Source organism: Streptomyces sp. WAC05374 (genome assembly GCF_004353505.1).
Classification (GTDB): Bacteria; Actinomycetota; Actinomycetes; order Streptomycetales; family Streptomycetaceae; genus Streptomyces.
Genome location: NZ_SMNQ01000014.1, coordinates 55,437 through 112,400, shown reverse-complemented (window position 1 = coordinate 112,400; position 56,964 = coordinate 55,437). Strand labels below are relative to the sequence as shown.

Genomic DNA, 56,964 nt, shown 5'->3' with positions numbered 1-56,964 from the left:
TCCGCGCGGGTCGACCCAGCCGACCTTCCGCAGCTCGCCGAGCCCCTCCTCCAGCCGGGAGGAGAACTCCCCGTCCGGGTCCGCGAGTTCGGCGTCGAAGGGCGCGCCGTGGACCGCGTACCGCCAGCACAGCGACTTGATGAACTCGGCGGCGGAGCGGTTCAGTTGCCAATGCGACTTCGCACGGCGCCTGGAGGCGCGGTACGTGGCCAGGAGCACGCCCGCGTACGCCAACGCGCTGAGCGCGCCCGCCAGTTGGAACGTGTCGCCGATGAGCCAGCCGCCGGGCACGGCGGCCAGACAGGCGCCCAGGACCAGCAGCCAGAGCTGGAGCCGGGTGTCCTGGACCGCGTCGCGCTGCCGGGCGATGGCGATCTCGTCCGCGCGGTGGAACAGTGCAGGCAGATCTGCGTTTCGGAAGACCATGCTCTGCAGTGGGCCCTGAGACCCGGTCATGCGCACCCCCGGTCTGCGGTTTTGTCGTCACTCTTTCGGTGGAATGGCTCGTTCCGGGCCGGTAGGGGAATACTGGCGCAACGCTTTTGTTTCAACCTCTTGCGCTGATTTGCTGTAGGTGGCCATGAGAGTAAAGTCGTGCCGCCGACACTGCAACGGTGCGGTTATGTCCAACCGACCCACTCCCCTAGGACGGCCGTCGTGAGCTTTCAGACCTCAGTCACCTTCGCTGGTGCGAAGAAGAACCGTGTGCCACTCGCCGAGATCGACGTGCGCGGCGCGGCAGCCACCAAGAAGATCAGCCGCGTTCTTCCCTCGGTGACCGACCGTACCGAGCGCGTCTCGACGTTCAACTCCGCACTCTAAACTGGCGGAATGACTGGACCCCTGGTCCCATTCCGCGAGATCGTCCTGAAGGTCCACAGCAGGTGTGATCTTGCATGTGACCACTGCTACATCTACGAACACGCTGATCAGAGCTGGCGTACCCGCCCCAAGGCAATCTCTGACCAGGCCATTTCCTGGACAGCTCTGCGACTGGCCGAGCATGCCAAGAAACATGCCCTGCCCTCCGTGTCAGTGATCCTGCACGGAGGGGAGCCTCTGCTGGCAGGGCCCGCGCGCCTCAGGCGCGTCTGCGAGGAGCTGACCACCGCCCTCGCCCCCCTCACCGAGCTGGACCTCCGCATCCACACCAACGGTCTCCAGCTCAGCCCCCGCTACCTCGATCTCTTCGACGAGTACGGCGTGAAAGTGGGCATCTCCCTCGACGGCGACAAGACGGCCAACGACCGGCACCGCCGCTTCGCCGACGGCCGCAGCAGCCACCCCCTCGTCCTGCGGGCGATCGACCTGCTGCGCCAGGAGCGGTACCGCCACCTCGACCTCGGCCTGCTGTGCACCATCGACGTGGCCAACGATCCCGTCACCGTGTACGACGCGCTCCTCGAGCTGTCACCGCCGCGCATCGACTTCCTGCTCCCGCACGCCACCTGGGAGGAGCCCCCGGCCCGCCCGGACGGCTCGCCCACCGCGTACGCCGAGTGGCTGCTCACCGTCTTCGACCGGTGGAACGACCAGGGCAGGCCCGTGCCGGTGCGGCTCTTCGAGTCCGTGCTGTCCACCCTGGGCGGCGGGCCCAGCCTCACCGAGTCGCTGGGCCTCGCCCCCACCGACCTCGTCGTCGTCGAGACGGACGGCACCCTCGAACAGGTCGACTCCCTCAAGAGCGCCTACGAAGGCGCCGCCGCCACCGGGTTCGACGTGTTCCGCCACTCCTTCGACGAGGTCGCGGCCCACCCCGGTGTCCGCGTCCGCCAGCTCGGCCTCGACGGGGTGAGCGACACCTGCCGCCGGTGCCCCGTCGTCCGCTCCTGCGGCGGCGGCCTCTACACCCACCGCTACCGGGCCGCGAACGGCTTCGACAACCCGTCCGTCTACTGCGCCGACCTCGAGGCGCTCGTCCGGGGCGTCGAGGACCGCACCGCCACCGCCACCGCGGCCCCCGCCGTGGCCGACCCCGCCGCGCTCGTCGCCGAACAGCACGACCTGACCCGCGTCCTCCTCGCCGAACTCCACAGCGAGCTCGGCGGACGCGGCGGTGAGGCGTGGGCCGAGGCGTGGGAGCTGGCCGGCGCGGTCGAGCGGCGCTCCGACGGGCTCGACGAGGTGCTCGCCCACCCCTACACGCGCACCTGGCTCCTCGACTGCCTGGACGCCCTGCGCGAAGGGCGCGCCGGGGCGGCGGACCTCGCGGGGCAGCTCGCCCGCCACGTGGCCGCCGCCGCCGTACGGGGCCGGGTCGACGTCACGGTCCGGATCGCCCACCCGGGCGGCGGGCTGCACCTGCCCACCCTCGGGACGGCCGAGGTGACCGGTCCGGTGGTCGGGGTGCGGACCACCGGGGACGGCCTCCTGCTCCGGGGCGGTGACGGTGAACTGCGCGTCGAACGGCTCCTTGAGGAGGGCGCCGGCTGGCGGCCGGTGCGGCGGGGCGCGCACGGCGTCGCGCTCGACGACCTCGACCCCTGCCGGGACGGTTTCGGGGCGCCCGCCACCGGCCGGCTCACCCGCGCCGAGGCGGCGGCGTGGGCCGGGCGGCTGGAGCGCGCCTGGGCGCTGCTGCGGGACGCCGTGCCGGACCAGGCCGACGAGGCCGCCGCGAGCCTGACCACGCTCACCCCGCTGACCACGACGGGCGGACCGTCCGTGGGCGGCCGGCACGGGTACGGGGCGCTCGGCCTGTCCCCGCACGAGGAGCCCGGGACGCTCGCGCGCACCCTGCTGAGCGGCTTCCGGCGGGCCAAGCTGCGGGCGCTGCTGGACGTGGCGGACCTCTACGCGCTGGACGGCGCCTGGACCCACGCGGCGCCCTGGCGGGAGGCGCCCGTGCCGGTGTCGGATCTGCTCGCCGGAGCGTACGAGCGGGTGGGCCTCGCCGCGTACGAGCACGGCCACGCCGATCATGCCGAAAGGGCGCTCGACCTGCTGGAGAACGCCGCCGAACTCACCGTCAGCGGCAAACTGCTGGTGGCCGAAGCGCGCAAGGAACTGTGCCGATCAAGAGACCGGTCCGTCATGCTGTCCCGTGGATGACCGAAAAGCAGCGTTGAATGACTGAACGTCGTGGGGGTGGAGCAAAGCACGCTCCGGAATGATTAATCAGCTCGTATCCTTCTCATCCCGGTGCGAGTGATCACATAGGACGGGGGTCGTGTGCAGGCGTCACCGCAAGCGCGAGCGGCGGACCATCGGCCGTACTTCTTTCTGAGTTACGCCCACACGCCGAGGTACGGAGCCGGCGGCCCCGATCCCGACATGTGGGTCGAGCGGCTCTTCCGCGATCTGTGCGGCCATGTGATGGCCATGACCGATCTCCCCGCCGGAGCCCCCGCGGGGTTCATGGACCGGGAGATACGATCCGGCGAAGGCTGGTCGGAACGGCTGGGAGAAGTCCTGGCCACCTGCCGGGTCTTCGTCCCCCTGTTCTCCCCCCGCTATTTCGCCAGCGAGATGTGCGGCAAGGAGTGGTACGCCTTCGCCACCCGGGCGATCTACCACCACGCGAAACACAACAAGCCCGCCGACGCCATCGTGCCCGCCCTCTGGGTCCCGGTGCCGCCCGAACAGCTCCCCGGCCCCGCCGAGCGGCTGCAGTTCAACCACCGCGACTTCGGCGACCGCTACGTCACGGACGGCCTCTACGGACTGATCAAGCTGCGGATATTCGCCGAGGAGTACGAACGGGCCGTCTACGAACTGGCCAAACGCATCGTCTCCGTCGCCGACACCGCGGCCATCAGCCCCGGCAGACCCGTCGACTACCGCTCCGCGCCCAGCGCCTTCGGCACCCCCGGCCGCGGCCCCAGGCCCCTCCAGGTCACCGTCGCCGCCCCCACCCGCCACGACCTGCCCGAGGGCCGCGACCCCGAGTACTACGGCGACATGCCGCAGGACTGGAACCCCTACCACCCCGACGCCGCCCGGCCGATCGCCTACGTCACCGAGGACCTGGTCCGCTCGCTCAACTACCAGGCCACCGTGACCTCCTTCGACCACGACGCCGGCCCGCCCGACGCCAAACAGCCCCCCAGCCGCCCCGAGATCCTGCTCCTGGACCGCTGGGCCCTCCAGGACGACGAGCGCCGCGAACGGCTCGCCGCCTTCGACGCGGAACACCGCCCCTGGGTCAGCGTCGTCGTCCCCCGCAGCCAGCTCGACCACCAGAGCAGGGCGGCCGACGCCGAGCTGAACGAGAAACTCGAGCAGACCATGCCCATCAAGATGGGCCAGGGGCGCGCCGCCAGCCGCGCCGCCGCCCGGGGCGTCCCGAGCATGGAGGCGTTCGGCCAGATCCTGCCCCAGGTGGTGGAGGCCGCCGCCCAGCAGTACCTGCGGCACGCCGCCGTCTACCCGCCCGCGGGCGGCCGGCACACCGAGCGGCCCCGGCTGCGCGGCCCGATGGCGGGCGAACTTGGCACCACGCACTACATACCCGAGACGCACGAGATCGCGCCCGATGCGGAGGACCTGGATGACAGCCAGTCGTGACGGACGCATCGTCACCTTCTACTCGTACAAGGGTGGTACGGGACGGACGATGGCCCTGGCCAACACGGCCTGGATTCTCGCCGCGAACGGCAAGCGGGTCCTGGCCGTCGACTGGGACCTGGAGGCGCCCGGCCTGCACCGCTTCTTCCACCCCTTCCTCGACCCGTCCACCCTCGGCGCCACCACCGGCGTCATCGACCTGATCACCGAGTACGCCTGGGCCGCCACCAGCCCCGTGCAGCGCCCCGACGACTGGCACCGCGACTACGCGCGCATCCAGCCGCACGCCGTCTCCCTCACCCCCGAGGCGCTCGGCTGGGAGTTCCCCGACGGCGGCACCCTCGACTTCGTCTCCGCCGGCAAGCAGAACCGCGAGTACTCCGCCACCGTCTCCACCTTCGACTGGGACAACTTCTACGACCGGCTCGGCGGCGGGCACTTCTTCGACGCGCTGCGCGACGACATGAAGGCCAACTACGACTACGTCCTCATCGACAGCCGCACCGGCCTCAGCGACATCGCCGACATCTGCACCGTCCACCTCCCCGACGCACTCGTCGACTGCTTCACCCTCAGCGACCAGTCCATGGACGGCGCGGCCGCCGTCGCCCGCCAGATCGACGAACGCTACGGCGGCCGGGGCATCCGCATCTTCCCCGTGCCGATGCGCATCGACGAGGGCGAGAAGGAGAAGGCCGACGCGGGCCGGGCACTGGCGCGGCTGAAGTTCGACGGCTTCCCCAGCGGCATGACGGGGGAGGAACTCGCCGCCTACTGGGGCGCCGTGGAGATCCCGTACCGGCCCTACTACGCCTACGAGGAGACCCTCGCCACCTTCGGCGACGACGCCGGGATCGCCAACTCCCTGCTCTCCGCCTTCGAACGGCTCACGGCCGTCGTCACCGACGGCGACGTCACCGCCATGCCCGCGGTCAACGAGGAGGTGCGGCTGCGCATCCGGGACGCCTTCACCCGGCGCCGCCCCGCCCTGCCCGCCGACCTCTTCCTGTCGTACGTCGCCGAGAACCGCATGTGGGCCGACTGGATCGAGTCCGTACTCACCCGCGCCGGGTTCCGCGTCGTGCCCCGCGACGTCTCCGCCGACCCCGCGACCAGCGGCACCGACGTGCTGCACGCCGCCGAGAACGCCGCCCGCACCGTCGTCCTGCTGTCCAGCGCCTACCTCAAGTCGGCCCGCGCCGTGGAGGTGTGGGAGCGGGCCGCCGCCGAGGACCCGGGCGGCGGACGGCGCCACCTGCTGCCGCTGCGCGTCGGCGACGTCCGGCTCACCACCCCCTACATCGACCGCAACCCCGTCGACCTGTTCCGGCTCGACGAGGTGCACGCCACGGCCGCCCTGCTGCGCGCCCTGGACCGGCCGGTCAAACTCCACGACGGCGTACCGCCCGGACCGCGCTTCCCCGGCACCGTGCCCAAGATCTGGAACGCGCCGCCCCGCAACCCCGGCTTCACCGGCCGGTCCGTCGTCCTGGAGCGGATGCGCGACCAGCTCGGCGGCGGGATGGCCGTCGTCCTGCCCCAGCCGCAGACCCTCTACGGGCTCGGCGGCGTCGGCAAGACCCAGGTCGCGCTGGAGTACGTGCACCGCTTCATGGCCGACTACGACCTCGTGTGGTGGATGTCCGCCGAACAGACCGACGACGTGATCGCCGGCCTCGCCGAGCTGGCAGTCCGGCTCGGCGCCCAGGGCGGCGACGACATGGCCGCCGCCTCCCAGGAGGCCATCGACCTGCTGCGGCGCGGAGTGCCGTCCAACCGCTGGCTGCTCGTCTTCGACAACGCCGACGACCCCGACGCGCTGAAGCGGTTCTTCCCCACCGGCGGGCACATCCTGGTCACCTCACGGAACCAGACCTGGTCGCAGTACGGCGACGCGCTGCCCGTCGACGTGTTCCTGCGCGAGGAGTCCGTCGAGCACCTCCAGCGCCGCGCCAAGGGACTGAGCGCCGAGGACGCCGACAGGGTCGCCGAAGCCGTCGGCGACCTGCCGCTCGCCGTCGAACAGGCGGCGGCGTGGATCGCGGAGACGGCCACCCCCGTCGCCGCCTACCTGGAGCAGCTCCAGGAGGCCGCCGCACGCACCCTCGCGCTCAACCAGCCGGCCGGCTACCCCGAGCCGGTCGCCGCGACGTGGAACGTCTCCATCGAACGGCTCAAGGAACGCTCACCGGCCGCCGTGCGGCTGCTCCAGCTCTGCGCCTTCTTCGCGCCCGAGCCGATCCACGCCAACCTCCTGTACAGCAAGGAGATGATCGAGGCGCTCAAACCGTACGACGCCTCCCTCCAGGAGAAACTGGTGCTCGGCCGGGTCATCCGGGAGATCGGACGGTTCGCGCTGGCCAAGGTCGACCAGGTGTCAAACTCCATCCAGGTGCACCGGCTCGTCCAGGCCGTCATCCGCTCCCAGCTCTCCGAGCAGGAGCAGCGCGACGCCCGCCACGCCGTCCACCGCATCCTCGCCGGAGCCCGCCCCGACGACGACGAACCGATCGACAACCCCGAGACCTGGCCCCGGTTCGCCACCATCTGGCCCCACCTGGGCACCTCCGAGGCCCGGTACTGCAAGGAGCCCGAGACCCGCCGGCTGCTCATCGACCGCGTCCGCTACCTCTGGAAGCGCGGCGACTGGCAGACCGCCGGCACCCTCGCCGAGGACCTCCGCGACGCCTGGCGCGACATGCTCGGCAACGACGACCTCCAGTACCTCTACCTGCGCTTCCACCTCTCCAACATCCTTCGCTCCCAGGGTCGTTACGTCGAGGCCAGGGAACTGGACGAGGTCACCCTGGAACGGCAGCGCGCCGTCCTCGGCCGGTCCCACCCGCACACCTACATGACCACCTCCAGCCTCGCCATGGACCTCGGCGCACTCGGCCAGTACGGCAGGGCGATGGAGCTCGCGACCGAGGCGCACGAGGGATTCAGCCAGATCTTCCACGACTCCCACCCGCGCACCCTGGCCGCCGCCAACAACCTGGCGCTCAACCTGCGCATGGTCGGGCAGTACTCACGGGCCCGCGAAATCGACCAGGAGGTCTTCGACCGGCGCACCGAAGTGCTCGGCCCCGAGCACCCCTACACCCTCTCCTCGGCCACCTCGCTCGCCCGCGACCTGCGGGAAGTCGGCCGGTACGAGGACTCGGTCGCGCTGCTCTCCCGCACCTACGACAGCTACAAGGACACCCTGGGCCGGGCCTTCCCCGGCACCCTGGCCGCCGGCAAGAGCCTCGCCGTGTCCCTGCGCAGGGCCGGCAGACTCGAGGACGCGCGCCGGCTCACCACGGCCACCCGCAACCGGTACCGCGCCAAGTACACCTACGCCCACCCCGACTCGCTGGCCTGCGACCTCAACCTGGCCGCCGACCTGTACGCCGCCGGGGAACCCGTGGCGGCCCGCGACCTGGCACAGGAGGTCGTCGACCAGTACCGGGAAGTGCCGGGGGAGCGGCACCCGTACACCCTGGCCGCCCTGAACAACCTCGGCATCTACCAGTGGGGCTGCGGAGCGCCCGAGGAAGCGGAACACATCCTCCAGGCCGCCCTCGCGGTCATGCGGGAAGTCCTGGGCGAACGGCACCCGCACGCCCTGTTCTGCACCGTGAACATCGCCAACGCCAAGGCCGACCTGGGCGAACTGGAGGAAGCCCTGGAGATCGAACAGCGCACCGTGCACGCGCTGCGCGAAGTCCTGGGCGGCCACCACCCCGAAGTGCTCGGCGTCGCCTCCAACCTGGCGGTCACCCTCGGCGCGCTCGGCCGCAAGGACGAGGCCGACCGGCTGCGGGCCGACACCGCCGACGAACTGGCCCGGCAACTCGGCGACGACCACGCGCTGACCCGCCTGGCCCGCGACGAACGCAGGGTGCACCGCGACCTGGAGCCGCTGGCTGTTTAGTTCTTGGGCTCGGTTCGCCTCCGGGGGCCTGTCGCGGGTGTCGACGGTCGATCGTGCTCGGGTCGTTCGTTCCTCACGACCCTCCGCGCGTTCTCCCTTTCGACACCCGCGCCCCCCTTCGGCTCACTCGCCTTCACGTGCCAGGGGTACCCCCAGGGGTCACCCGTCCGTGTCCAGGAGCCAGGTCAGGACGCGGGGCAGGGCGTGCAGGGCGTCGAAGTGCGCGGCGGCCGGTTCCAGGACGGCCGTCGCGCCCGGGATGCGCTCGGCGAGCCAGCGCGCGTGGCCGACCGGCGAGAAGACGTCCTGCTCGCCGTGCCAGATCAGCACCTCGCCCGGGATGCCGGCCGGGTCGAACCCCCAGGGGCTGCAGAAGGCCAGCGCGTCGTCGATCCAGCCGTACGCGGAGGTGCGCAGCGCCTCCTGGTAGTTGCGCAGCAGCATGGAACGCACGCCCGCGTCCGAGACGACCATCCGGTCCGACGCGGTCAGCTCCCGGCGCAGGTCGTCCAGGAGGCGCACCGGGTCCTGGCGGATCGCGTCGGCGCGGGGCGTGAGGCGGTCGGCCACGCCCTCGGGGTGGAGGGTCGCGTGCGTGTACTCCGTGACGTTCGACGCGGCCATGCCCTCGAACCAGTCCAGCCCGTCCGCGTCCCTGGGCGCCAGCGTCACGAGCGCCGCCGTACGCGTCACCCGGTGCGGCAGCAGGGCCGCGCAGGCCAGCGCGTGCGGGGCGCCGCCGGAACGGCCCACCACCGCGAACCGCTCCAGCCCGAGCGCGTCCGCGATGTCCGCCACGTCCGTGGCCACGTCGGCGACACTGCGCCCCGCCAGGCGGTCCGAACCGCCGTAGCCGGGGCGGTCGTACGCGATCAACTGCATGCCGCGCTGGTAGAGCACCATGCCCCGGGGGGCCGGCCCCAGTCTGCTGCCGGGCGTGCCGTGCAGCAGGAAGACCGGACGGCCCTGCGGGTCCCCCAGGCGTTCCACCATCAGATGCCGGCCGTCCCTCGCGCGCACCCGACGTCGCAAGCCCCCCGCCCCCTTCACCAGTCGGTCGATGACTACCCATCAGGGTGCCTGTACGCGGTCGCTTTGTCGCCTGCCGGGACGTGGCCGGTATTCGCAAACGTCAACCGGCGCCCGTGCCGGGAGTGGTGGGCGTGCCGGGGGCACGGAGTGAAGGTCGCGTGCGCGTCCTGAAGTCGACCTTGTGTGCTACCGGTTGGTATCGGGATAGTGGGCTGACCATCCTCCGTGTCAGGGCACCCCACGTACCCCGGCACGGCCCCCCACAGGAGAGGTCGAGTTGTGAAGCACCGACGCATACCCACAAGGCGTGCGGCGATCGCGGGCGGAGCCGCTGTCGCTCTGCTGGGAGCGGGAGTCACCTTCCAGACTGCGAACGCCAGCGAGGAAGCACCCCGGTTCACCGTGAAGACGCTCTCGGCGCCCGCGGCGGGCACCCTCGCCGCGACGCTCGACAGGACGCTCGGCGGCGACGCCGCCGGCGCGTACTACGACGCCACGTCCAGGACCCTGGTGGTCAACGTGGTCGACGAGGCCGCGGCGCGGTCCGTGCGCGAGGCGGGCGGCAAGGCCAGACTGGTCGAGCACACGCTGTCCGAGCTGGCCGGTGCCGGGCGGACGCTGAAGAACCGGGCGACCATACCCGGGACGTCCTGGGCCGTCGACCCGGTGAGCAACAAGGTCGTCGTCACGGCCGACCGTACGGTCAAGGGCGCCGCCCTGGACAAGCTCACCCAGGTCGTGAAGGGGCTGGGCAGCAAGGCGGAGCTGAAGCGCACGGCGGGTGAGTTCAGGCCCTTCATCGCGGGCGGTGACGCCATACACTCCGGCGGCGGGCGCTGCTCGCTCGGCTTCAACGTCGTCAAGGACGGCCAGCCGCACTTCATCACGGCCGGCCACTGCGGCGAGACGGGCAGCGAGTGGTCGGACTCCCAGGGCGGAGCGGCGGTCGGCACGATGGTCGACTCGCAGTTCCCCGGCAACGACTTCGCGCTGGTCAAGTACGCCGGTGACACCGCGCATCCCAGCGAGGTCAACCTCTACGGCGGCGGCACGCAGGCCATCACCAAGGCGGGCGAGGCGACCGTCGGGATGAAGGTGACCCGCAGCGGCTCGACCACCCAGGTCCACGACGGCGAGGTCACCGGACTGAACGCCACCGTGAACTACGGCAACGGCCAGGTCGTCGAGGGCCTCATCCAGACCAACGTCTGTGCCGAGCCGGGCGACAGCGGCGGCTCGCTCTTCTCGGGCGACACGGCGGTCGGACTGACCTCGGGCGGCAGCGGCGACTGCTCCTCGGGCGGTGAGACGTTCTTCCAGCCGGTCACGGAGGCGCTGAGCACGTTCGGCGCGCAGATCGGCTGACGCCGGCGAGGTGACAGGGCCCCGGGCCGCCGTACGAACCGGCGTCCCGGGGCCCTGTCATGACCGTTCCCCAGGCGGCCCTCAGGCCGGTACCGCCTCCACCACCCGGTAACCGGACGGCAGGGGGTGCGACGTCCGGGCCGGAGCGAACCCGGCGGCCCCGAACAGCGCGTGGAACTCCTGCTCCGTGCGTTCCCTGCCCCCGGTGACCGTGAGCATCAGCAGGTCACGCAGGTACAGGTGCGCCTCGACCGGACCGGCTGCCGCCCGCTCCGGCAGCACCCGCTCGACGACGACCAGCCGGCCGTCCGGGGGCATGGCCGCCCGGACGGTACGCAGAATGGCGACCGCCCGGTCGTCCTCCCAGTCGTGGAGGATCTCCTTCAGCACGTAGGCGTCCCCGCCCTCCGGCACCGAGGTGAAGAAGTCCCCGCCGACCACCCGGCACCGGTCCGTGACGCCCGCGGCGGCGAGCCGGCCCGCCGCGCCGGCGAGTCCGGAGGGCAGGTCGACCAGCACGCCCTCAAGTCCGGGGTGGGACGACAGGACGTGCGCCATGAGCGTGCCGTCCCCGCCGCCCACGTCCACCACCGTGGGGAAGCGGGAGAAGTCGGCGGCGGCCAGGATGCCGGGCATGGTGTCGCGCGTGTGCTCGGCCTGGGACCGGTGGAACACGGCGGCCCGCTCGGGGTTGTCCGCGTAGAAGCCGAGCCAGTCCACCCCGTGCGCCAGCTCCCAGGCCGGCTGCCCGGTGCGGACGCTCGGCAGCAGGTGCTCCCAGGCCCGCCAGACCTCCGGCCCGCACCCGAGCCGCACCAGCCCGAGCACCGAGTCGGGGGCGTCCCGCCGCAGGGGCTGCCCGAGCGCGGCCAGCGAGAAGCGGTCGTCGTCCCCCTGGGTGACGACGCCCAGACCGGCCAGGGCCAGCAGCAGCCGGCGCAGCGACCCATGGTGGGCACCGGTCTTCTCCGCCAGTTCGGCACTGCTGTACGGGCGCTCGGCCAGCAGGTCGGCGAGGCCGAGTTCGGCCGCGGTGTGCACGGCCTTCGCCGCCATCATCTGGAGCACCGGCAGCAGGAGCCGCGTGCTCGCGGGCATGGCCTCCGGGGCGGGGGCGGCCGCGGGGGTCTCAGGTGCCGTGTCGTCCATCGGCCCTCACCGCCCGGCGCGTTCGCGCGAACGCCGTACGTCCGCGTCGATCGCGTTCATCGTGACCTTGCGGTGGAAGTAGTGGTACCCCCGGGCACAGGCGTAGTCGATGTGCTCACGCCGGTGGGTCATGAAGTAGGTGACGTAATCGTGGATGTTCTCGTCCCCCAGGACGTGCAGGGGGTCGTGCCGCACGGGAATGGTGCCGAAATCGACGAACAGGGGGAGGATGTCGTGCCGTACCACCCCGGCGACGAAGTCGTAGCCCTTCTCGTGGGCGAGCAGTGCGCAGTCCCGGAGGATCACGCCCAGCAGGAGGTCTCCCCGGAAACTCTCCTCGACCGCGACGTTGTTCACCTCGAGGATCTTCTTCCCGGCCGCCCCCGGGATGACCTGGTGGAACACCGAGCCGGGTTCCGTGGGGGTGAGCCGGAAGATCGCCGTGGTCTCACCGCTGAAGGTGATCCGGTAGCAGCTCGACGACTGACCGGGCAGGAATTCCTCCCGGAACAGCCCGAGCGGGGTGAGGGCCTTCTTCAGGAAGTCCCGGTAGTCCTCCTCCTCCCACGTCTCGGTGATCTCGGAGAGCTGGTACTTGCGTAACTCCCGGAGCACGTCGTGATCGGGCGGGGCGGCCGTGTGCGTGATGAATGATTCGCGTTCCTCGTTGTCCAGTACCGAGCTGCGCTTCGGTGGCACGTCATCTCCCTTGACGTCGAGGTGCCGGAGGAGCCGCGACCGCTCAGGCGCTCGCCAGCACGTCCCGGAACATCCGGCCGTAGTAGTGGATCGTCATCCGCCTGCCGTGGACGACCTCGTCCAGGTCGGATTCCTTGACGAGGAGTTCGTTGACCGCCCTCTTCACGTCCTCGATGTGCCGGGCGTCGAATCCGGCGTGGCTCTTGATGAAGGAGATCTGGTTCTTCTCCAGGCCGTACTCGCTCTTGAGGAGGTCGGCCATCGACTTGCCGAGGTCCGCGCCGAGCCCCTCGGTGAGGCTCGCCACGCCGAGGATGCCGAGCGGGCTGCCGTAGGTGGCCATGTAGTAGTTCTGGGCGACCAGGCCCCAGGAGCCGGGCTTCGGCGGCACCGCGAGGACCTCCTCGGCGTTCTCGCCGAGGTTCGTCAGGTCCTTGATGCAGAAGAGGTCGTGGTTGTTCTCCTCCTGGACCTGCTCGAAGAACCAGTCCCGCAGCTCGCGGTAGTCGTCACCGAGCCTGGCGCCGGCCAGGGACAGCATCCTGGAGGTGTGCCGGACCATGTGGTACGTCTCGCGCAGGTAGCTGATGTAGTGCTCGCGCTTCATCTGCCCGCCGGCGACCACCTCGATCAGCGGGTTCTGCTCGATCTCGCTCCTGAACTCGTCTTCCGTGGCGGCCAGCAGCTTTTCGAAGTTGCTCATGTTCCGCTTCCTTCCGGAGATTCGTTGCTCGCGATGCGGACGTGCGGATGGTGCGGACGTGCGGATGGTGCGGACGTGCGAATGCGTGGTCGTGCGAATGCGTGGTCGTGCGAATGCGTGGTCGTGCGTCGCCCGGGGCGGTCAGCCCCGCTTGGGCCGGGGCTTGAGGTGCTCCGGCCACGGCAGCAGGCGGTAGGCGGCCACGGACCGGGCCAGCGTCGTGCCCCCGGCGTCCGTGAGCTTCCCCTCCAGGAAGGCCGACTTGCCGCCCATCGAGGTGATCCGGCCCTCGCCGAAGACCTCACCGACAAACACCGGTTTGATGAAATCGGTGGTCATGGAGATGGTCGAGGGAAGGAACTCCGCCTCGGTGAGGCCCACCACCGCGGAACCCATGCATTCATCCAGCATGGCGGTGATGAATCCGCCGTGAACGGTCCCGCCGGGATTGGTGAACTCCTTGGCGGCGGTGAACGAGAGATGGATGGAATTCGCCGCCCGGTCCAGTCCCAGAAGCTTCCAGGAGATCAATTCCGCGACCGGCGGAAGATCGCCCAGGCGATCGTAAACGGTTTCCTGCTCGAGGTGCGTTTCGGACACGTCGAGGCTTCCCTTCTTTCCTGTGGGGAGGGACCGGGAGCCGAACCGTACGCGCGGCATGATCAGCGCATGCCGGATTTCGGGGCATCAAGTGCCACCGATTCTTGACAGCGGCCTGACGGCTTGTCAAGGCGCGTGATCCGGGGAATGTCGATCATGAATGGAGCGCATGTTTTCGGCCAACTCCCCTTGGCCTCGGCGGAATGCTCTCACGCCCTTGACCCGTGGTGACGGGGAGTCTAATTTACCCGACGGTAGATCCGACGGTTGATCCATGGGCACGAAGACGGGCACGCGCTTTCGCTTTCGCTCTCTCGCTCTCGCTCTCGGAAGGTCTGGACACCAGTGAGCTTCTTCGACTTCTACGTCCCGGGTGCCCCCAAGGAGATCTGGAACGTACCGATGGCGGGGGCCACCCGCTTCAATTGGGACTACGACGACGGGCGCGACCGGCTGCTGAACCTGTACCAGAAGGGCAAGGACAAGCAGTGGGACGCCCAGAAACGCATCGACTGGGACCTCGAGGTCGATCCCGACAACGCGGCAGGGCTCCCCGACGAGTTCAACCCGCTGCTCGGCTCGCGGGTCTGGGACCGGATGACCGAGCGGGAGCGCGTCGAGTTCACCCGGCACCAGGGGTCGTGGCTGTTCAGCCAGTTCCTCCACGGGGAACAGGGCGCCCTGAACGTCTCGGCACGCATCGTCGAGTCCGCGCCCGACCTGGACTCCAAGTTCTACGCGGCCACGCAGACCATGGACGAGGCGCGGCACGTGGAGCTGTACACGCGGTTCCTGCGCGAGAAGGTCGGGATGTACTACCCGATCAACCAGGACCTCGCCAAGCTGCTCGCCGAGTCGCTGGAGGACTCCCGCTGGGACCTGCCCTACCTGGGCATGCAGGTCCTCATCGAGGGCCTGGCCCTCGCGGCCTTCGGCCTCTTCCGGGACGTGTCCACCAACCCGCTGGTCAAGCAGCTTCTCGCCTATGTGATGCAGGACGAGGCCCGTCATGTGGCCTTCGGGCGGCTCGCGCTGAAGGACTACTACGCCCAGCTCACCACGGCCGAGCGGGCCGAGCGTGAGGAGTTCGTGGTCGAGGGCTGCTACCTGCTGCGCGACCGCTTCAAGGGCCGGGAGGTGTACGAACAGCTCGGGCTGCCGCTCGACGAGTGCATGGAGTTCGTCGACAACTCCGAGATGTACCGCCTCTACCAGTCACTGCTGTTCAGCCGGGTCGTGCCCTGCGTCAAGGACGTCGGCCTGTGGGGTGAGCGGGTCCGGGCCGCGTACACCGACATGGGGATCCTCGACAACGCCAAGGGTGACCTGGAAGCGCTCATGCGGCAGGACGAGGACATCGCCGAGGCGGTGGACCGGGAGCGGTACGAGGCCGAACTGGGCGCGCGCCGGCAGGAGGTCGACGACGCGATATCCCTGGGCGCGGATTCCGGCTCCGGTCCGGCCACCGGCTCCGGTCCGGCCACCGGCCCCGGTTCCGGTCCCGGCTCCGGGGGCGGCCCGGACCGGGCGGCGAACCCGTAGGGTCCTCCCATGACCATGGAAGAGCAGCGCGAAGGGTTCTTTTGGGACGTCCGGGCCGGGCGCGTCCCGCCGCCGGCCGCCGCCACGACGCTGGGCTGGGAGCTCGTCGCGGTCGACCCCGAGGCGGCGACCATCGAGGTCGCCTTCCACGCGGGGGAGCAGTTCCTGAACCCGGCCGGAAGCGTGCAGGGCGGTTTCCTGGCCGCCATGCTCGACGACACCCTGGGCCCCGCCCTGGTCGCCACCCTGCCGCCCGGGCAGTTCGCCCCGACGCTGGACCTGCACGTCCAGTTCCTCCGGCCCGCCCGGCCGGGGCGGCTCGTGGGGCGCGGCCGGGTGGTGCAGCGGGGCCGGGAGGTGTGCTTCCTCTCCGGGGAGCTCCTCGACCCCGAGGGCCGGACCGTCGCCGTGGCGACGGCGACCGCCTGCATCAGGACCGTGTCGTGAGCTGACCCGCTCAGGTCCGGCCGGTGTCCGCGCCGGCGGGTGTGCCGTCCGGCCGCTCGTCGGCCCCGTCCCGCCTCCGTACCGCCGACATCACCAGCGTGAGCACGGTGCCGATGACCGCCCAGATGGCGAGGACCTGCATCGCGCCCGAGAGGGCGTTGCCCTTGAAGTACGCGATCGAGCGCGCCGCCCAGGTCCCCGCGCCGGGCGGCAGGCCCGGGCCGATCGTCCGCCAGAAGTCGGGCAGCATGGGGGCGGGGAAGGCGCCGCCCGCGCTCGGGTTGCCCGCGATCACGATCAGCAGGACCGCCAGGCCGATGCCGACGATCCCGAAGACCGCCTGGAGCGCGAGCGTGACCGCGCCGACCGAGAAGACCACCAGCGTGCCCAGGCCCCACAGGGCGGCGACGCTGCCGGGCAGGGCACCGAGGACGGGGCCGACGATCACGGCGCCGCCGAGGCCCCCGAGGAGCGCGGAGAGCGCCAGGACGGCGAGCCGGATGACGGCGCGCTGGGGGTTGGCGGGCCGGGAGCCCGCGCTGATCGCCAGGATCGAGGCGAGCAGGTAGCCGCCCACGCACCACCCCACCACCAGGTAGAACGCGGACAGGCCGTCGAAGTCCTGCGCGGAGGCGGGAGCCACGTCCACCGTCCGTACCGTGCGCCGCTGCGGCCGTTCGACCTCCGTGATGATCGTGTGCAGGGCGTTGGCCAGCACGGTGCCGCCGCCGGAGGCGACGAGCAGGGTGTCGGTCGGCCCCCTCGGGTCGATGATCAGGGCGCCGTCGATCTCCCGGTCCATGATCTGCCGCAGGGCCTCTTCCCGGTCGCCGAGCACCCGGGGGTCCAGCGGATCACCGGGCAGGCCCGCCAGCCGCCCGGCCGCCTGGGAGGCCGCCGCTCCCGGCGCCACCACCCCGAAGGGCACCTCCTTCGGCTTCGGGTCGTGCAGCGCGCCCACGTAGGAGGCGATGAACAGCAACTGGAGGGCGAGCACACCGATGACCAGCAGCGCGGCCCGGGGCGTGACGGCGTTCTTGACTTCGGCGGCGAGCTTCATGTCCCCACGCTCCGGGGCGGGCCCCGTTCACGCAGGTGGGACGGGCCGAATGGCGGACGCCCGCGTGGTCGTACATGCGTTCGAACTTGGTCTATGGTGGTAGTGGGGGAGGTGAGATTCGGATTGATCCAGGAGGTGCGGGTGCCAGGGTTCACGCATCTGCACACCGTTTCGGGTTTCTCCCTGCGGTACGGGGCCTCCCACCCGGAGCGGCTGGTGGCGCGCGCCGCCGAGCGCGGCATGGACGCCGTCGCCCTGACCGACCGCGACACGGTCGCGGGCGCGGTCCGCTTCGCCGCGGCCTGCGCCAAGGAGGGCGTGCGCCCGCTCTTCGGGGTCGACCTCGCGACCGGTGGGCCGGTACGGGAGGAGGGCCCGCGCACCGAGCGTCGCCGCACCCCCGTGCGCGGCGGCGCCTTCGTGGACGAGTCCGCGCCCCGCGCGCTCTTCCTCGCCCGCTCCCGCCAGGGCTGGGCCGACCTGTGCCGGCTGATCACCGCCGCACACGCGGAGGGGAACGGCCCCCTGCCGGAGTCCACCCCCGAAGACGCCTCCGGACCCACCTCCGGACCCGCCTCCGGACCCGCCGCCGGACCCGCCGCCGGACCCACCGCCGGACGCGGCACCGCACGCGCCGCCGGGCGCGGCGCCCGGACCGGTGGCCCCCTGCTGCCCTGGTCGGAGAACCACGGCGACGGCCTGACCGTCCTCCTCGGCCCCGACTCCGAGGCCGGCCGCGCCCTCGCCGCCGGCCGCCCCGACCTCGCCGCCCGGCTGCTCGCCCCCTGGCGCGAGGCGTACGGCGACGCCCTGCGCCTGGAGGTCGTCCATCACGGCCGCACCGGCACCGGACCCGGCTCGCTGCGGCACGCCGCCCGCACCCTCGGCCTCGCCGCCGAGCAGGGCGTGCGCGCCGTGCTCACCAACGCCGTGCGGTACGCCGACCCCGGCCAGGGTCCGGTCGCCGACGTCCTCGACGCGGCCCGCCGCCTGGTGCCCATCGACCCCCGCAAGGGCCTCGACAGCGGTGAACGCTGGCTCAAGGACCCGGCCGCGATGGCGGCCACCGCCGAGCGGGTCGCCGAGGCCGCCGGGTTCCGCCGCGACACCGCGCACCGGCTCCTCGCCCTGACCGAGGAGACCGCCGCCGCGTGCCGGGTCGACCCCGAGGACGACCTGGGCATCGGCACCGTCCACTTCCCCGAGGCGCACCTGGTGGGCGCCGGCCGGCGCACCGCCGAGCGGGTGCTGCGCTCGCGCTGCGCCGCCGGGATGGTGCTGCGCGGCCTCGACCGGAAGGGGGAGTACTGGTCCCGTCTGGAGGACGAGCTGCGCACCATCGAGCGGCTCGGCTTCGCCTCGTACTTCCTCACCGTCGCCCAGGTCGTCGACGACACCCGCGAGATGGGCATCCGGATCACCGCCCGGGGCTCCGGCGCCGGGTCCCTGGTCAACCACCTCCTCGGCATCGCCCACGCCGACCCCGTCGAGCAGGGCCTGCTGATGGAGCGCTTCCTGTCGGTGCGGCGGCCCGTGCTGCCCGACATCGACGTCGACGTGGAGTCCGCCCGCCGCCTGGAGGTCTACCGTGCGATCCTCGGCCGCTTCGGGCCGGAGCGTGTGGCCGCCGTCGCCATGCCGGAGACCTACCGGGTGCGCCACGCGGTACGGGACGTGGGCGCCGCCCTCTCCATGGACCCGGCCGAGATCGACCGGATCGCCAAGGCCTTCCCGCACATCCGCGCCCGGGACGCCCGCGCCGCCCTCGACGAGCTGCCGGAGCTGCGGGAACTGGCCGGTGAGCGGGGGAAGTACGGCAAGCTGTGGGAGCTGGTCGAGGCGCTGGACGCGCTGCCGCGCGGGGTCGCCATGCACCCGTGCGGGGTGCTGCTCTCGGACGCCTCGCTGCTGAGCCGTACGCCGGTGGTGCCAACGAGCGGCGAGGGCTTCCCCATGTCCCAGTTCGACAAGGACGACGTGGAGGAGCTCGGCCTGCTCAAGCTGGACGTCCTCGGTGTGCGGATGCAGTCGGCGATGGCCCACGCGGTCGCCGAGATCGAGCGGGCGAGCGGCGAAGTGGTCGACATCGACGACCCCGGGCAGGTGCGGCCCGGCGATCCGGCCACGTACGACCTGATCCGCTCCGCCGAGACGCTCGGCTGCTTCCAGATCGAGTCGCCGGGCCAGCGCGACCTGGTGGGGCGGCTCCAGCCGGCCACCTTCCACGACCTGGTCGTCGACATCTCCCTCTTCCGTCCCGGCCCGGTCGCGGCCGACATGGTGCGGCCGTTCATCGAGGCCCGGCACGGCCGGGCACCGGCGCGCTACCCGCACCGGGACCTGGAGGAGGCGCTGAGGGAGACGTACGGAGTCGTCGTCTTCCACGAGCAGATCATCAAGATCCTCGACATCATGACCGGCTGCGGCCGTGAGGAGGCCGACGCGGTGCGGCGCGGGCTGTCCGACCCCGAGTCGCAGGGCCGCATCAAGGACTGGTTCGCCCGGCACGCGAAGGCCAAGGGGTACGCGGACGACGTGGTGACGCGCACCTGGGAGATCGTCGAGGCCTTCGGCAGTTACGGCTTCTGCAAGGCGCACGCGGTGGCCTTCGCCGTGCCGACCTACCAGTCGGCGTGGCTGAAGGCGCATCATCCGGCCGCCTTCTACGCCGGGTTGCTCACGCACGACCCCGGCATGTACCCCAAGCGGCTGCTGCTGGCGGACGCGCGGCGGCGCGGGGTGCCCGTACTGCCGGTGGACGTGAACCGGTCGGCGGTCGCACACCGGATCGAACTGGTGTCCGGTTCGCTGGGGAAGTGGGGACTGCGGCTGGCGCTCTCCGACGTCCACGGCATGAGCGGGACCGAGGCCGCCCGGATCGAGGCCGGGCAGCCGTACGCCTCCCTGCTGGACTTCTGGGAACGGGCCCGCCCCAGCCGCCCCGTCGCCGAACGGCTCGCCCAGGTCGGGGCGCTGGACGAGTTCGGCGCCAACCGGCGCGACCTGCTGCTGCACCTCGCCGAACTCCACCGGCTCCAGCGGGGGTCCGGCTCGTACGGCGACCAGCTCCCGCTCGCGGGCGGCCGCACGTCCGCGCCCATCGGGCTGCCGGACCTCGACGACGCCGAACGGCTCAGCGCCGAGCTGGGCGTGCTCTCCATGGACGCCTCGCGCAACCTGATGAGCGACCACCACGCCTTCCTGGCCGAGCTCGGCGTGGTCTCCGCGCAGCGGCTGCGGGCGGTTCCGAACGGACGGACCGTGCTGGTCGCGGGCTCCAAGGTGGCCACCCAGACCCCGCCCGTCCGGTCCGGCAGGCGCGTCATCTTCACCACCCTCGACGACGGGACGGGCCTGGTCGACCTGGCCTTCTTCGACGACAGCCACGAGGCGTGCGCGCACACCGTCTTCCACTCCTGGCTGCTGCTGGTGCGCGGCGTGGTCCAGCGGCGCGGGCCGCGCAGCTTCAGCGTGGTCGCCTCGGCCGCCTGGAACCTCGCCGAACTGGTGGAACTGCGGCGCGAGGGCGGCCTGGACGCGGTCGCGGCACGGCTGGCCGAGCCGGTGGCCGCCTCCTCGCCCGACAGCGGGCGGCGGATCACGATGCCCACCGGATACGAGATGAACCCCTGGGCGGACCTCCGCCCGGCGGGCGACGGGACGGCGGTTCCGAAGAAGCTGTGGCACCAGAGTCAGGGGAGCGCGGGATGATTCTCTACGTACGATTCCGGCTGGAGCCGTCGCGTGAAGCACTGCTGCCCCAACTCGTCGCCCTGCTCGGTGAGTTCACGCCCGTCGTCGAGGCCGCCCCGCCCGACGCCGCGCTCGCCGACGTGGGCGGCGCCGTACGGTACTTCGGGCGCGGCCCCGCCGGGCTGGCCGCCGTGATCCGCGTCCGGGCGCTCGCCCTGCACGGCGTGGACTGCGTCATCGGCGCCGGGCCCAACCCGATGCTGGCCCGCATGGCGGCACGGGACGCGGCCCCCGGCACGACCCTGGTCGTCGACGACCCCGAGGCGTTCCTGCGCGACAAGCCGGTCGCCGCGCTGTACGGCGTCGGCCCGGCCACCGCACGGACGCTCTGCTCGTACGGGCTCGACTCCATCGGACGCGTCGCCGCCGCGCCGCTCGCCGTCCTCCAGCGGATCGTGGGCGCACGGGCGGGACGCGACGTGTGGGAGCGGGCGCAGGGCGTCGACCGCACGGCGGTCGTCCCCAACGCCGCGTCCCGGTCGGTCGCCGCCGACCGCGCCTTCGGCCGCGACGAGCTGGACCAGGACCGGCACCGCCGCGCCCTGCTCTCCCTCGCCGGCGAACTGGGCGCCCGGATGCGGGGCGAGCAGCAGGTGTGCCGCTCACTCACCCTCACCGTGCGGTACGCCGACCGGTCGGCGACCACCCGCACCCGCACCCTGCGTGAGCCGACCGCCCACACGGCCACCCTGGCCGAGGCCGCCTACGCGATGCACGAGGCGCTCGGGCTCCAGCGCGCCCGGGTGCGCTCCATCGGGCTGCGCGCCGAGGGCCTGATGCCCGCCGACAAGGCCGCGCACCAGCTCTCCCTCGACCCTGCCGACGACAAGGCCCGCCGGCTCGAAGCGGCGGCGGACAAGGCCCGCGCCCGGTTCGGCCCGGGCGCGATCGTCCCGGGCTCGCTGGCGGCGTGAGGGTGTGCCCCGATCCAGACGACGTACTCCAGGGCATGCCCTTGGCATCCGGTCTGGAGCGGAGGTGAGAACGGAAGGGGTGGTTGTGCCGCCGCCCGTTCACAGAGGCGGGAGGCAACTTTGAAAGCGTCGCAGACGTATAACGGCGAAACTTCGTCGGCGTGGAGGCGACGACGCACGGCACTAAGCAATCGGCCCGCATATACGGTAGCAGTGGTGTCAGGCCCCAAGAGTGCAGCTCGCCGGCATTGCCTCTGGGTCACGTCCTCAGCGGCCAAGGGCAACCTGAAGACCCACCTGCCGCAGCGGTCGTCCGTGACGTTGCCGTCAGACAGCACAGAAGCCCCACCGAGACAGCACCTCGGCAGGGCTTCTGATTTTTTGTCAACCGCGCCTCTGTAGATATTTCGCAATAACGACGGTCGCTCCGTGAGCGCCATTCCTGGCGGTCAGAAATGAGTCCAATTCCTCGAACAACACTTCAAGTGCTTTCACCTCGTCAGCACTGGATAGTGCCAATCCTGCCTCAGAGTCTCCGGCTGTCACATGCGCTATCTCCAAGACTAGAAATGGCCACGCCAGATTCGCTTCAGTGTTGGCCTTAAGGGCCAGCCATTCGCGGAAGCCAACGAGCAGCCCCCACGAATTTCCGGCGTCGCATCCATTGATGAACGCCACGGCTTCCCTGAAGGAGCCGCTGAGTCCATAGCTGCCCGGACGCCTCCTGACGTCGGCAAACAACTGTCGGTATTCCATGATCCTCACTCAGTCCAGTGGGTCGAATCTCAGGTATTCACCGTACTCGAAGCGGCTTCGGTAGACGTCTATGGACTCGCCATATCTATCCGTCCAGCCGTCGTACACGCGTCCATCTTTGATCACGACGTCGTGATGAGCCCATCGCGTATCCTGGCCTCGGTACTTTCCGAGTGTAGGCGCACCGTAAGCATCAGTGATCCGGTGGCGCGTGCCGCCGATTTGCCGCTGAATATGCCTCGCGATGTCCTCGCAGCCTGTGCTGCCGCAAGTAGTTTCGTGTTCGCATGGCCGTGTTGAGCGGTCTTGTTGGTGCGTTTTCGGTAGTCGGCGGAATCTCGGCGTTCGGCGCCGCAAACGCCGCCCCGCACCAGGCGGAGCCGGCTGCGGCCGTAGACGTACCGTGGGCAGTGGAGGACTTCGCCTACCCCGGCGCCGCACGAATTCAGGAGACCCAGCAGGTCGTGCTGCGACGTGGTGACGGTCACATCACGTTGACCACCTGTGAGGGGACTCCGGACATCCTGGTCAAGACGCGTGGGCAGAAGAGCTATTGCTTCGACGTCAATGCCGAGCGAGGCTATCTGACTCTGGAAATGCCTGACGCCTTCGGTATCTGGACGGAGGCACATCCGGTACAGGCGACTCTTACCGCTGACGGCAAGAAGACCACGGTCGTGGCGGAGGCCAACGATTACCAGCCTCTTGGCGAGGGCGTCGACAAGGGACCGCGCTCGGTGCTCGTCGAGCTTCGCGTCACCGGCTGATGAGGCCCACCGCAACCACCAGCCGTCCTACCGCAAGGAAGATGTCCACCGTGCTCCGTATCCGCACGCGTCCCGCCGTTCTCGCCTTGGTACTGACCGCTGCAGGCAGCTCGGCCATGCTCACCGGTGCTCCAGCCACGGCCGCCACCGGTGCTGACGCGCCCGCCGGTGCCCAGGCATCCGTCGCTCGCCTCCACATCGGCGAAGGTGAACCCGCCCGTTCCTGCTCCGGCACCTTGGTCGACGGTCAGTGGGTGCTGACCGCCGCGGCCTGCTTTGCCGCCGACCCCACCAACCCCACGAGCGTTGCGCCGGGTAAGCCCGCACTCAAGACCACCGCGACCATTGGCCGAAGCTCCTTGACCGGGTCCGGCGGACACGTCGCCGAGGTCGTCGAACTCGTCCCCTCGCCCAGCGGTGACCTGGTCATGGCCCGCCTGGCGACACCGGCCACCGGTATGGCGCCGATCGGGCTGGCCGCTTCCCCTGCGGGTGAGGGCGACACCCTGCAGGCAGTCGGTTTCGGCCGAACCAAGACGGAGTGGGTACCCCGCGCGGCCCACACCGCGTCGATGAAGGTCGGTGCCCTTTCCGACACCGAGCTGACCCTGGCCGGCGCCACCGCGGACGACGCCCTGTGCAAGGGTGACACCGGCGCCCCGCTGCTGCGGGAGGCCGAAGGCCGCGTCGAGCTGGTGGGTGTGGCCACCCGGTCGCGTCAGGGCGGGTGTGTGGGGGAGACCGAGACCCGTACCGACGCCGTCGCCACGCGCACGGATGATGTGGGCGACTGGGTCGCCACCACCGTGGGTCGGTCGTGGTCGCAGTTGATGACGGCCGATGACTTCAACGGCGACGGCAAGGCCGACCTGCTGACCATCGACGCGGCCGACGACCACCTGTACGCCCAGCCGGGGGACGGCAAGGGCAAGTTCGGCAAGCGGGTGAAGGTCAGCGAGGGCAAGTGGAGCGGCATGCGCCTGCTCGCCGCCACGGACTTCACCGGTGACGGCAAGGCCGACATTCTCACCACCCACACCAACGGCAGCCTCTACCTGTACCCGGGCAACGGCAAGAACGGCGTCACCGGATCCTCCGTGGCCGGAAGCGGCTGGGGCGGCATCCGCCTGCTCGCCGCCGCGGACTTCAACGGCGACAACAAGGGCGACCTGATCGCCGCCCACACCAACGGCAACCTCCTCTTCTACCCCGGCAACGGCAAGAACTTCGCCTCGGGGACCGTGACCAGCTCCGGCTGGTCCAACATGCGCCTGCTCACCGCCGGCGACTTCAACGGCGACAACAAGGCCGACATCTACGCCGTCCACAACACCGGCGCCCTCTACCTCTACGCCGGCAAGGGCAACGGCACCTTCCACGGCGCGAAGAAGACCGGCGAGGGCTGGCAGAACATGCGCCTGGTCGCCGCCGCCGACTACAACGGCGACAGCAAGAGCGACCTGATCGCCCTCCACACCAGCGGCAGCGTCCACGCCTACCCGGGCAACGGCAACGGCGGCTTCGGCACCTCCATCGTCACCCCGGGACCCGTCCACTACGTCGACCTGGTCCGCAACGGCACCTTCACCACCGACACCGACGGCTGGTGGGCCGCCGAGCGCGCCTCCATCGCCCAGGCCGACGGAGCGCTGCTCGCCACCGTCGAGGCGGACACCACCTCCTCGTGGGAAGCGATCGTCGGACAGAGCAATGTCGTCCTCCGCAAGGGCGCCACGTACACCCTCACCTTCGACGCCAAGGCGTCGGCCGCCGCACAGATGCGGGCCATCGTCCAGCTCGGTGAGGAGCCCTACACCTCCACCCTGGACCAGGTCACCGACCTGACCACCGGCGTCAAGCGCCACACCTACACCTTCACCTCCACCATCGACACCACCACCGGATCGCTCAACTTCGAGATCGGCGGGAACCCCGCCAAGACCGCCATCACCCTCGACAACGTCTCCCTCACCACCGCGAACTGACACCAGTACGGGGTCCGGTGCCCGCGGCCGTGACCCGGCCGCGGGCACCACGCCGTTGATCGGTTCGGCCGGGACCGGGTCGGCAAGCCGCGTCGGCCCGCTCGGGAGCTGCCCATCCGCCCCGTGGTGCCGGGGCCGCTGGGGCGGCCGGGGCCCGCTAGTCCGCGAGTCCCACCTTCGTCAGGTAGCGGTTCAGGTGCGCAGGGTCATCGGTCGCCAGGCCGAGGTGGCCGTCCGGGCGGATGAGGAACAGGCCCGCGCCGAGCCGCTCGGCCGCAGCGCCGCCGGTCACCCGGTGCGTGACGACGTCCGACGGCACCCGGGGCGGTGTGCGGTCCACCGCCAGGAGCGTGAAGTGCGGGCCCCGCAGCAGCTCGTGGAGCGGCCGGGAGGAGCCGTCCTCCGTGACGCACGGCAGGTCGGGCGCGCGGTCACCGGCCTGGACGGCCGTGTCGGACAGCCGCTCCCGGGTCTCGGTGCTCAGGGCGCTCTCGCGGTAGTGGACCGAGAGCAGGTGGGTGAGCCGGCCGCGGTGGCGGGCCTTCTCGCTGCCGCCCTCCGGGCTGCGGCCCGTCCGGTAGAGCCGGGAGCTGAGTTCCAGCACGTGGGCGGCGGCGGGCCGGCGCTCGGCCTCGTAGCTGTCGAGCAGGGCCTCCGGGGCGTGGTGGCGCACCACCTGGCCCAGCTTCCAGCCCAGGTTGTAGGCGTCCTGGACGCTGATGTTCAGGCCCTGTCCGCCGCCCGGCGGGTGGGCGTGGGCGGAGTCACCGGCGAGGAAGACCCGCCCGTCGCGGAACCGCTCGGCCAGCGCCGTGCGCGGCTGGTAGTACGAGTGCCACAGCACCTCGGTGACCGCGTCGGCGGGTACGTGGGTGCGGGTGGCGATCAGCCGCCGCACCGCGTCCGGGGTGAGGTCGCGCCCCTCGTCGTCGGCGCGGGCGTTGAGCTGGAACGCGTCGGTGCCCGGCAGCGGGCACAGCAGCAGGCTGCCCACGCCCCGGCGGTCCGGGTCGTCCAGCCAGATGTGCCAGTGGTCGCGGTCCAGGTCCCGGACGCGTACGTCCGCCACCACGGCCGGGTGCAGGTCGCCCTCCTCGCCCTTCATCGCGATGCCCAGCGTCTCGCGCACGGTGCTGTGCCCGCCGTCGCAGCCCACCAGGTACGGCACGGTCAGCGTCCGGCGGCCACCGCCGGCGTCCGTCAGCTCGGCCAGCACGTGCCGGCCCGTCTGGTGCAGGGTCGTCAGCCGGGTCCCGCACTCCAGGGTCCCGCCCAGGGCCAGCAGCCGGTCGCGGAGGATCTCCTGCGTACGCCACTGGGGGACCAGCCATGGCTCCGGGTAGCGTGACGCCGGCGCCTCGGGGTCCTGTTCGAGCAGCCGCCAGGTGCCGTCCCGCCGGCCCTGCCGCCAGGTCTGCATGGGCGGGAACGGGCCGCCGGCCGCCCTGAGCTCCGCCATGACGCCGAGGTCGTCGAGCGCCTCCTGGGTGCGGGGCTGGAGGCTCTTGCCGCGCGAGCCGCCGAAGAGCCGCTCGCCCGCCTCGACGACATGGGTACGGACGCCACGGCGGGCCAGGTCGCAGGCGAGGGCGAGGCCGGTCGGGCCCGCGCCGACGACCAGGACGTCCACGGCGCCGTGCACCGGTGTTCCTGCGTGCGGGGCGGTTCGCTGGGGGTCGGCGGGCATCTCTCACCGCTTTCTGCCGTCGGTCACGGCTCTGGAGTGCAGGCAACGGCCACCTGCCGCAAGATGCGGCATATGCGGAACATGCCCATGAATCGAACGGCCGCGTCGCGGGACGGCCAACAAACGCCCACATGGCCGGACGCGGTCTCCTGCCCCTTCGACTTCAGCGAGGGGCTGGACTTCGACCCCCTGCTCGCGGACCTCATGGCCCGGGGCCCGGTGACCCGCGTCCGCCTGCCCTACGGCGACGCCGAGGCGTGGCTGGTCACCAGCTTCGCGGGCGTACGGCGGGTGACCACCGACCCGAGGTTCAGCCGCGCGGCCATCGTGGGCCGGGACTATCCACGCCTGACCCCGGAACCCATCGTCTCCCCGGAATCGGTCAACGTGCTGGACCCGCCCCACAGCGGCCGCCTGCGCCGGGCGGCCGCCCGGGCGTTCACCAAGCGGCGCGTGGAGCGCATGACCCCCGCCATCGAGCGGGTCGCCGGCCGCCTCCTGGACGGCATGGCCGAGCACGGCCCGCCCGCCGACCTGGCCGAGCACCTGTCGACCCGGTTGCCGCACCACACCATCTGCGAACTGCTGGACGTGCCCCCCGCCGACCGGCCCGTCCTGCTGCGCCGTACGCACGACCTGCTGGCCACCGCGCCCGGCGCGCGGCGGGCGGCGGCGGACGCCAAGCGGTACCTGCGCGACTACTTCGCCGCCCTGGTCGCGCGGCGGCGGCGCGCGCCGGGGGAGGACCTGATCAGCGCCATGGCCGCCACCGGCGCGGACGACGCCGAGCGGCCGCTGGACGACCAGGAGTTGGCGGTGCTCGCGGTGACGCTCATCCTGAGCGGCAACGACACGGCCACCTGCCAGATCAGCAACATCGCCTACACCCTGCTCACCCGCCCCGGCCAGTGGGACGAGCTGGTGCGCCGTCCCGAGCGGCTGCCGGGCGTGCTGGACGAGCTGCTGCGCCACATCCCGTTCCGCAAGGGCGTCGGCATCCCGCGGATCGCGCTGGAGGACGTGGAGGTGGAGGGCGTGGTCATCCCGGCGGGGGACTTCGTCCACGTCTCGTACCTGGCGGCCAACCGCGACCCCGAGGTGTTCCGGGACCCGCATGTGCTCGACCCGGACCGGCCCGTCCACCCCCACATGACGTTCGGCTGGGGCGGGCACCACTGTGTCGCCGCGCCGCTGGCGCTGGCGGAGCTGCGGGTGGCCGTCGGCACCCTGCTGGCGCGCTTCCCCGGGCTGCGCCTCGCGGTGCCCGCGCGGAAGGTGCGGTGGGACACCGCGACGATCCGGCGCTTCCCGCTGCGGCTGCCGGTGAGGTGGTAGGACGTCAGGTTTTACCGACGCGTAACTTCCCAGTCGCCGCTACCCGTGCGTAGCTTGGCATGAGCACGGCATACCCGGCCGTGCCCCCAGTGGTCCGGGCCACGAAGGCGTACCGCCCCCGCCCCATTCCTTGAGCCGCAAGGAGACCACTCGATGCTGCCCTCCCGTATACGACGTGCCCTCAGAGCCTGTGCCGTCCTGCTGCTGGCCGTCGCGGCCACCCTCGCCCCCGCCTCCGCCGCCCAGGCCTCGGGCCCCAGCAGCGGCTGGAACGACTACACCTGCAAGCCCTCCGCAGCCCATCCCCGCCCGGTCGTCCTCGTCCACGGCACCTTCGGCAACTCCGTCGACAACTGGCTCGCCCTCGCCCCCTACCTGGTCAAGCGCGGCTACTGCGTCTTCTCGCTGGACTACGGCCAACTGCCCGGCGTGCCCTTCTTCCACGGCCTCGGCCCCATCGAGAAGTCCGCCGAGCAGCTCGACGCGTACGTCGACAGGGTCCTCGCCGCCACCGGCGCGGCCGAGGCCGACCTCGTCGGCCACTCGCAGGGCGGCATGATGCCCCGCCACTACCTCAAGTTCCTCGGCGGCGCCGACAAGGTGAACGCGCTCATCGGTCTCGCGCCCGACAACCACGGCACCACGCTCCTCGGGCTCACCAAGCTGCTGCCGTACTTCCCCGGCGCGGCCGACCTGCTGGACGCCAAGACCCCGGGCCTCGCCGACCAGGTGGCCGGCTCCCCGTTCCTCACCAAGCTCAACGAGGGCGGCGACACCGTGCCCGGCGTCCGCTACACCGTCATCGCCACCAAGTACGACGAGGTCGTCACCCCGTACCGCTCACAGTTCCTCGACGGACCGAACGTCCGGAACGTGCTCCTCCAGGACCTGTGCCCCCTGGACTTCTCCGAGCACGTGGCGATAGGGCTGTTCGACCGGATCGCGTACCACGAGGTCGTGAACGCGCTCGATCCGGCGCACGCGACGCCCACCACGTGCGCGTCGGTCGTCAACTGAAGGGTGACCCGTGAAGTTCAGCCACGTCTTACTCCCCGACCACCCGCTCACCGAGTCCCTGGCCTCCATCAGGCTCGCCGACGAACTCGGCTTCCACGCCTGTTACGCCGCAGACGAGACCTGGCACAAGGACATGTGGCTGCTCTTCGCAGCGGCGGCCGGCCAGACCAGCCGCATCCGCTTCGGCCCCAGCCTCTCCTCCGTCGTCCTGCGCGAACCCACCCTGATCGCCCAGGCGCTCGCCACCCTCGACGAACTGTCCGGCGGCCGCGCCGAGGGCGTGCTGTCCAGCGGGAACTTCGGCCTCCTCGCCCAGTACGGCATCGACTGGGCCCGACAGCGCCCGCTGTCCCGCACCAAGGAGGCGCTGCACGTGGTGCGCACCCTGCTGGACGAGGGCACCCTCACGTACGACGGCGAGTTCTTCCGCTACGACGGGCTGTTCACCTTCGCCCGCCCGGTGCAGGAGCACCTGCCGGTCAAGCTGGGCGCGATGCGGGGGCCCAAGTCCTTCGAGGCGGCGGGCGAGTTGTCCGACGGCTGCCACCACGCGCTCAGCTACACGCGCGAGGCGTACGACTACGCCGTCAGCCACATCCGCGCCGGCGCCGAGCGGGCCGGCAAGGACTGGCGGTCGCTGGACATCGGGGCGTGGGTGGTCTTCGCGACCGGGCCGGACTCGGCCAAGGCCAAGGAGGCCGCCCGGTCGATGGTCGGCATCTACGCCTCCTCGATGCCGGAGGAGCAACTGCGCCGCAACGGCGTCGATCCGGCGGAGCTGAAGCCGGTGATCGACGCGATCGGCGCGGGTGACCTCGCACGGGGCATCGAGCTGACCTCCCCGGAGGTCGCCGACAGGCTGTCGGTGTCGGGCACACCGGAGGAGTGCCTGGACAAGATCCGCCGGGAGATCGAACCGAGCGGGGTCAACCACATCATCTGCCCGATCACCGACCGCGGCCTGGTGCGCGCCTTCACCGGCCGGGACCTGGACGGGGTCGCGGACGTGGACACCCAGTTGCGGCTGATCCACGAACGGATCATGCCGTTCTGGGCATGACGGAGCCGGGGCCCGCCCTGTGCGGGCGGGCCCCGGCCTCGTCCCGTCCGTTACCGCGTGGCCCTGCGGCGCGAGGCGGCGAACAGCGCCGCCGCGCCGACGGCCAGCACGGCCGCGCCGCCGCCCGCCAGGTACGGGGTGGTGCCGCTGCCGCCGGTCTCCGCGAGGTTCTCGCCGCTCGCCGCGGTGACGGGCGACGGGGTGCCGGCGCCGTTGGCCTGGAGCGTGTTGGCCTCGGCGGCCGCCGGGCTCGCGGGCGCGGACGGCCGGGCCGACTGCTCGCCGCCCTGGCCGGCGCCCTGGTCGCCGTTGCCGTTCGCGCCGTGGCCGGCGCCGTGGTCGTCGCCGCCGTGCCCGCCGTGGTCGACCGTCGACTTGTCCTGGCCGGCCTCGATCTGCTGGTCGGAGGGCGCCGACGCGGTCGGGGCGGGGGCGGCCTCCTTGCCGCCGAACACCACGTCGGAGCAGGTGTAGAACGCCTCGGGCGAGTCGGAACGCTGCCAGACCGAGTAGATCAGGTGGCGGCCGGACTTCGCGGGGACGGTGCCGTCGAAGACGTACGCGCCGTTCTCCAGGCGGGGGTTGGTGACCTTGGCGAACGGCTTCGCCTCCAGGTCCGACCACTTCAGCGGCTTGGACGGGTCGTAACCGTCCTTGGTGATGTACAGCTCGAAGGAGCCCTTGTGCGGGGCGGTCGCCTTGTACTGGAAGGTGTGCTTCCCGGCGGCCAGCTTCGACGACGGCCAGTCGGCGCGGGGCAGGTCGAGCCCCTTGTACTTGTCACGGTTGGCGCTGCACAGCTTGCCGTCCGGTATCAGCCGCTTGTGGTTGCCGGCCGCGTTGGCGATGTTGACCTCGTTCCAGTCGTAGAACGCCTGCGTCCCGCTCGCCGCGACCGCCGCCTTGCAGGCCGCCGAGTCCGGGCTCTCCGGCCCCTCGGCGTAACAGGCGGACACCCGGCTGACCGGATCGGTCATCGTGCCGTGCGCCACGGCCGGCGACGCGGCCAGTCCGGCGAGCGCGAGCGGCCCGACGCCCAGGGCGACGGCGGCGGCGGCCGTGCGGCGGCGTGAAGTCATGGTGGCGTTCTCCTTCGACGGGGACGAACAGATGTGGGGGGTTACGGGGCCGGGCTCCGAACGGGCGGCGCAGCCCCCCGGCTTCGGCACCGACGGTCCGGACCAGCCCCGGTGATCAGCAAGCTAGCCCCTCGGAACGCCGAAATCCGCTGCTGGGAGCGGTGGATGAGGATCCTTATGCTCCGCTTAAGGCGACGCTAAGAAGACGCTCAGGAACCCGCCCTTCGCGCGGTCCTCCGCCCTTGGCAGCAGGGTGTGCACCGTTCGTCGACGTCCGCCTGATGCTGTGGCGGGTGGCTCCCTCATGGTCCCCACGGGGAGCCACCGTTCGGCTCCCGTCCTGGAGCAGGTCGCCTTGGACTCCACGTCACACACGGCCCGCGGGGGACCATGGCCACCGAGGTGCAGGAACCGGCGCCGAGCAAGCCACGACGACGGCGCGTAATCGGAAGCGTCACCTTGGCTGCTGCCCTGTTCGCCGGCCAGACTGCGGCGATCGTCGCTCAGCAAACAGCAGATCGCAGACTTGCAGACCCGAGCTGGCAAGCCGGGCCCCAAGGACCGCCGGGTCCACGGGGACTTCCCGGTCCCCGCGGCCTGACGGGGCCGGCTGGAAAGGACGGCAAGGACGGACGCGCCGCGCCCCCCAATGTCGCCCCAGCGACCGACGGGCTCAGCAACGGTCGCGCGCGCCAGATGACGCAGCTCGGCCCGGCGAGAGGATCTCCGTACGCGTCGATGCCGAATCCGATGTCGAGACCGCCACCCTCCTGCTGGTGGAAGCGGATGACCCTGACAAAGAGCTCGGCGACATCGAGAACGTAGGGGCGAAGTGGCCGCTCCTGACGAACGTGAGCAAGGAGAAGGGCGCGTGGCGTTGCAGGCCAGCCCAATGGAGTCAGTCGACGATGGCGCGACCATCAAGGCGGAGGTCCGGGCGGCCTACGTCCCGCTGACCGCCATCGGCACGACCTACGAGGTGGCCAAGAACAAGGCCCTGCCGTGAAGGTCGTGCAGGAGCTGACGGTGGGCAGGCCGCCCATCGGGATGACCAAGTGGAACAAGCCGAAGAACGGAAAAGTCGCCCTTGAGGACCAGCGGAAGGAGCTCCGCTACAAGGTCCAGGGCGGATATCACCGGCGAGGACGAGATCGTGTACGAGGTGAAGAACTGAGCCCATCAGGGCAATGCGACTATCACCTTCGAGGTGAAGCAGCCATGGGGCCTCGGATCGGCATCCGCAGTGGTTGAGGCAGCAACGGAACGGCGTTAAATGCTGGTCAGCAGGCTCCGTTGCCATGCCGTGCCGCCCCGGTTGCGGGATACATCGTCCGGGGCAACAGTGGTTCTTGTAGAGCCTGCGCACCGTTGAGCCGCGACTCCGGTGACATGGGGCCCGCCTCGGGGGCCGGGCCCACCAGCCGGGCTAAGCAGTACACCACAAGCGCACTTGGATTCCTCATGCCCGAAATCGCTCGGCGGCAGGTGTCCCGCATCGTCGGCACATCGTGTTTGGCCGCCGCCCTCGCACTTCCGGTAGGCATGACCACCGCTACGGCCGCGCCCGGCGTCATGGCTCATGGCGCGGCCTCCTCGCCTGCCCAGCCCACGCCCGAGCCGCCGCCGGAGGAGCAGCCGCCGCCGGAGGAGCAGCAGCCGCCCCCGCCGGAGGAGCAGCAGCCGCCGCCGGAGGAGCAGCAATCGCCCCCGCCGCAGGAGCAGCAATCGCCGCCACCGGAGGAGCAGCAATCGCCGGGCCAGGAAAAGCGGGAGCTCCAGCGGCTCACGCCGGCGGAGGAGCAGGACCTCCAGGACCAGTTGGACAAGCTGCCGAAGGAGCTGAAGGACAAGCTCCAGTCGACGCTGGACAAGACGATGGCCGCCGCCAAGGACCCGGCAACGTCGGCGGCGGACAAGGCCACGTACGACAGAATCCTGGGGGAGATCAACGCGGCGCTGAAGGTCATCCAGAACCCGGCAACGTCGGCGGCGGACAAGGCCGCACTGACGAAGATCGTGGCGGGGATCAACGAATCGCTGAGGATCGTCCACGACCCGAAGACTTCGCAGGCGGACAAGAACACGTACAGGAGGCTCGCGCTCGGACTCGCCGAGGCCATGCCGAGTCTCACGGACCCGGCCATACCGGCGGATATCCGGGCGTTCAACAAGAAGGTCCTGGAACTGATCGCTGACAGCCTGCTGGCTGCCCAGGTCCCGAAGACGCAGCCGAAGAAGCCCGAGGACAAGGAAAAGATCAAGAAGATCGTGGAAGAGAACGTCGCTGCCCTGAAGACGTACCGGAACCCGGACGCGACACCGCAGCAGCGGGCCGAGGCCAAGGCCAGGCTGGACCGGCTGGCCGCAGCGCCGAAGAACTCCCAGTACCAGGAGTTCGTCGCGGAGCTCAAGCGCCTGAAGGCGCCGGCGGCCTGCCTCACCTCGGTGGAGAACCGCACCCGTGAGGCCGGCTGGCCGGACGGAGCGCTGTGGGGCGTCTCGGACCAGTCCTGCGCCGACACGGTGGCCGCGGGCGCGTCCGACACCAACAGCAAGTGGAGCCCGGTGTTCCAGTGCGTGCAGCAGAAGCCGTTCTCCCAGTGCACGGGAACCATCCCCAGGGACTGAGCGTACGAGCACCGAAGGTCCCCGCGCGCGAGCCGCGGGGACCTGGCTCGGGCGATGAGTCCCGCCCGCGCCGCCGGTCCACCCTCCGTACGACGAAGGAGCGAGCACCACGACCGATGGTCTACACCGGCGCCGGCGCATCCCTCGAAGGGTACATCTGCGGACCCGGCGAGACCGGCTTCGCCAAACTGTTCAAGTGGTACGAGAACGGCGATCACCGTCGAGACCATGCACTCCGGGCCGACCTTCCACCTCACCGAGGTAAGCGCCACGCACTGGCGGCGGCTCGTCGCGGAGACCGGGGCGCTCGTCGTGGGGCGCAAGCTGTTCGGCCGCACGGGCGGGTGGGAAGGGGATGGGGCTGCCCGTCGTCGTGGTCACCCACTCCGTGCCGGACGGCTGGCCGCGTGAAGGGGCGCCCTCCACTTCGTCACCGAGGGCGGGCCGAAGGCATCGAGCGGGCGGTCTCCCGCGGGCGCCGGCTCGCCGGGGGACAAGCACGTGGGGGTGAACGCCCGACCATGGCCCAGCAGTAACTCGAGGCCCGGCTGCTCGACGACGTCGGCGAAGATCCTCCGCGACTCCCGCCAGAAGGGCGACGGCCTCCGCCACGCAGCCCAGGCCGTCGCCACCATGCCGAACCTCGCCCTGACGCGGTGAAACAGCAGGCCAGGCACCACTCCGGCCTGCCCAGGACTGAGCCTGCTGCAACACCCTTCAGTCGTCGATCCCCAGATCGGCTCGCATCGACCGCTTCATCGCCCCCAGGTACGGCCAGACCTCCTGGTGGAACCCGGCCTCCAGGGCGGCCAGTTCCTCGGCGTGCGCCGAAGGGGCCGTGCAGAGGTCCCTGAGCGACCCGTACGCGGTGTTGAGCCGTGTCTTGGCCGTGCTGCAGGCGCGGAGCACCGTGTCCGGAGCGACCATCTGGGCCTCGGCGTAGCTGTCACGGAAGGCCAGCCTGCACTCCTCCAGCCTGGTCAGGGACCCGGCGGTGTCCTCGCCGCGCCGCACCGCGTGGACGTGGTTGGTCATGGCCGTCACGTACTGGCGCGCGGCGGTGTTCAGCGTGATGTAGCAGGCGCGCCGCCGTTCGAGGCCCTCACGCAGCCGTGCCTCCGCCTGCTCCGCCCGGAGCAGCTCCCTCGCGTGGTCGCGCTCCTCGCGGCGCTGCTCGGCCGCGGCTTGCAGCTCCATCCGCTTGGTGCGGTCCGCGCGGTTCTGGGTCAGCAGCGCGGCCCCCAGAGTTCCCGCCACGCCCACGATCGCGACCAGCAGCCCCACCCAACCGGCGCCCATGTGCCCCCTCCACGTCCTCGGACGACCTGGACCCACCGTAATGGTCATCCCACCCGGCGGTAGCGCCGTTCCGGGCGGCCCGTGCCGCCGTAGCGGAGGGTGACCTCGGCGCGGCCCGTCTCCGCGAAGTACTCGAGGTAGCGGCGGGCGCTCACGCGGGAGAGGGAGCCCGCCTCGGCGCACTCGGCGGCCGACAGGCCCGCCGGGTGGTCGCGGAGGATGCGCTCCACCAGGTCGGCGGTGTGGGCCGCCAGGCCCTTGGGAAGCTCGCGGGAGCCGGGCGGGCGGGTGCCGAAGATCTGGTCGACGTCCTCCTGCCGCGCCTCGTCCAGTTGGGCCAGGCGCGTGCGTACCGACGCCACGTGCAGCAACTGCTCCCGCAGCGCGGCCTGGCTGAACGGCTTGATCAGGTAGTGCAGCGCCCCCGCGCGCAGCGCCGAGCGGATCGTGCCCGCGTCCCGGGCCGCCGTGATGAACAGCGCGTCCGCGCCGTGCCCCGCCGACCGCAGGGCGCGCAGCACACCGATCCCGTCCATGTCGGGCAGGTAGATGTCCAGCAGCACGATGTCGGGGCGCAGCGCCTCGGCCGCGCGCAGCGCCTCGGCACCGCTGTGCGCCACCCCGGCGACCGTGAAACCGTCCACCGCGGACACATAGCGGCTGTGCAGCTTGGCGACCATGAAGTCGTCGTCCACCACCAGCACCGTCGTCACCGGCGACACGGTAGGTCCCGACCACAACGACCACAACGTCCGTTGATTGCGGAAGGGAGACAGCTTCTTAACGTGCGGGCAACATGTGGGCCACTTCACAGGTACGTCCGTACGAAAGGCGGCACGCGTGCGATCGCGCACTCCCCTCGCCCTGCTCGGGGCGGCGCTGTTGGTGCTCGTGGGGCCGCCGCTGCTCTCCACCGGCAGCGGCTCCGGCACCGGCACACAGATCCCCGGGCTCCGGTTCATGGTCCCCAACACTCCCGGCGGGGGCTACGACATCACGGCCCGCACCGCGGCCAAGAACGCCGAGGACGCCGGCCTCACCCACGACATCGAGGTCTTCAACCTGCCCGGCGCCGGCGGCACCGTCGGCCTGACCCGGCTCGTCGGCGAGCACGGCAACGGCCGGCTCGCCATGTCCATGGGCCTCGGCGTCGTCGGTGCCGTCCACACCAACAAGACGCCGGCGACCCTCGCCGACACCACCCCGATCGCCCGGCTCACCGAGGAGCAGGACATCGTGGTCGTCGCCAAGGACTCCCCGTACCGGACCATCCGGGACCTGCTGGCCGCCTGGAGGAAGAACCCCGCCAAGCTGCCCGTGGGCGGCGGATCGTCGCCGGGCGGCCCCGACCACCTCGCGCCCATGCTCATGGCGCAGGCCGCCGGGATCGCCCCGAAATCGGTGAACTACGTCCCCTTCGACGGCGGCGGCGAACTGCTCGCCTCCATCCTCGGCAACAAGGTCGCCTTCGGCGTCTCCGGCGTGGGCGAGTACCTCGACCAGATCAAGGCGGGCGAGCTGCGGCTCCTCGCCGTCACCGGCCCGGAGCGGGTCCCCGGGCTCGACGCCCCCACCCTCCGGGAGGCGGGGCTCGACACCGAGTTCACCAACTGGCGCGGCATCGTCGCCCCGCCCGGCCTCTCCGCCGCCGAACGCGACAAGCTCATCGGCCTCGTCGACAAGCTGCACGCCTCGAAGCAGTGGCGCGACTCCCTGAAGAAGAACGGCTGGAACGACGCGTACCTCTCCGGTGACGCCTTCGGGAGATTCCTCGACCAGCAGAACGAGCGCGTCGGCTCCGTCCTGAAGGAGCTGGGACTGTGAACACACCCGCCGAGCGCCGCTCCTGGCTGCGCGACCACTCCGAACTCGGCGTCGGCCTCCTGCTCGCCGTCCTCGGCGTGCTCGTCCTCACCGACGCGCTGTCCATGAACGCCGTCGCGGGACAGCGCGGACCCGTCGGACCCGCGACCGTCCCCGTCGTCGTCGGCGCGGGACTCCTCGTCGTCGCCGTCCTGCTCACCGCCGACGTGCTGCGCGGCGGCCGCGGCGAGGCCGAGGGCGGTGAGGACGTCGACCTGTCGGAGCCCGGCGACTGGCGTACCGTCCTGCTGCTCGCCGGGGTCTTCCTCGGTGGCGCCGTCCTCATCGGCCCGCTCGGCTTCCCGATCGCCGGCGCGCTGCTCTTCTGGGGCTCCGCGTACGCGCTCGGCAGCCGCCGCACCGACCGCGACCCGCTGATCGCCGCCGTCCTCTCCCTCGTCACCTACGTCGTCTTCACCAATCTGCTCGGCGTCCCGCTCCCCGGCGGCCCGCTGATGGGGGTGCTCTGATGGACTCCTGGAACTCCCTGCTCGACGGCTTCGGCACCGCGCTGACGCCCATGAACCTGCTGTGGGCGGCCACAGGCGTGCTGCTCGGCACCGCCATCGGCGTCCTGCCCGGCATCGGCCCCGCCATGGCGGTGGCGCTGCTGCTGCCGGTGACGTACGGGCTGGAGCCCACCGGCGCGTTCATCATGTTCGCCGGCATCTACTACGGCGCGATGTTCGGCGGCTCCACCACCTCCATCCTGCTCAACACGCCGGGCGAGAGCGCCGCCGTCGTCGCCGCCATCGAGGGCAACCCGATGGCCAAGGCGGGGCGGGGCGCCCAGGCCCTCGCGGCCGCCGCGGGCGGGCACTTCGCGGGCGGCATGATCGGCACCGTCCTGCTGGTCGCCCTCGCCCCGACCGTCGCCGCGCTGGCGGTGGACATCGGCGCGCCCGACTACTTCGCGCTCATGGTGCTGGCGTTCATCGCGGTGACCTCGGTGCTGGGCTCGTCCCGCATCCGTGGCTTCGCCTCACTCCTCGTCGGCCTCACCCTCGGCCTGGTGGGGCTCGACCAGATGACCGGCCGGCCACGGCTCACCTTCGGCTCGCTCCAGCTCGCCGACGGCATCGACGTCGTCATCGTCGCGGTCGGCCTCTTCGCCATCGGCGAGGCCCTGTGGGTCGCCGCGCACCTGCGGCGCACCGGCGGCGACGCCATCCCCGTCGGCCGGCCCTGGCTCGGCAGGGACGACGTCAGGCGGACGTGGAAGCCGTGGCTGCGCGGCCCGCTCATCGGCTTCCCGTTCGGCGCCGTCCCGGCCGGCGGCGCGGAGATCCCCACGTTCCTGTCCTACGTCACCGAGAAGAGGCTGTCGAAGCACAAGGACCAGTTCGGGCGCGGCGCCATCGAGGGCGTCGCCGGCCCCGAGTCCGCCGCCTCCGCCTCGGCGGCCGGCACGCTCGTGTCCATGCTGACGCTCGGCCTGCCGACCACGGCCGTCGCCGCCGTGATGCTGGCCGCCTTCCAGCAGTACGGCATCCAGCCCGGCCCGCTGCTCTTCGAACGCGAACCCGACCTCGTATGGGGCCTGATCGCCTCCCTGTTCGTCGGCATGGTGCTGCTCCTCGCGCTGAACCTGCCACTGGCCCCGGTGTGGGCGAAGCTGCTGCGCATCCCGCGCCCGTACCTGTACGCCGGCATCCTGTTCTTCGCGGCCACCGGGGCGTACGCGGTCGGCGGCGAAGCCCTCGACCTGGTGATCCTGCTGATCATCGGCCTCATCGGGTTCGGGATGCGCCGCTACGGCCTGCCGGTGCTGCCCGCCGTCATCGGGGTCATCCTCGGCCCGGCAGCCGAACAGCAGCTCCGCCGGGCGCTCCAGATCAGCGACGGCAGCGTCACCGGGCTGGTCGACACGCCGTTCTCGGTGACCGTGTACGCCGTGGTCGCCGTCCTGCTGGCCTGGCCGGCCCTGAAGAAGGTGATCACGCGCCGTCGTAGTCTGACGGAATGACCATCCGCCGTGCGACCACCGACGACGTCCCCCGTGTGAAGGCCGTCACCGACGCGGCCTACCACCACTACCTCGACCGGATCGGTCGCACGCCGGCCCCGATGGAGGCCGACCACCCGGCGGACGTGGCGGCCGGGCGGGTGTACGTCGCCGCAGACCCGGTGGTCGGCCTCGTGGTCCTCAGGACCGGGGCCGACCACCTGTACCTCGACAACATCGCGGTCCACCCCGACGCCCAGGGCGCCGGCCTCGGCCGCCGCCTGCTCGCCTTCGTGGAGGAGCGCGCCCGCACCCTCGGCCTGCCCGAGGTGCGACTGCTCACCCACCGGCTGATGCGGGAGAACCGGGCGATGTACGAGCGGTACGGCTACGAGGTCGACGCGCCGCGCACGGCGGAGGACCCCGAGCGCGTCCACTACCGCAAGCCGGTCTCCTGATCCGCGCCCGGCAGGCGGCCCTCTCGGGCGAGGGCCTCCAGGGCGTCCAGCGCCTGGAGGGCGGCGGCGGCCGCCACCGGGTCCCGCTCCTGAAGGCCGCTCGCCGCGAACTCGTCCTCGTCCAGCCGCAGGACCTCCCCGCCGTCCGCCGGCACCCACAGGTCCAGGTCCAGGTCCTCCACGACCACCTCGGAGCCCCGCACCGACGCGGGCCGGGTGACGTCGCAGTACCAGCCCTTGAGGGCGCCCTCCCCGGTGCGCACCTCCTTCACCGCGTACCACCGGTCCCGCCAGTAGTGCTCCGTGAAGACGTCACCGGGCTCGAAGCGCACGAACCCGAAGTCCCGTACGCCGTCCGCCGCCCAGGGCGCCCGGACCGTGAGGAGGGTGCCGTCGTCGGACACGACCTCGGCCGGGTACCGGATCTTCGTACGGCCCGCCTTCACCAGGCGGACGTCAACCGACCGTGCGGACATGCCTCACCTCCGTCGCGCAGATCTCGTAACCGAACCACTTGTTGATCGTCAGCATCGGGCCGTTCGCGCCGTCGTTGCTGGTGTACGCGTCGGTGCAGCCCGCGGCACGGGCCCGCAGCAGCGAGTCCGTCTTGGCCAGCTTCGCCAGGCCCCGGCCCCGGTGGGCGCGCAGGGTGCCGGTCATGCCCGAGACGTAACGGGTCGCGCCGTCGGTGAACGCGGCGGTGAAGGCCGCCACCTCGCCGCCCACCGTCACGACCGTGGAGAAGCCGCGGTCGAGCAGCGGGTTGTCCCAGGTGTGGCGCACCCAGTCCTCGTAGTCGTCGAAGTCCGTGGCGATGTCGCTCGGTTCGTCGGCCGTCGCCTCGGCGTCGGCGACGAACATCGGGCGCGGATCGGCCTCGTAGTCGGCGGCGGTACGCAGCTCGACGCCGGGCGGGAGCGTCCCGGGCAGCTCGGGCAGGTCGGTGCGCGCCAGGTCGAGGCGCTGGAAGTGCGAGGACCGGGTGGGCCGGTAGCCCCGCTCGGCGGCGAACGCCAGGTTCGTGGGGTCGTCCATCGCCCAGGCGTACAGGGATGTCGCGCCCTCGGCCGCCAGGTGCTCCTCGGCGGTACGCAGCAGGAGGCCGCCCGCGCCGTGACCCCGGTGGTCCGGGTGGACCTGCGGGGTGGCGTAGGCCTGACCGGGCTCGCTGCTGTCGTACGCGATGCCGGCATAGGCCGTCCCGATGATCTCGCCGTTCCTCTCGGCGACCAGCAGGCGGAACTTCGCGGCCGGGTTGGCGGTCTCGACGTCGAAGAGCACCGAACGGGGCGTCGCCACCTGGAACGGTATGCAGGCCTGTCGTGACCTGCTCACGGCCTCGGCGTCCTCGGGACGGAAGTCCCGCACGATCACAGTCATGAAGCCGCACGGTACGCGCGCCCCGGCGCCGGCCGCCTCCCAATTACCCCGCCGTCGGGGACAATCGTACCCGTGACCCTGAAGATCTCCGTCGACGCGGCGTCGTCGACCGCCCCGTACGAACAACTGCGCGCCCAGATCTCCGCCCAGGCCCGCTCCGGCCGCCTGCCCGTCGGCTACAAGCTGCCGACGGTCCGCGGCCTCGCGGAGGAACTGGGCCTCGCCGCCAACACGGTCGCCAAGGCGTACCGGGTGCTGGAGACCGACGGGGTGATCGAGACACGGGGCCGCGCCGGCACGTTCGTCGCCGCCGCCGGTGACGCCGCCGCCCGCCAGGCGGCCACGGCGGCCGCCGCGTACGCCGCCGAGGCCCACCGCCTGGGCCTCACCCGTGCCGACGCGGAGGCGGCCGTGGCGGACGCGCTGCGGGCGGCGTACGACGGGTAGACCGGGACCGGGCGGGCGGACCGGGATGGGGACCGGGATGGGGACCGGGCGGGCGGACCGGGATGGGGACCGGGCGGGCGGATCGGGACTACAGGTACAGCCCCGCGTCCCCGCCCCGCGCCTGCTCCGGGACCGCCGCCGGGCTCGTGCCCCGGCGCAGCGCGAACAGCTCGGCCAGCGTCGCCCCGTCCCGGCCCACGCCCTCCTCGGTGCCGAGCCAGGACACCGCCTCCGGGCGGGTCAGCGGGCCGACCTCGATGCGGGCCAGGCAGCGGCCGGGGCGGACCACCGCCGGGTGCAGGCGCTCGAGGTCCTCGTTGGTGGTGACCCCGACCAGGACGTTGCGCCCCTGGCCCAGCAGACCGTCCGTCAGGTTCAGCAGCCGGGACAGCGCCTGCCCGGCCGTGTGCTTGGCCTCCCCCCGGATCAGCTCGTCGCAGTCCTCCAGGAGCAGCAGCCGCCAGCGGCCCTTGGCGGTGCCCTCGTCCTCGCCGATCGCGATGTCCATCAGGTACCCGACGTCGCTGAACAGCCGCTCCGGGTCGAGCACGCAGTCCACCTGGCACCAGTCGCGCCACGACCGGGCCAGCGTCCGCAGCGCCGACGTCTTGCCGGTGCCCGGCGGGCCGTGCAGGAGCAGCAGCCGGCCCGCGATGTCGTCCGGGGTGAGCTTCATCAGCCGGTCCATCGCGTCGGCCACCGGCGCCGTGTAGTTGGGCCGGATCTCCTCCCACGACCCGGCGGCGATCCGGCGCGTCGTGCGGTGCGGGCCACGGCGCGGGGACACGTACCAGAAGCCCATGGTCACGTTGTCCGGCTGCGGCTCCGGGTCGTCTTTGGCCCCGTCCGTCGCCCGGGCCAGGACGGTCCTCGCCAGCTCGGGGTCGACCGCCGTGACCGTGACGTCCGCACCACGGTTCCACCGGGAGACCAGCAGCGTCCAGCCGTCGCCCTCCGCGAGCGTGGCGCTGCGGTCGTCGTCGCGGGCGGAGCGCAGCACCGCGGCGCCCGGCGGGAGCAGGGTCGCGCCGGGCTTGACGCGGTCGAGGGTGGAACTGTGCGCGTGCGGCTGCTCGCCCGTCGCGAAGCGCCCGAGGAACAGCGCGTCGACGACATCGGCGGGGGAATCGCTGTCGTCGACGGTGAGCCGGATCGGCAGGGCCTCATGAGGGTTGGCTGACATGCGCCCCATGATCCGGCACACCCGCGTTCCCCGCACGGGGTTTACGTCCGCGTGCGGACCAGCACGTCGGCCGCCCGCCGGGCGCGCCGCACCACCGCGTACCCCTTGGTCAGCGCCCGGTCGCGGGCGAACTCCCGCCCCACGTCCCGGCCCTCGACCAGGCGCCCGAACCGCTCGATGTCCGTCGCCCGGCGCACCGTCACCCGGCGCAGGGCGTACGGGCCCTGGGCGCGCCGCGCCAGCGCGTTGCCGACGGCCAGTGCCTGCGCGAACCCGGCCCGGCGGACCGCCTCCCGCACCCGCCGGCTGGAGTAGCCGTAGGGGTAGGCGAACGAGACGGGCGCCGTGCCGAGCTGCTCGGCGATGATCTCCCGGCACCGCACGGCCTCCGATCGGAGCCGTTCGTCGCCGAGCTGGTCGAGCTGCGGATGGGTGTGGCTGTGGCCGCCGATCTCGGTGCCCGCGGCGGCCAGTTCCCGCACCTGGTCCCAGTCGAGCATGGTGTCGGGCGCCCCGCTCCCGGCGTACGGGCCGCGCAGCCACCCCGTGGAGACGAACAGGGTGGCCGCGAAGCCGTGCCCGGCCAGCACCGGCAGGGCGTGCCGGTGCACCCCCTCGTACCCGTCGTCGAAGGTGATCACCACCGGGCGGTCCGGCAGCGGGGCGCCGGTCCGCCACGCGTGCCCGAGCCGTGCCGTGGTGACCGGGGTGAACCCGCGCTCGCCGAGCAGCGCCATCTGCGCGGTGAACGCCTCCGGCGAGACGGACAGCCCGTACGCCGCCCGCGCGGGCCGGTGCCCCACGGCGTGGTACATCAGGACCGGGACGGGGCCGGTCATGACGGGGCCCCGACCGGCCCGTACGAGAAGCCGCCGCCCTCGCGGCGGGTCCGCAGGGACCCGCGCAGGTAGCCCCCGGCGGCCACCACCACACCGGTGACGATGGCGCCCGCCCGTCCGGCGCCGCCGGGACGGGCCAGCAGGAAGTCCCGCAGGCCGCGCGCCACTCCGGCGGGCAGCACCCGGGTGGTGTACCGCCGCTCCGTCTCCAGCCCCTTGCCCGCGCCGACGCTGCGGGCGACGAGCGCCTTGGACAGGCCCTCGGCGTAGGCGCGGGCGCGGAAGTAGCGGTACGTCGCGCGGGCGGCCGGGACCTTGTGGTGGATCACCGCCCGGTCGTCGATGAGCAGGACGGCGTCCGGAAGGGCCTTGCCGAGCCGGATGCACAGCTCCGTCTCCTCGCAGCCCAGCGGCCGGGCGTCCCCGCCCCGCCCGATGCCGGTGGCGAACCCGCCCGCCGCGTCGAACGCGCCGCGCCGGAAGGAGGCGTTGCCGCCCAGGACGTTGCGCACCCGCACCCGCCCGGCCGGCAGCCCCCGGTAGGTGCAGCCGACGACCCAGTCGAACTCCTCGGGGAACCAGGTGGGGCGCCGCCCCGCCGCCCAGGCCGGCACGGTCCGCCCGCCGACGGCCACCACCCGGGGGTCGTCGTAGGCCGCGTCGAACCACCGCAGCCAGTCCCGCTCGGCCACGGCGTCGTCGTCGAGGAAGGCGACGATGTCGCCGCGCGCGGCGGCGATCCCGGTGTTGCGGCCGGCCGAGAGGCCGCGGGGGCCCGCGTTGGCGAGCACCCGCACCTCCTCGCCGGCGTCCGCGTACCGCGCGGCGAGCCGCTCGCGCAGCGGCTCGTTGTGGTCGACCACCAGCAGCGTCTCCAGGGCGGGCAGCGACTGCCGGCGCACCGACTCGACCGCCGCGAGGACGTCCTCCCAGCGGTCATCGGTGTACGCGCAGATCACCACCGAGAACCGGCGCCCTCTCAACGGAGCTCACCCCGGGGCACGCTCACCGAGAAGTCGGCCGCGCGGCGGCGCTCGGCGCGGCGGACGCCCTTCTCCCGCAGGATCACCTTCAGGACGCGGATGCCGTCGCGGACGGCGTTGAGGTTGCTGACGCCGTGGATGCGCAGGTACTCGTGGCTGGGCACCTCCTGGACCCGCAGGCCCGCCTTGACGACCCTGATGTTGATCAGGGTCTCGATCTCGAAGCCGGTGCAGTCGAGGGTGATCTCGTCGAGGCAGTGGCGCCAGAAGGCGTTGTAGCCGTAGCAGAGGTCGGTGTACCGGGCGCCGAACTTGGCGTTGACGACGGCGCACAGCAGGCGGTTGCCCAGCCTGCGGACCGGGGTCATGTCGTCCGTGCCGCCGCCGTTGGCGAAGCGGGAGCCCTTGGCGAAGTCGGCGCCGCCGACGAGGGCGGAGACGTACGACACGATCTCCTGGCCGTCGGCCGAGCCGTCGGCGTCGACCATCACGATGATGTCGCCGGTGCAGGCGGCGAAGCCGCTGATGAGGGCGTCGCCCTTGCCCTTGCCGGCCTGCTTGACGACCTTGACGTCGGGCCGCAGCCCACGGGCGACGTCGACGGTGTCGTCGGTGGAATTGCCGTCGACGAGGACCACTTCGTGAATCCAGTCGGGCAGGGTCTTGAAGACGTACGGAAGGTTCTCCGCCTCGTTCATCGCCGGAATCACCACGCTCACCGGCGGAGTGATGGCGAGGTGGGACGTGATGGCCCGGTACTGGGCGGCTATTCGGCCGCTTTCCGAGTCGACGGCATCGCCGGCGGCCGGGCGCACGAAGGAGCTCATGGGTCATTTCCCTCTCGTCCGGTGGACCGCCCACCCCCGGGCGGTCCGGCTGAGTATCCGGTTCGAAAGGGGGGTTGTCCTCACTCGTCCCATGACGGAATGGATCTCCGTGAGTGACGGGTGAGCGGTAATTCGGCCGCGCGCGGTTCGCGCCTCGGCACGGGAAACGTCACCGAGCGCGGCACCCCCCTACCGCGCCCCGCTCCGGAGCCATCGCGGCACGTGAGCCCTCCCCTTGAGCCGCCTTGCGTGATGGACCGGTGCGGGTGGATGTACGACGGTATTGATAATCGGGACTGTATGGCAAGACCTGGGCCGAGGCTCCATTTTTTGCTTCTTTGACCGTACTTTGACGGACTGCCACAAAGACGCCGTACGGGTCCGATCAGTTCCCGTCGGAAAAGCAGAAGGAGATCCTTCCGGCGTACGGGGGAATTGTGGCGCGAGGTACTTCTGCGAATTTCCGCGTCAGGAAATGGCCTTGCGTCGTACGGGGGTGAAGGGTGTCCGTGGCGGTGGCGTCCGGGGCGGTGCGGCGCCGCGGCGGACCCGGGAGCCGGCGCGGTGGGCGAGAGGGGGGGGCGGACGGAAGCGTGCGGCGGCGAGCCGTGGCCGGCAGCCTCCCGCGGAACCCGGCCGCAGTCACAGCCGTCACCGTCACACCCGCCGCCGCACCGGCGCGCGGCGGTGGGGCGTCGTGCCGTCACGTCACGCTCCGCATGGGTGACTTGCCGGCAAAATTCCGGAAAACGGACCTCGAGGGCGGCTACATTTTGACTCGGCGTCAACAACACGCCACGCACGGCTATTGGCATGGACACTGCAGGCTGCTACGAAATTTTCAGGCAGAAATCCTGCCAAAGGGAGGTTCCATGAAACTGTCCCGAGCCGCGGCATTCTCGACCTCGCTCCTCCTCGGCGCCGTCCTGACCCTCACCGGGGCGGGGGCGGCGCACGCCACCGCATCGGCCGCAGCCCTCGACTACGTGGCGCTCGGCGACTCGTACTCCTCCGGAGTCGGCGCCGGCGGCTACGACAGCTCCAGCGGCGACTGCAAGCGCACTCCCCGCGCCTATCCCGCCCTCTGGGCGGCCGCCAATTCCCCCTCGTCGTTCGCCTTCACCGCCTGCTCAGGCGCCCGCACCAACGACGTGACGGCCAATCAGCTCGGTCCGCTGTCCACCGCCACCGATCTCGTCTCCCTCACCGTGGGCGGCAATGACGCGGGCTTCGCCGACGTCATGACCACCTGCGTCCTCCAGTCCGAGGCCACCTGCATCGCCCGCGTCAACGAGGCGAAGCGCTATGTCGACACCACCCTGCCCGGCCGGCTCGACTCGGTGTACTCGGCGATCAGATCCAAGGCGCCGTCCGCACGGGTGGTCGTCCTCGGCTACCCCCGCTTCTACAAGATCGGCGGGAGCTGCATCGCCGGCCTCAGTGAGAACGAACGCCGCGCCATCAACGGCGGCGCCGACCACCTCAACGCGGCGACCGCCAAGCGCGCCGCCGACCACGGCTACACCTTCGCCGACGTCACCCCGGCCTTCACCGGCCATGAGATCTGCTCGGGCGCGTCCTGGCTGCACAGCGTGAACTGGCTCAACATCGGCGATTCCTACCACCCCACGGCCGCCGGACAGTCCGGTGGCTACCTGCCCTCCTTCAGGGGCGCTCTGTAAGGCGCGGCGCTCGGTGACGTGACCCCGTGAGTGGCGGACGGGGTGCCGTCCGTCGGGGTGGCGGTGGGCGTCCCGCCGGCCGGGGAGCCCGTGGGCGTCCCACCGGTGGGGGTCCCACCCGTGGGCGTCCCGCCCGGCGGGTCCGCGTCCCGGCACGTCACCGAGAAACCCACCCAACCGGAATGCGCCCCGGCCGGGCTCCGGACCTCCACCCGGACCCGGTCGCGGTGCGTCCCGTGCCACCCGTACGCCCGCTCCGTGTGCTCCACCTCGCGTACGGTCCCCCCGCCGGAGCCGAACTCGGCCGTCCGCCAGCCCGGGGCGGTGCCCTCGCCGCTCTCCGTCACCCACCGGTAGCCGACGGAGGCGGGCGTGCGGCTCACGGTGATCGTCGCGCGGAAGGACGGCGCCTCCGCCTCCGGGGGCGGACACGTCCCGACGTAACTGCCGCGCAGCGCCCGGGCGTCGACGTGCACGGACGGCGCGGACCGCGCGGCCGTCCGGGACGGCGGGGCCGCGTCCCCGGTCCCTCCGCCGCCGCTCGGCGTGCCGCCCGGCGTGGCCGTCACACGCGGCGGGGTGGCGCCCGCGCCGGTGCCCCGGGCGGCCGGATCGTCGTCCCGCAGCAGGGCGTACGCCAGCCCGGCGGCCACGAGCACCAGGGCGGCCGCACCCGCCGCCACCGCGCTGCCCGCGCGCCGCGCCGGGGCCGGCCGCCCGGCGACCGCGGTGGTCGCCGCACCCGAGCCCGCACCCGAGCCCGCACCCGTGCCGGCACGCGAGCCCGCACCCGAGCCCGCACCCGAGCCCGCACCCGTGCCGGCCCCGCCCGCGGCCGCGCCCCCGACCGGGGACACGCCCGCGTCCCCGGCCACCACCGTCGTGGCGAAGGCGGGGCCGTCCGTCCCGGCCGGAGCCGTGCGCGGGTCGCCGCCCGCGCCCACGGCCCGCAACAGGCGCCCAACCTCCCCGGCCGTGAGCCGCTCGGCCGGGTCCTTGCGCAGCAGCCCCTCGACGACCGGCGCCAGCGGACCGGCCCGGCGCGGTGGCGGCGGCTCCTCGTCCACCACGGCCCGCAGCGTGCCCAGCGGCGTGTCCCGCCGGAACGGCGTGCCGCCCTCCACCGCCGCGTACAGCAGCACGCCCAGCGACCACAGGTCCGAGGCGGGGCCGGGCGTCCGCCCCAGCGCCCGCTCGGGCGCCAGGAAGTCGGGGGAGCCGATCAGCTCGCCGGTCATGGTGAGGTGGGACGTGCCTTCCACCGCCGCGATCCCGAAGTCGCTCAGGACCACCCGGCCGTCGTTGGCCAGCAGGACGTTCGCCGGCTTCACGTCCCGGTGCAGCACCCCCGCCTCGTGCGCGGCGCACAGCGCGGCCAGCACCTCCGCCCCGACACGGGCGGCCCGCCGCGGCGGCATGGGCCCCTCCGCGTCCAGCGTCTCGGCGAGCGTCAGCCCCCGGACCAGCTCCATCACGATCCAGGGCCGGCCGTCCTCGGTCACCACGTCGTACACCGTGACCACGCCCCGGTGCGACACCCGGGCCGCCGCCCACGCCTCCCGCTCCAGACGCGCGTACAGCCGCCGCTCGTCGGCGGAGTCGTAACCGGCGGGCGCGCGTACCTCCTTGACCGCGACCTCGCGGCCGAGCACCTCGTCCCGCGCGCGCCACACGACACCCATGCCGCCCCTGCCCAGCGGACCCAGCAATCGGTAACGCCCCGCCACCCGCCGTACCGCTTCCGGCCCTTCGGTCATAGGACCTCAAGCTAGCTCAAGCCGCCGCGAAGGGGAACGTGTCCAACTCGCGCTGAAATCAGTTGTATTCGGAGGGTAGTCGTCAACCCTCGTACATGTGTGGTGAATCCCGCCACCGGGATACACGCGTGTGATGCGGGGAGGATAGGGTTAATCTGCAGCGGCCGGGTGCCCTCGTACGGGTGGGGAGTGACATGGAACAGATAACGGTGCGCAGCAGGCCACGGGTGCCTGCGATCACGTGCGGGAGCAGCGCGACCAGCACGCGCCTCGACCGCCATCTCTCGGTGCTGGGCGGTCCGGCCGTCCCGCGTCGTGAGTCGGCCGAAGCGACGCTGCTCATGCGGGAGTTGACGACGCGTGATGTCGCCCACACCCGCACCAGCAAGAGCGCGCGCGTCAGGCTCTTCGCGCCGCTGCGCCGCCTGCGCCGCTCGCTCTTCGGCAACCACGCCTGACGACGGGGCCCGCACGCCCGGCCCGCCCCGTCCCACGCGTCCGGACGCCCCGCCGTCCCGGCCGTCCCCGCGATGTCCGGGGGCGGCGAGGGTGGGGCAGCCCGTCAGGCCACCACACCCTCCCGTCGCAGCGCCACCCGCTCGTCGTCCGTCAGGCCCAGCTCGCGCAGTACCTCGTCCGTGTGCCGGCCCAGTGCCGGCACCGCGCCCATCCGCGCCTCGGCGCCATCGGGGAAGGTGATCGGCGGGAGCAACGCCCGCAGCGGGCCGACCGCGGTGTCCACCTCCCGCCACCGGTCCCGTGCCGCGAGCTGGGGATGGGCCGCCACGTCGGCGACCGTGTTCAGGCGGGCGCACGCGATGCCCGCCCCCTCCAGACGGGCCACCGCCTCCGCCGTGGTCAGCAGGGCCAGTGACCCCGCCACCACCGCGTCCGTCTTCTCGCGGTGCGCCACCCGGGCCGTGTTGGTGGCGAACGCCGGGTCGTCGCCCAGCTCCGGCCGGCCCAGCACCTGTGCGGCCAGTCGGCTCCACTCGCGGTCGTTCTGCACCGACAGCAGCACCTGGCCGCCGTCGGCCGTCGCGTAGGCGTCGTACGGCGCGATGACGGCGTGGGCGACTCCCGTGCGCGCCGGGGCCGTGCCCCCGTGCATCCCGTGGTGCAGCGGATGCCCCATCCACTCGGCCAGCGACTCCAGCATGGAGATCTCCACCGGCCCGCCCCGCCCCGTGGTCGCCCGCCGCAGCAGCGCCGCCAGCACGCCCGAGAAGGCGTACATGGCCGCCGCGATGTCGGCCGCCGGGATACCCGCCTTGACCGGCTGGTCCGGCGTCCCGGTCACCGACACGAGCCCCGCCTCGCACTGCACGAGCATGTCGTAGGCCCGCTTGTGCGCGTACGGGCCGCCGGCCCCGTACCCGGAGATGTCCACCGCGATCAGCCGGGGGTGCGCCGCGCACAGGGTGGCGGCGTCCAGTCCCAGCCGGGCCGCCGCCCCCTGCGCCAGGTTCTGGACGAACACGTCGGCGCCCGCCACCAGCCGGCGGACCACCGCGATGCCCCGCGGGTCCTTCAGGTCCACGGCGACCGACTCCTTGCCCCGGTTGCACCAGACGAAGTGCGAGGCCAGCCCGGCCGCCGCGGTGTCGTAGCCGCGGGCGAAGTCGCCGCCGTCCGGGCGCTCGATCTTGATGACCCGGGCGCCCAGGTCGGCGAGCTGGCGGGTGGCGAACGGGGCGGAGACGGCCTGCTCGACGGCGACGACGGTGACACCCGCGAGGGGCGGCGGCTGAGTGCTCATGACGCCGTACCTATCGTGTACGTACCACCTTTGTCACCCCCCGCGACTCACTCCCCGCGACTCACCCCCGCCTCCCCCCGCGACTCACCTCCCGCGCCTCACCCGCGCCCGGCCCTCCGGTGCCGCGTACCTCCGCACGGCCGGCGGCACGCACACGACCAGCAGCGCCAGCGACCAGCCCACCGCCCCCGCCACCGGGTGGGCGACCGGCCAGGCGGCGCCGTCCGGTACGGGCGCGTTGCCGAACAGGTCCCGTACCGCCGTCGTCACGGCCGAGATCGGGTTCCACTCGGCCACCGTCCGCAGCCAGTCGGGCATGCCGTCGGTCGGGAGGTACGCGTTCGACAGCAGCGGCAGCATGAAGGTGGCGCTGCCGAGCTGGCCCGCCGCCTCCTCGCTGCGCGAGGCGAGCCCCAGCAGGATGCCGACCCAGGTGGTCGCGAACCGGAACAGCACCAGCAGGGCGAAGGCGCCCAGCGCCCCGAGCGCGCTCCCTTCGATCCGCCACCCCATCGCCAGCCCCACCAGTATCAGGGGCACCAGCCCGACGGCCGTGGTGACCAGATCGGCCGCGGCCTGGCCCAGCGGTACGGCCGCCCGGCTCATCGGCAGCGTGCGGAAGCGGTCCATCACGCCCCGGTGGGAGTCCTGGGCGGCGGTGAACATCCCGGTCATGATGCCGTTCGCGGCCGTGGCGACCAGCATGCCCGGCACCAGGTAGGCGCGGTACTCGGTGCCCGGCATGGCGAGCGCGCCGCCGAAGACGTACCCGAAGAAGAGCAGGAAGACGATCGGCATCGTCTGCGTCATCACGAGCAGCGCCGGTGCGTGCCGGACGCGCTGGAGGTGCCGGCCGAGGACGGCGGTCCCGTCGTGGACGAGGGCGTTCACGCCACGGCCTCCGTCCGGGCGGTGAGGCGGAGGAACACCTCGTCCAGGGTGGGCGGGCGCAGGGAGGCGTCGACGACGAGCACGCCCGCCGCGTCCAGCGCGCGCACGACGCGGGGCAGGGTGAGCGTGGGGTCGGTGGTGACGGCCCCGACGGTGCGCGCGTCCGCGTCCAGGACCGGCAGGGAGCCGGTGAGCCGGTCCAGGACGGCCGCGGCGGCGGGCAGCCCGGCCGGGTCGGCGACCACGACCTCGGCGTAACTGCCGACGAGCGCCTTGAGCTGGGCGGGCGTGCCGGTGTGGGCGGCGCGCCCCTCGTCGACGAGGACGATGTCGTCGGCGAGCTGGTCCGCCTCCTCCAGGTACTGGGTGGTGAGCAGCACGGTCGTGCCCTGGGACGCCAACCCCCGTACGGCGTCCCAGATGGCGTTCCGGCTGTGCGGGTCCAGGCCGGTCGTCGGCTCGTCCAGGAAGAGCACCCGGGGCCGCACCAGCAGGCTGGCGGCCAGGTCCAGGCGCCGCCGCATGCCGCCGGAGTACGTCCGGGCCGGGCGCCCCGCCGCCTCGTCGAGCCCGAAGCGTTCCAGCAGCTCGTCGGCCCGGGCGCGCGGGGCCCGCAGCAGCCGGGCGAACAGCCGGAGGTTCTCGGCGCCCGTCAAGTCGCCGTCCACGGAGGCGTACTGGCCGGTGACGCCGATGTGGCGGCGGACGGCGGCCGGGTCGCGCACCACGTCGTGGCCGGCGACCCGGGCGCTGCCCGAGTCGGGTGCGGTGAGCGTGGTCAGGACCCGGACGGCCGTGGTCTTCCCGGCGCCGTTCGGCCCGAGCACCCCGCACACCCTGCCCTCCGGGACGGCCAGTTCGAGCCCGCGCAGGGCGCGCACGTCCCCGTAGCGCTTCTCCAGACCTTCACTAAGTACAGCGTACGTAGTCGTCATGGGAGGACCGTACCTCACTACGTACGGTGTACGTAACTAGGATGGTGCGAGAGGTGGTGATCCATGGCGGGCCGAGCGTCCGAACCGGAAGTGATCTGGGCGCGCCCCGAGCGCACGGGCCGCGGCCCGAGACCGGCGTACAGCCGCGCGGACATCGCGGCGGCGGCGGTCCGCATCGCGGACGCCGACGGCATCGACGGGGTGTCCATGCGGCGCGTGGCGGCCGAGCTGGGCTGCGGCACGATGTCGCTCTACAACTACGTGCCGCGCAAGGAGGACCTGTACGAGCTGATGATCGACGCGGTCAGCGGCGAGTACGAACTGCCCGGGACTCCGAGCGGGGACTGGCGGGCCGACATGCTGGAGCTGGGGCACCAGACCCGGGCGCTGATGTACCGGCACCCGTGGCTGACGCGGGTGATGTCGACCGCGTACGCCTTCGGCCCCAACGCGCTGCGTTACCTGGAGCACTGCCTGGGCGTCCTCGCCCCGCTCGACGCGCCGCCCGGCACCAAGATGGAACTGATCGCGATGGTCAACGGCACCGTCATGGCCACCGTCGCCAACGAGCTCGCCATGGCGGAACGCAGCCGCGGGCTGCCCTGGTCGGAGGAGCGCGAGAAGGCCGTGCGCACGGCGTACCTGATGCGCCAGGTGTCGAGCGGCGCGTACCCGAGGCTCGCGGCGCTGCTGTCCCGGGCGCCCGAACCGGGCGACGCGGACGAGGTCTTCGAGCGCACGCTGCGCCGGGTGCTGGACTCCTTCGCCGGCCCGGGCGGGTCCTCCGGTTCCGCAGGGCGCGGTCCGGAAGGCGCGTCCTAGAGCAGCGCGAGCTGGCCCTCGGGGCCCTCTTCCTCGCTGTCCAGCACGGAGGCGGGGCGGCGGGCCGCCTCCGGCGCGGGCAGGACCCCGGCCGCGCGGAGGCAGGCACGGGTGAGGGTGTCCGTGCCGGACAGGTCCGGGGCCCGTTCCTCGAGCTGTGCCTGGAGGGTCAGCACCGTGATCAGCTCCAGCAGCTCGGACGTCCACTCCTGGGGCCAGGCGGCCGGGCGGACGGCGTCCAGGGTGCCCGGCCCGGCGGGGGCGGTGCGGTGCGCGAACCACAGCTCCAGCACCCGCACCCCGCCCACCCGGTAGTCCCACGCCTCGGCCGGTACGGGCGCGATCCGGCCGCCGTCGCCGACCAGCAGGGTCTCCTCCCCGGCCTCGTACGCCAGTGCCGCCGGACGCGCCGGGAGCGCGGCGCGGACGTAGGGGCGCCGACCACCGGGCAGCCGGGGCCGCTCACCGCCCCGCGCGCCACGGAGCTGGACGTCCGTCATCCGGCGCCCCACCGCCACGCCGGCCGCCCAGACGGCGGGGTCGGCGGGCAGCGGGACGGCGCACCCGGCGGGGGAGGGGCGGGCGGCGGCCACCGCCCAGGCCAGCACCTCCTCGGGCGCGACCGCGCGGCCGTACCGCGCGCCCAGCAGCTCCACCAGCCCCGGCGCGAGGTTCGGCTCCCGGCCGCCCGGGCGCCGGTACAGCGGCCGGATGCGGCCCGGGCGCCCGGCCGGGGAGCGGCCGTCCGGCAGCGCGCCCGTCACCAGCAGCGCGGGCCCCGGCGCCTGCGGCACGTACCCCTGCTCGACGGCGAACAACTGCCGCTCGTCCGCCACCCGCCACAGCTCGGGGCGGGCCACGTCCAGCAGCCGGTGGTCCGGCAGCAGCCACTGCTCGTCGAACGGTCCGTGCGCGAGGCGCACCGGCTGGGGACAGGGCCCCGCCTCCCGTGCGAACCGGGCCGTCCCGGTCCGCTGCCCGGGGAGCGCGGCGACCGAACTCGTGAGCGTACGCGCCCGGGTGGGCCCGAACAGCGCCTCCCGCTCGTCCCCCTCGGCCCGCACCAGCGCGTCCCAGCGGGACTTGAGGGTGCGCACGTCCGGGGCGACGACCCAGGACCGCCCCAGCCGCAGCGGCGCCACGGACCAGGGCATGAGGTCGTCCAGCAGCGGCACGTCTTCCATCACCCGCCGCATGCTAGTGACCGCCCTCAGTCCGCCTCCACCGTGACCGTGAAGGAGAACCGGTCGCCCCGGTAGCGGATGCGGGCCACGTCCACGACCCGCCCGTCCTCGTCGTAGGTCACGCCCGTGTAGTGCAGGATCGGCGACAGCAGCGGGACCTGGAGCAGGTCGGCCGTCTCCGGGTCGGCCAGGCGCGCCTCCACGGTGTCGGTGATCCGGCTGATGCGCACCCCGACGGCGTCCCGCAGCACCTTCGTCATCGGCCAGCGCTCCAGGTCGGCCAGGTCGATCCGGGCCGCGACCTCGGGACGCACCGCGTTCTCCGCCCAGTTCGTCGGCTCGCCGCTGTCGCCGTCGCAGCGCAGCCGCCGGTAGGTGACCACGTCGGTCAGACCGGGGAAGTGCTCGGCGAGGTCGCCGGGCACCTTGTCCTCCCCGTGGCCGAGAATCGTCGTCCGCTCACCCGACTGCTGCGCCACGATCGCGTCGATCGAGCCGAGCAGCCGGCGCGGGGCGCTGCGCCGGGCGCCCGGCTCGATGAAGGTGCCGCGCCGCCGGTGCCGGCTGATCAGCCCCTCGGCCTCCAGTTCCTTCAGCGCCTGCCGCATGGTCAGCACGCTGACCCCGTAGTGCGCGGCCAGTTGCTCCTCGGTGGGCAGGCGCAGGGACGCGTCCGGCGCGCGGCCGAGTATGGAGGCACGCAGGGACTGCGAGACCTGGTACCACAGCGGGAGCTTGCGGTTCAGGACCAGCGAGTCGGGGGCGAAGGCGGTCACGGCAACTCCGTACGACGATGGCCTGACGAGCTTATGGCCGGAAGTGGCGCTCCAGACCCTGCCATACGTCGTCGTAGCCCCGCTGAAGGTGGTCGGCGTTCGCCGCCTGGGCGGTGGCCGTGACCGGCCAGCGGGTCTCGAACATGAAGGCCAGGCCGTCGTCGATCTTCTGCGGCTTCAGCTCGGCGGCGCTCGCCCGGTCGAAGGTCTCGCGGTCCGGGCCGTGCGCCGACATCATGTTGTGCAGCGAGCCGCCGCCGGGCACGAACCCCTCGGCCTTGGCGTCGTACGCGCCCTCGATCAGGCCCATGTACTCGCTCATCACGTTGCGGTGGAAGTACGGCGGGCGGAAGGTGTCCTCGCCGACCAGCCAGCGCGGCGCGAAGACGACGAAGTCGACGCCCGCGAGCCCCGGGGTGTCGGACGGCGAGGTGAGCACCGTGAAGATCGACGGGTCGGGGTGGTCGTACGAGATCGTCCCGATGACGTTGAAGGTGCGCAGGTCGTAGACGTACGGGACGTGGTTGCCGTGCCAGGCGACGACGTCGAGCGGGGAGTGGCCGTAGGTCGCGGTCCACAGGTTGCCGCAGAACTTGTTCACCACCTCCACCTCGCCCTCCACGTCCTCGTAGGCGGCGACGGGCGCCCGGAAGTCGCGCGGGTTGGCCAGGCCGTTGGCGCCGATCGGGCCCAGGTCGGGGAGCTGGAAGGGCTGCCCGTAGTTCTCGCAGACGTAGCCGCGGGCGGTCTCGTCGAGCAGTTCGACGCGGAAGCGGATCCCGCGCGGGATCAGTGCGACCTCGCCGGGGCGGGCGGCCAGCAGGCCCAGCTCGGTGCGGAGCAGCAGGCCACCGCGCTCCGGGACGATCAGCAGTTCCCCGTCGGCGTCGCTGAACACCCGGTCCATGGACGCGTTGGCGTGGTAGAGGTGCACGGCCATGCCGGTGCGCTGGGTGGCGTCGCCGTTGCCGCCGAGCGTCCACAGGCCGGCCAGCCAGTCCGTGCCGGGCGCCGGGTCCGGGAGCGGGTTCCACCGCAGCCGGTTGGGGTCGGGGACGCTCTCGGTGAAGGGCGCGGTGCGCAGGGCGCCGTTGCCGGTGCGCGTGAAGCCCGGGTGCGCGGCCGAGGGGCGGACGCGGTAGAGCCACGAGCGGCGGTTGTGGGCGCGTGGCTCGGTGAACGCGGAGCCGCTGAGCTGCTCGGCGTACAGCCCCAGCGGGGCGCGCTGGGGCGAGTTCCGGCCGAGCGGCAGGGCGCCCGGCACGGCCTCGGAGCTGTGCTCGTTGCCGAAGCCGGAGGAGTACTCCAGCGCCTCGGCGATCTTCCTCGCGTCCTCACGCGCCTGCCCGGTGCCGTCCGTCGTCATCGTCGCCCGCTCCTCGCTCGGCCTGCCCCAATGGAATCCTATGGAAGACCGTAGGATTCCGCGACGCCCACGTCAACGGGGGGTGGGCCTTGGACGATTCCGGAGGGGCGCCGGTTCCGGCGGCGCGGCGCGGCATCATGGACCCCGTGCCCGAGCCACCTCCGCTCCGCCGGACGCCCGTGCAGCGGCGCAGCGCCGAGCGTCTGACCCGCATCCTCGACGCCTGCGCACAACTCCTCGAAGAGGCCGGTTACGAGGAGCTGAGCACCCGCGACGTCGCCGTGCGCGCGGGCGTGCCGATCGGATCGGTCTACCGCTTCTTCTCCAACAAGCGCGCCATGGCCGCGGCCCTCGCCCACCGCAACCTCGACCGTTACGCCGAGCGCGTGGCGGCCCGCCTCGCCGGCCCGCCGCGTGGCCCCGTGGTCGACGTCGTCCTCGACGAGTACCTGGCCATGAAGCGCACCGTCCCCGGCTTCGGGCTCGTCGACTTCGGCGTACCCGTGTCGGCCGCGGACCCGGGGGAGGGCTCCGCCGGCGGCCCGGACGGCGCGGCCGACCACCTCGT

At 72.2% G+C, this 56,964-nt stretch carries 50 protein-coding genes and 1 pseudogene (2 of these 51 running past the window's edge); 26 read left to right on the top strand and 25 right to left on the bottom strand.

Annotated elements, in window-relative coordinates; all coding sequences use genetic code 11:
• Positions 1-426: the beginning of a DUF4231 domain-containing protein gene (locus E2B92_RS24075; protein ID WP_126883653.1), read on the bottom strand. The gene continues 477 nt to the left of window position 1, outside the view; the window shows 426 of its 903 coding nt (coding positions 1-426); the start codon lies at positions 424-426; its stop codon lies off the left edge, out of view.
• 231 nt (positions 427-657) lie between these two features.
• Between E2B92_RS24075 and fxsA the strand changes: the two genes are divergently transcribed.
• From fxsA to fxsT, 4 genes are all read left to right on the top strand, one after another.
• The gene (gene fxsA / locus E2B92_RS24070; protein ID WP_221889172.1) at positions 658-822 is read left to right on the top strand and encodes an FxSxx-COOH cyclophane-containing RiPP peptide; all 165 of its coding nucleotides are present in this window, start codon (positions 658-660) and stop codon (positions 820-822) included.
• Between the two features lie 9 nt (positions 823-831).
• Positions 832-3,051: a radical SAM/SPASM protein FxsBH, inactivated beta-hydroxylase extension form gene (gene fxsBH / locus E2B92_RS24065; protein ID WP_185923505.1), complete on the top strand. Its 2,220-nt coding sequence runs from the start codon at positions 832-834 to the stop codon at positions 3,049-3,051.
• Between the two features lie 120 nt (positions 3,052-3,171).
• Complete coding sequence (locus tag E2B92_RS24060; RefSeq protein WP_160159781.1) at positions 3,172-4,506, top strand: TIR-like protein FxsC; 1,335 nt, start codon at positions 3,172-3,174, stop codon at positions 4,504-4,506.
• Positions 4,490-8,422 carry an FxSxx-COOH system tetratricopeptide repeat protein gene (fxsT, locus tag E2B92_RS24055; RefSeq protein ID WP_126883651.1) on the top strand — a complete coding sequence of 1,311 codons (3,933 nt, stop codon included), beginning with the start codon at positions 4,490-4,492 and terminating at the stop codon, positions 8,420-8,422. The genes E2B92_RS24060 and fxsT overlap by 17 nt, the downstream gene beginning before the upstream one ends.
• A 159-nt stretch (positions 8,423-8,581) precedes the next feature.
• Here the strand turns inward: fxsT and E2B92_RS24050 are convergent, their stop codons facing one another.
• Positions 8,582-9,454, bottom strand: a complete 873-nt coding sequence (locus tag E2B92_RS24050) for an alpha/beta fold hydrolase (protein WP_126883650.1) — start codon at positions 9,452-9,454, stop codon at positions 8,582-8,584.
• Between the two features lie 279 nt (positions 9,455-9,733).
• On the opposite strand from E2B92_RS24050, the gene E2B92_RS24045 reads away from it, so the two are divergent.
• Complete coding sequence (locus E2B92_RS24045) at positions 9,734-10,819, top strand: S1 family peptidase (protein ID WP_126883649.1); 1,086 nt, start codon at positions 9,734-9,736, stop codon at positions 10,817-10,819.
• A gap of 81 nt (positions 10,820-10,900) precedes the next feature.
• Here the strand turns inward: E2B92_RS24045 and E2B92_RS24040 are convergent, their stop codons facing one another.
• From E2B92_RS24040 to E2B92_RS24025, 4 genes are all read right to left on the bottom strand, one after another.
• Positions 10,901-11,968, bottom strand: a complete 1,068-nt coding sequence (locus E2B92_RS24040) for a methyltransferase (protein ID WP_126883648.1) — start codon at positions 11,966-11,968, stop codon at positions 10,901-10,903.
• Between the two features lie 6 nt (positions 11,969-11,974).
• The gene (locus tag E2B92_RS24035) at positions 11,975-12,667 is read right to left on the bottom strand and encodes a hypothetical protein (protein ID WP_126883647.1); all 693 of its coding nucleotides are present in this window, start codon (positions 12,665-12,667) and stop codon (positions 11,975-11,977) included.
• 43 nt (positions 12,668-12,710) lie between these two features.
• A complete protein-coding gene (locus E2B92_RS24030) occupies positions 12,711-13,370 on the bottom strand; it encodes a TenA family transcriptional regulator (protein ID WP_126883646.1) in 660 nt (219 codons plus the stop codon).
• A 141-nt stretch (positions 13,371-13,511) separates the two neighbouring features.
• A complete protein-coding gene (locus E2B92_RS24025; RefSeq protein WP_160159780.1) occupies positions 13,512-13,970 on the bottom strand; it encodes a PaaI family thioesterase in 459 nt (152 codons plus the stop codon).
• Positions 13,971-14,315: 345 nt separating this feature from the next.
• Between E2B92_RS24025 and E2B92_RS24020 the strand changes: the two genes are divergently transcribed.
• Positions 14,316-15,512 (top strand): ferritin-like domain-containing protein, encoded by a 1,197-nt coding sequence (locus tag E2B92_RS24020; protein WP_399430930.1) that lies wholly within the window; start codon positions 14,316-14,318, stop codon positions 15,510-15,512.
• 9 nt (positions 15,513-15,521) lie between these two features.
• A complete protein-coding gene (locus tag E2B92_RS24015; protein WP_200836973.1) occupies positions 15,522-15,959 on the top strand; it encodes a PaaI family thioesterase in 438 nt (145 codons plus the stop codon).
• Between the two features lie 10 nt (positions 15,960-15,969).
• On the opposite strand, the gene E2B92_RS24010 is transcribed toward E2B92_RS24015, so the two are convergent.
• Positions 15,970-17,019, bottom strand: a complete 1,050-nt coding sequence (locus E2B92_RS24010) for a DUF3533 domain-containing protein (RefSeq protein ID WP_126883644.1) — start codon at positions 17,017-17,019, stop codon at positions 15,970-15,972.
• A gap of 141 nt (positions 17,020-17,160) precedes the next feature.
• Between E2B92_RS24010 and E2B92_RS24005 the strand changes: the two genes are divergently transcribed.
• A complete protein-coding gene (locus E2B92_RS24005) occupies positions 17,161-20,730 on the top strand; it encodes a DNA polymerase III subunit alpha (protein ID WP_126883643.1) in 3,570 nt (1,189 codons plus the stop codon).
• Positions 20,727-21,686 (top strand): DNA polymerase Y family protein, encoded by a 960-nt coding sequence (locus tag E2B92_RS24000; protein WP_126883642.1) that lies wholly within the window; start codon positions 20,727-20,729, stop codon positions 21,684-21,686. The genes E2B92_RS24005 and E2B92_RS24000 overlap by 4 nt, the downstream gene beginning before the upstream one ends.
• A 384-nt stretch (positions 21,687-22,070) precedes the next feature.
• Here E2B92_RS24000 and E2B92_RS23995 read toward each other — a convergent pair whose 3' ends face one another.
• Positions 22,071-22,442 carry a hypothetical protein gene (locus E2B92_RS23995; RefSeq protein WP_126883641.1) on the bottom strand — a complete coding sequence of 124 codons (372 nt, stop codon included), beginning with the start codon at positions 22,440-22,442 and terminating at the stop codon, positions 22,071-22,073.
• Positions 22,443-22,729: 287 nt separating this feature from the next.
• On the opposite strand from E2B92_RS23995, the gene E2B92_RS23985 reads away from it, so the two are divergent.
• Positions 22,730-23,209 carry a hypothetical protein gene (locus tag E2B92_RS23985; protein ID WP_126883640.1) on the top strand — a complete coding sequence of 160 codons (480 nt, stop codon included), beginning with the start codon at positions 22,730-22,732 and terminating at the stop codon, positions 23,207-23,209.
• Positions 23,209-25,194, top strand: coding sequence for an FG-GAP-like repeat-containing protein (locus E2B92_RS23980; RefSeq protein WP_312846029.1), 1,986 nt, complete (start codon positions 23,209-23,211; stop codon positions 25,192-25,194). The genes E2B92_RS23985 and E2B92_RS23980 overlap by 1 nt, the downstream gene beginning before the upstream one ends.
• 157 nt (positions 25,195-25,351) lie before the next feature.
• Here the strand turns inward: E2B92_RS23980 and E2B92_RS23975 are convergent, their stop codons facing one another.
• A complete protein-coding gene (locus E2B92_RS23975; protein WP_235023951.1) occupies positions 25,352-26,836 on the bottom strand; it encodes an FAD-dependent oxidoreductase in 1,485 nt (494 codons plus the stop codon).
• A gap of 132 nt (positions 26,837-26,968) precedes the next feature.
• On the opposite strand from E2B92_RS23975, the gene E2B92_RS23970 reads away from it, so the two are divergent.
• From E2B92_RS23970 to E2B92_RS23960, 3 genes are all read left to right on the top strand, one after another.
• A complete protein-coding gene (locus E2B92_RS23970) occupies positions 26,969-28,216 on the top strand; it encodes a cytochrome P450 (protein ID WP_126883637.1) in 1,248 nt (415 codons plus the stop codon).
• Between the two features lie 153 nt (positions 28,217-28,369).
• Positions 28,370-29,233: an esterase/lipase family protein gene (locus tag E2B92_RS23965; RefSeq protein ID WP_126883636.1), complete on the top strand. Its 864-nt coding sequence runs from the start codon at positions 28,370-28,372 to the stop codon at positions 29,231-29,233.
• Positions 29,234-29,243: 10 nt separating this feature from the next.
• Positions 29,244-30,293, top strand: coding sequence for an LLM class flavin-dependent oxidoreductase (locus tag E2B92_RS23960; RefSeq protein ID WP_126883635.1), 1,050 nt, complete (start codon positions 29,244-29,246; stop codon positions 30,291-30,293).
• Between the two features lie 50 nt (positions 30,294-30,343).
• On the opposite strand, the gene E2B92_RS23955 is transcribed toward E2B92_RS23960, so the two are convergent.
• The gene (locus tag E2B92_RS23955) at positions 30,344-31,372 is read right to left on the bottom strand and encodes a lytic polysaccharide monooxygenase auxiliary activity family 9 protein (RefSeq protein WP_126883634.1); all 1,029 of its coding nucleotides are present in this window, start codon (positions 31,370-31,372) and stop codon (positions 30,344-30,346) included.
• 1,542 nt (positions 31,373-32,914) lie between these two features.
• On the opposite strand from E2B92_RS23955, the gene E2B92_RS23950 reads away from it, so the two are divergent.
• From E2B92_RS23950 to E2B92_RS23940, 3 genes and pseudogenes are all read left to right on the top strand, one after another.
• Positions 32,915-34,000 (top strand): hypothetical protein, encoded by a 1,086-nt coding sequence (locus tag E2B92_RS23950; RefSeq protein WP_160159779.1) that lies wholly within the window; start codon positions 32,915-32,917, stop codon positions 33,998-34,000.
• 228 nt (positions 34,001-34,228) lie between these two features.
• Positions 34,229-34,411 (top strand): hypothetical protein, encoded by a 183-nt coding sequence (locus tag E2B92_RS23945; protein ID WP_126883632.1) that lies wholly within the window; start codon positions 34,229-34,231, stop codon positions 34,409-34,411.
• Between the two features lie 156 nt (positions 34,412-34,567).
• Positions 34,568-34,660 (top strand): annotated as a pseudogene (locus E2B92_RS23940) (IS5/IS1182 family transposase); the annotation flags it as partial.
• 57 nt (positions 34,661-34,717) lie between these two features.
• Here E2B92_RS23940 and E2B92_RS23935 read toward each other — a convergent pair.
• Together E2B92_RS23935 and E2B92_RS23930 are read right to left on the bottom strand one after the other, a co-directional pair.
• Entirely contained in the window at positions 34,718-35,299 is a 582-nt protein-coding gene (locus tag E2B92_RS23935) for a hypothetical protein (RefSeq protein WP_126883631.1), read from the bottom strand.
• A 44-nt stretch (positions 35,300-35,343) separates the two neighbouring features.
• On the bottom strand, positions 35,344-36,012 hold the full coding sequence (locus E2B92_RS23930) for a response regulator (RefSeq protein WP_126883630.1): 669 nt from the start codon (positions 36,010-36,012) through the stop codon (positions 35,344-35,346).
• Positions 36,013-36,139: 127 nt separating this feature from the next.
• Between E2B92_RS23930 and E2B92_RS23925 the strand changes: the two genes are divergently transcribed.
• The 4 genes from E2B92_RS23925 to E2B92_RS23910 are packed head-to-tail and all read left to right on the top strand — an operon-like array spanning position 36,140 to position 39,565.
• Positions 36,140-37,123, top strand: a complete 984-nt coding sequence (locus E2B92_RS23925) for a Bug family tripartite tricarboxylate transporter substrate binding protein (RefSeq protein WP_126883629.1) — start codon at positions 36,140-36,142, stop codon at positions 37,121-37,123.
• Entirely contained in the window at positions 37,120-37,632 is a 513-nt protein-coding gene (locus E2B92_RS23920) for a tripartite tricarboxylate transporter TctB family protein (RefSeq protein ID WP_126883628.1), read from the top strand. Before E2B92_RS23925 ends, E2B92_RS23920 begins: the two co-directional genes overlap by 4 nt.
• Entirely contained in the window at positions 37,632-39,128 is a 1,497-nt protein-coding gene (locus E2B92_RS23915) for a tripartite tricarboxylate transporter permease (RefSeq protein ID WP_126883627.1), read from the top strand. Before E2B92_RS23920 ends, E2B92_RS23915 begins: the two co-directional genes overlap by 1 nt.
• Positions 39,125-39,565 (top strand): GNAT family N-acetyltransferase, encoded by a 441-nt coding sequence (locus E2B92_RS23910; RefSeq protein WP_126883626.1) that lies wholly within the window; start codon positions 39,125-39,127, stop codon positions 39,563-39,565. Before E2B92_RS23915 ends, E2B92_RS23910 begins: the two co-directional genes overlap by 4 nt.
• Here E2B92_RS23910 and E2B92_RS23905 read toward each other — a convergent pair.
• Positions 39,544-40,041, bottom strand: coding sequence for a DUF402 domain-containing protein (locus E2B92_RS23905; RefSeq protein WP_126883625.1), 498 nt, complete (start codon positions 40,039-40,041; stop codon positions 39,544-39,546). The genes E2B92_RS23910 and E2B92_RS23905 overlap by 22 nt on opposite strands.
• Complete coding sequence (locus E2B92_RS23900) at positions 40,022-40,945, bottom strand: GNAT family N-acetyltransferase (RefSeq protein WP_126883624.1); 924 nt, start codon at positions 40,943-40,945, stop codon at positions 40,022-40,024. The genes E2B92_RS23905 and E2B92_RS23900 overlap by 20 nt, the downstream gene beginning before the upstream one ends.
• Positions 40,946-41,017: 72 nt before the next feature.
• Between E2B92_RS23900 and E2B92_RS23895 the strand changes: the two genes are divergently transcribed.
• Complete coding sequence (locus E2B92_RS23895) at positions 41,018-41,392, top strand: GntR family transcriptional regulator (protein WP_126883623.1); 375 nt, start codon at positions 41,018-41,020, stop codon at positions 41,390-41,392.
• A gap of 88 nt (positions 41,393-41,480) precedes the next feature.
• Here the strand turns inward: E2B92_RS23895 and E2B92_RS23890 are convergent, their stop codons facing one another.
• From E2B92_RS23890 to E2B92_RS23875, 4 genes are read right to left on the bottom strand one after another with little or no spacing between them, the layout of a single operon-like run.
• A complete protein-coding gene (locus E2B92_RS23890; protein ID WP_200836974.1) occupies positions 41,481-42,584 on the bottom strand; it encodes a DUF5925 domain-containing protein in 1,104 nt (367 codons plus the stop codon).
• A 32-nt stretch (positions 42,585-42,616) separates the two neighbouring features.
• Positions 42,617-43,414, bottom strand: coding sequence for a polysaccharide deacetylase family protein (locus tag E2B92_RS23885; protein ID WP_126888816.1), 798 nt, complete (start codon positions 43,412-43,414; stop codon positions 42,617-42,619).
• A complete protein-coding gene (locus tag E2B92_RS23880) occupies positions 43,411-44,397 on the bottom strand; it encodes a glycosyltransferase family 2 protein (protein WP_126888817.1) in 987 nt (328 codons plus the stop codon). Before E2B92_RS23880 ends, E2B92_RS23885 begins: the two co-directional genes overlap by 4 nt.
• Positions 44,394-45,224 (bottom strand): glycosyltransferase family 2 protein, encoded by an 831-nt coding sequence (locus tag E2B92_RS23875; RefSeq protein ID WP_126888818.1) that lies wholly within the window; start codon positions 45,222-45,224, stop codon positions 44,394-44,396. The genes E2B92_RS23880 and E2B92_RS23875 overlap by 4 nt, the downstream gene beginning before the upstream one ends.
• An 872-nt stretch (positions 45,225-46,096) precedes the next feature.
• Here E2B92_RS23875 and E2B92_RS23870 point away from each other — a divergent pair.
• Positions 46,097-46,906, top strand: a complete 810-nt coding sequence (locus tag E2B92_RS23870; protein WP_126888819.1) for an SGNH/GDSL hydrolase family protein — start codon at positions 46,097-46,099, stop codon at positions 46,904-46,906.
• Here the strand turns inward: E2B92_RS23870 and E2B92_RS23865 are convergent.
• Positions 46,876-48,663, bottom strand: coding sequence for a serine/threonine-protein kinase (locus E2B92_RS23865; RefSeq protein WP_126888820.1), 1,788 nt, complete (start codon positions 48,661-48,663; stop codon positions 46,876-46,878). The genes E2B92_RS23870 and E2B92_RS23865 overlap by 31 nt on opposite strands.
• A gap of 194 nt (positions 48,664-48,857) precedes the next feature.
• Here E2B92_RS23865 and E2B92_RS23860 point away from each other — a divergent pair, with 194 nt between their 5' ends.
• Complete coding sequence (locus E2B92_RS23860; RefSeq protein WP_126888821.1) at positions 48,858-49,121, top strand: hypothetical protein; 264 nt, start codon at positions 48,858-48,860, stop codon at positions 49,119-49,121.
• A 104-nt stretch (positions 49,122-49,225) separates the two neighbouring features.
• Here the strand turns inward: E2B92_RS23860 and E2B92_RS23855 are convergent, their stop codons facing one another.
• The 3 genes from E2B92_RS23855 to E2B92_RS23845 all read right to left on the bottom strand — a co-directional run bounded on the left by E2B92_RS23855 (position 49,226) and on the right by E2B92_RS23845 (position 52,248).
• Positions 49,226-50,422, bottom strand: coding sequence for a CaiB/BaiF CoA transferase family protein (locus E2B92_RS23855; RefSeq protein WP_126888822.1), 1,197 nt, complete (start codon positions 50,420-50,422; stop codon positions 49,226-49,228).
• An 84-nt stretch (positions 50,423-50,506) separates the two neighbouring features.
• The gene (locus E2B92_RS23850) at positions 50,507-51,313 is read right to left on the bottom strand and encodes an ABC transporter permease (protein WP_133087681.1); all 807 of its coding nucleotides are present in this window, start codon (positions 51,311-51,313) and stop codon (positions 50,507-50,509) included.
• On the bottom strand, positions 51,310-52,248 hold the full coding sequence (locus E2B92_RS23845; protein WP_126889124.1) for an ATP-binding cassette domain-containing protein: 939 nt from the start codon (positions 52,246-52,248) through the stop codon (positions 51,310-51,312). Before E2B92_RS23845 ends, E2B92_RS23850 begins: the two co-directional genes overlap by 4 nt.
• A gap of 63 nt (positions 52,249-52,311) precedes the next feature.
• On the opposite strand from E2B92_RS23845, the gene E2B92_RS23840 reads away from it, so the two are divergent.
• The gene (locus E2B92_RS23840; RefSeq protein ID WP_126889125.1) at positions 52,312-53,070 is read left to right on the top strand and encodes a TetR/AcrR family transcriptional regulator; all 759 of its coding nucleotides are present in this window, start codon (positions 52,312-52,314) and stop codon (positions 53,068-53,070) included.
• Here the strand turns inward: E2B92_RS23840 and E2B92_RS23835 are convergent.
• Genes E2B92_RS23835 through hmgA form a run of 3 tightly spaced genes read right to left on the bottom strand, consistent with a single transcriptional unit; the run spans position 53,067 to position 56,396 of the window.
• A complete protein-coding gene (locus tag E2B92_RS23835; protein ID WP_126889126.1) occupies positions 53,067-54,266 on the bottom strand; it encodes a type ISP restriction/modification enzyme in 1,200 nt (399 codons plus the stop codon). The two genes, E2B92_RS23840 and E2B92_RS23835, sit on opposite strands and share 4 nt — an antisense overlap.
• Positions 54,267-54,280: 14 nt before the next feature.
• Positions 54,281-55,030, bottom strand: a complete 750-nt coding sequence (locus E2B92_RS23830) for a GntR family transcriptional regulator (protein ID WP_126889127.1) — start codon at positions 55,028-55,030, stop codon at positions 54,281-54,283.
• 31 nt (positions 55,031-55,061) lie between these two features.
• Entirely contained in the window at positions 55,062-56,396 is a 1,335-nt protein-coding gene (hmgA, locus tag E2B92_RS23825) for a homogentisate 1,2-dioxygenase (RefSeq protein WP_126889128.1), read from the bottom strand.
• Positions 56,397-56,533: 137 nt separating this feature from the next.
• On the opposite strand from hmgA, the gene E2B92_RS23820 reads away from it, so the two are divergent.
• Positions 56,534-56,964, top strand: partial view of a TetR/AcrR family transcriptional regulator gene (locus tag E2B92_RS23820; protein WP_126889129.1) — the 5' portion only. The gene runs 217 nt beyond the window's last position; the window shows 431 of its 648 coding nt (coding positions 1-431); the start codon lies at positions 56,534-56,536; the stop codon falls past the right edge of the window.

Coding starts and splice junctions, on each gene's coding strand:
- E2B92_RS23980 (WP_312846029.1), top strand. CDS start 23,209: ATGAGGCCCACCGCAACCACCAGCCGTCCTACCGCAAGGAAGATGTCC.
- E2B92_RS23860 (WP_126888821.1), top strand. CDS start 48,858: ATGGAACAGATAACGGTGCGCAGCAGGCCACGGGTGCCTGCGATCACG.
- E2B92_RS23950 (WP_160159779.1), top strand. CDS start 32,915: ATGACCACCGCTACGGCCGCGCCCGGCGTCATGGCTCATGGCGCGGCC.
- E2B92_RS23945 (WP_126883632.1), top strand. CDS start 34,229: ATGCACTCCGGGCCGACCTTCCACCTCACCGAGGTAAGCGCCACGCAC.
- E2B92_RS24000 (WP_126883642.1), top strand. CDS start 20,727: ATGATTCTCTACGTACGATTCCGGCTGGAGCCGTCGCGTGAAGCACTG.
- hmgA (WP_126889128.1), bottom strand. CDS start 56,396: ATGACGACGGACGGCACCGGGCAGGCGCGTGAGGACGCGAGGAAGATC.
- E2B92_RS24015 (WP_200836973.1), top strand. CDS start 15,522: ATGACCATGGAAGAGCAGCGCGAAGGGTTCTTTTGGGACGTCCGGGCC.
- fxsBH (WP_185923505.1), top strand. CDS start 832: ATGACTGGACCCCTGGTCCCATTCCGCGAGATCGTCCTGAAGGTCCAC.
- E2B92_RS23835 (WP_126889126.1), bottom strand. CDS start 54,266: ATGCGGCGGGTGATGGAAGACGTGCCGCTGCTGGACGACCTCATGCCC.
- E2B92_RS24030 (WP_126883646.1), bottom strand. CDS start 13,370: ATGAGCAACTTCGAAAAGCTGCTGGCCGCCACGGAAGACGAGTTCAGG.
- E2B92_RS23915 (WP_126883627.1), top strand. CDS start 37,632: ATGGACTCCTGGAACTCCCTGCTCGACGGCTTCGGCACCGCGCTGACG.
- E2B92_RS23900 (WP_126883624.1), bottom strand. CDS start 40,945: ATGACTGTGATCGTGCGGGACTTCCGTCCCGAGGACGCCGAGGCCGTG.
- E2B92_RS23965 (WP_126883636.1), top strand. CDS start 28,370: ATGCTGCCCTCCCGTATACGACGTGCCCTCAGAGCCTGTGCCGTCCTG.
- fxsT (WP_126883651.1), top strand. CDS start 4,490: ATGACAGCCAGTCGTGACGGACGCATCGTCACCTTCTACTCGTACAAG.
- E2B92_RS23875 (WP_126888818.1), bottom strand. CDS start 45,224: ATGAGCTCCTTCGTGCGCCCGGCCGCCGGCGATGCCGTCGACTCGGAA.
- E2B92_RS23935 (WP_126883631.1), bottom strand. CDS start 35,299: ATGGGCGCCGGTTGGGTGGGGCTGCTGGTCGCGATCGTGGGCGTGGCG.
- E2B92_RS23905 (WP_126883625.1), bottom strand. CDS start 40,041: ATGTCCGCACGGTCGGTTGACGTCCGCCTGGTGAAGGCGGGCCGTACG.
- E2B92_RS23970 (WP_126883637.1), top strand. CDS start 26,969: ATGAATCGAACGGCCGCGTCGCGGGACGGCCAACAAACGCCCACATGG.
- E2B92_RS23845 (WP_126889124.1), bottom strand. CDS start 52,248: ATGACGACTACGTACGCTGTACTTAGTGAAGGTCTGGAGAAGCGCTAC.
- E2B92_RS23955 (WP_126883634.1), bottom strand. CDS start 31,372: ATGACTTCACGCCGCCGCACGGCCGCCGCCGCCGTCGCCCTGGGCGTC.
- E2B92_RS23865 (WP_126888820.1), bottom strand. CDS start 48,663: ATGACCGAAGGGCCGGAAGCGGTACGGCGGGTGGCGGGGCGTTACCGA.
- E2B92_RS23910 (WP_126883626.1), top strand. CDS start 39,125: ATGACCATCCGCCGTGCGACCACCGACGACGTCCCCCGTGTGAAGGCC.
- E2B92_RS24010 (WP_126883644.1), bottom strand. CDS start 17,019: ATGAAGCTCGCCGCCGAAGTCAAGAACGCCGTCACGCCCCGGGCCGCG.
- E2B92_RS23985 (WP_126883640.1), top strand. CDS start 22,730: ATGGCCGTGTTGAGCGGTCTTGTTGGTGCGTTTTCGGTAGTCGGCGGA.
- E2B92_RS23995 (WP_126883641.1), bottom strand. CDS start 22,442: ATGGAATACCGACAGTTGTTTGCCGACGTCAGGAGGCGTCCGGGCAGC.
- E2B92_RS23885 (WP_126888816.1), bottom strand. CDS start 43,414: ATGACCGGCCCCGTCCCGGTCCTGATGTACCACGCCGTGGGGCACCGG.
- E2B92_RS23890 (WP_200836974.1), bottom strand. CDS start 42,584: ATGGGGCGCATGTCAGCCAACCCTCATGAGGCCCTGCCGATCCGGCTC.
- E2B92_RS23855 (WP_126888822.1), bottom strand. CDS start 50,422: ATGAGCACTCAGCCGCCGCCCCTCGCGGGTGTCACCGTCGTCGCCGTC.
- E2B92_RS24040 (WP_126883648.1), bottom strand. CDS start 11,968: ATGGACGACACGGCACCTGAGACCCCCGCGGCCGCCCCCGCCCCGGAG.
- E2B92_RS23870 (WP_126888819.1), top strand. CDS start 46,097: ATGAAACTGTCCCGAGCCGCGGCATTCTCGACCTCGCTCCTCCTCGGC.
- E2B92_RS23840 (WP_126889125.1), top strand. CDS start 52,312: ATGGCGGGCCGAGCGTCCGAACCGGAAGTGATCTGGGCGCGCCCCGAG.